The following is a 57671-nucleotide window of genomic DNA, read 5'->3' as shown; positions in this document are numbered from 1 at the left end:
AACCAATAAAATGTTTGTTGCACTCATAACCAAGCCACCTTTTGTATTCGCTAATTGCTGTTTACTATTGTTGATCTTACAAAGAAAAAACGCTACTGCTTGTCTATTTACGATTCTTTACGTTGTCTATACGTTGCTTTACCTTGCAGATCCTATTCTATACTCAACCGCTGTGAAGACAGCACCGAATAATAAGTTGAGTAAGGAATTAATTATGAACAAGACTAAAAAAATCGTTATCGCTGCTGCTGTTCTTCCAATGATGTTTGCAACGGCTAGTGCTTATGCTTTTGGTGGTAAAGATGGCGGCCGAGGTATGGACCGAGATGGTTTTGGTGGTAAATGTGGTGGCATGGATAGAGGTATGCTTCGCGATTTAGACCTAACCGATGAGCAGAAAGATCAGTTCCAAGATCTTCGTCAGGCAAAACGTGATGAGATGCGTGGAAAATTTTCTGAGAATCAAGCCGAATTTCAGGCCGAAATGAAAGCGTATCAAGCAGAAGTACAAGACTTGGTATTAGCCGCTGATTTTGACCAACAAAAAGCTCAGGAACTTGCGGCAACTATGGTAGAGAAACAGACTGAACGCCGTGTTGCAATGCTGCAAGCTCGCCATGAAATGATGAACATTTTAACGGATGAGCAAAAAGCGAAAGTGAAAGAACTTCAGCAAGAGAGAATGGAACAATGCTCAGAAAGAATGGAGCGCAAAATGAGTAAGATGAAGAGTGCTCAATCAAATTAGGATTGCAGACTTTTCGTTAACAACATCAATGAGGCAGCCACAGGGCTGCCTCTTTTCTATTTTATTTCATGATAAATCCATACCCAAGTCACATAATGACCGCTATAATCAGCTTGAAATACACTCATTTTAGCTGAATATGAAAAAGGAATACCGTCGACTAGTTACTCTTGCCGCATGGACGGCAACTGGCGTAGCGACCTTATTACTGATTGTTAAAATTGCTATTTGGTGGATAACGGGCTCAGTAAGCTTGTTGGCCTCACTGATCGATTCTGTATTGGATATTGCAGCATCGGGGGTTAACCTCGTTGTTATTCGGTATGCCTTACAGCCCGCAGATAAAGAACATACATTTGGTCATGGTAAAGCCGAATCGCTAGCGGCATTGGCACAGGCGATGTTCATCTCCGGTTCCGCTTGTTTTCTCATTTTAAATGGTATTGACCGCTTCTTCCGTCCTCAACCGCTTAACTCTCCTGAACTTGGTGTCTACGTTAGTATTTTTGCCTTTGTTATCACGCTTGGTCTGGTGATTTTTCAAAAATACGTGGTTAGAAAAACCGGTAGCCAAGCTATCGCTGCCGATTCTTTGCATTATCAAACTGACCTCTATATGAACTTAGCAATTGCAGTCGCACTAGGGTTAAGTTATTTCGGCGTAACCAAAGCCGATGCGGTGTTTGCCATTGTAATTGGTATTTTTATTTTAATCAGCGCGTACAAAATGGTGAGCGAAGCGATTCAATCATTACTTGATCGCCAACTTCCTGAAGAAGAGCTAGAGAAAATTCGTCAAGTTGCCGTTCAAGTGGATGGCGTTCTCGGGGTGCACCAAGTGAGAACTCGAATGTCTGGCCCCGTTCGTTTTATACAACTCCATCTAGAACTGAGTGATGAAATCGCTCTGATTGAAGCGCATAAGATTTCGGATCAGGTTGAAAGCAACATTGAACAGATTTTTCCCGGTTCGGATATTATTATTCATCAAGACCCATATTCTGTTGTTTATAGCAGTGAAAAAGAGCAATTAGAACAAGGGTGGTAAAGATATTTTATTACAGAAATAGGGCATTTTAGCCATTGTTTGACTATATTTTGTGCAAAAGAGTGAAAGTAAGTTCGATTCTGATATGAATCAACTAAGTTTTTCAGCAAAATTGTAATACTCTTTCATAAGTAAAAAAGTTTCAGTGTTGTACTATAAAAGAAATAGCTGAAAAACAATGAACAAGTACAACGCATTTTATATTTTCGCCATTTATGGCATTTAAAGTTTTATATTTGATTTGATATCGAGGGTGAGCATGATTAAAAAAATCGGTGTTTTGACGAGTGGGGGTGATGCACCCGGAATGAATGCTGCGGTTCGCGGTGTTGTTCGTACCGCTTTGTCAGCAGGTGTTGAGGTGTACGGCATTTATGATGGCTATCTTGGCCTTTATGAAGGTCGCATTGAAAAGCTTGACCGTTCTAGTGTTTCTGATGTGATTAACCGTGGTGGTACTTTCTTAGGTTCTGCCCGTTTTCCTGAGTTCAAAGAGGTTTCTATTCGTGAAAAAGCGATAGAAAACCTTAATAAACATGGTATTGAAGCTCTGGTTGTTATTGGTGGTGATGGTTCTTATATGGGAGCTAAGAAGCTAACTGAGATGGGCTATCCATGTATTGGTCTTCCGGGTACTATCGATAATGATATTGCTGGAACCGACTATACTATCGGTTATTTAACCGCATTGAACACTGTTATAGATGCGATTGACCGTTTACGTGATACGTCATCTTCTCACCAACGTATTTCTATTGTTGAGATCATGGGACGTCACTGTGGTGATCTTACTCTAATGTCTTCTATTGCTGGTGGTTGTGAGTACATCATTACGCCAGAGCAGCCATGGAGCAAGGAAGAGCTAATAGAAAGCTTACAAAATGGCATCGCCAAAGGTAAGAAGCACGCTATTATTACCTTAACCGAGTTGATGATGGATGCGAACGATCTAGCCAAAGATATTGAGCAGGCAACGGGTCGAGAAACAAGAGCGACAGTTCTTGGTCATATTCAACGTGGTGGTCGTCCTACAGCGTTTGACCGTGTCTTAGCGTCTCGTATGGGTAACTATGCTGTGCACCTATTAATGGAAGGTCATGGTGGACGTTGTGTTGGTATCCAAAAAGAAGAGCTAGTACATCACGACATTATTGATGCGATTGAAAATATGAAGCGTCCTGTTCGTACCGATCTGTATCAAGTGGCTGACGAGTTGTTCTAACGCAATCTACTATGGAAAAAGATTCAAAAACGGCAATCTGATGATTGCCGTTTTTTTATGTCTACTTTTTCAAGTTTCACTCTACAGAGCGAGAAGTTGAGTAGAGTGACTATGAATGAGCCATAAAAAAAGTCAGCAAATGCTGACTTTTTCGTTCAATGCTATAAACAGAGTTTATTAAGCTTTTGCTTCAGCTGCTGCTTTAGCAATAGCGGCAAAACCTTGTGCATCAAGAGCTGCACCACCAACTAGCGCGCCATCGATATCAGGCATTGAGAATAGTTCTGCTGCATTTTCAGCTTTAACAGAACCGCCGTATTGGATAACAAGATTCTTCGCTACTTCTTCACTTGATTCAGCAATGTGTGCACGAATAGCTGCATGGATGTTTTGTGCTTGTTCAGCTGTTGCTGCTTTACCAGTACCGATAGCCCAGATTGGCTCATACGCTACGATAGCACCGTTTAATGCTTCAACACCTTGTGTTTTAATTACAGCATCAAGTTGACGAGCACATACTGCTACCGTTTCGCCAGCTTCGTTTTGTGCTTCTGACTCACCAATACAAAGTACTGGTGTTAGGCCGTTTTCTTTTAGAAATGCAAATTTCTTAGCTACGAACTCATCGGATTCTTCATGGTACTCACGACGCTCAGAGTGACCAATAATGATGTGTGATGCAGAGAAATCTTTAAGCATTTCAGGAGACATATCACCAGTGTAAGCACCGCTGTTGTTTACGTCACTGTTTTGAGCACCAAGAATAATTTTGTTGCCGCCTTCTTTGATTAGACGCTCAGCAAGATCGATATAAAGTGCAGGTGGAGCTACTGCTACGTCAACTCCAGTTACGCCTTCAAGTGCAGCGTTAAGTCCATTTAGCAGCTCAGTGACCATTGTTTTGCTGCCGTTTAGTTTCCAGTTACCCATAACTACAGGATGACGCATAAGGATATCTCCAAAATAATTAATGTAAAAATAAAACAAGATTACGAAAGAATATAACAGATAACGGTTGCTAGATCATGACTCTAATCATGTCTTTTGCGGATCTTTCCGACAACAGAATGGAGTAAAAATGGTTGAGAGTGATCTAGCAAACAAAATGATAGCTAATTTTACAGAGGATGCGATGTTTAATGTATCTTAAATGTTAATTAATTTTAAAATCCTAGTTTCAATAGAGAGACAAAAGGTGAAAGGACGACTTAATGCCAAACTTAGTATTAGAGTACACCAATTCTGTAGATGAACGAGTGAATATTCAGGGACTGTTAGAAGACTTACATCAGGTTGCTATTGATAGTGATCTGTTTCAAGCCATTGACGTTAAATCTCGTGCTCTCCGTTGTCATCATTGGTTGATAGGTGAGCTAAGCGATAGTGAAGATTTTATCCATATTACGTTTGAGCTGCTAGATGGTCGAACGCAAGAGCAAAAGCAGCAACTGTCAGCAAACTTAATGGCCGTACTTACTGAACAGGCTAGCGGTGTAAAAAGTTTATCGGTAAATATACGAGATATGGATAGAAGCACCTTCCAAAAAGTCGTTTTATAACTTGATGATCATTGTGTTTGTCGTGGAGAAAAAGGAATGATCTCTGCGCTCTGTACACTATCAAGATCCCCTTCTAAAGCGACTTTAAATTTTCCCATTTGAGCGCTGAGCTCTTGCGCTAATACCATGTTGGTTTGATAGGGGTTTTTACAGCGTTTAATGACACGATCTATATGGCTTTGTTGGGCTCGTAACCTTGGTTGCATCTCTACCGATGCGATAGTAATCACTTGCTCACACAGCTCCAACTTGAATCTGTCGAACTCTTGCGGATCATTCTCTGCTAGGTCAACCAACTCGTCAAATGATGGTAACTCTGGGTCATAAACAGCACTATTCTCCATAAAGCTCTCCTTACATACAAGCTGGCCGTTAACTACAGTTTAGTCAATAAAGGCCAATAAGGTGAAATTTTGATTGGTCAGGCTGTTTATCAGATTTGGATGAATAACAAGAGATAGGAAAGAAAAATATCAGTTTTGGGTGATTAGATAGACGCAGCGGCGCTCATCATTAATGATGTGTTCGGTTCGTTCTATATGAACGTCGTCGCCAAAAAGTGATTGAAAAACATTGAGTTCGGATTGACATAATGTTGGGCAAGACGTAGCTGCTTTGCATATTGGGCAGTGATTTTCGATCAGCAATGTCCCTTCAGCGGTGATTTGCATTTCTGCCATGTAGCCGTCAGATTCTCTAAGCGAAACAAGTTTACTGATTTTATCGGTTAGATTATCAATAGATTCTAATTCGTTTTGATAACGGGATAGCATCTGTTTTTCACGCTCTAAGGCAACCTGATTAATGCCTTCCTGACCAAATAGTGTGCCCACCGCTTCAATCACCTGAATAGAGAGTTCGTTATGTCGATCCGAGAATTGGTTGTGTGCTTTATTGGTTAACTTCCAGTTTCGTGTGGGTCGTCCTACTTTCACTTTAACATCGTAAAACTCCACCAAACCTGCATCATTTAGAGCTTGTAGGTGTTGTCTTGCACCCATGCTGGTCATGTTAAGATCTTCAGCGAGCTGTTTTGCTGTAACTGAACCGTCTCTTTTCAGTTTTTCTAGAATTACATCTGCGGTTTTCATTTTTACCCTAATCAACAATAAGACAAGTTAGCAAGCATATACTCAAGTGACCTCAAGATGCAGGATTCAGAACGGCATCAACAGGTTCAGTTCAAGAAAGATAATCGAAGAAATGGATTCCCTTTCAAGGTTAATACATATTATGAAGAAAGTAATTTATAAAGCAAATGCTTGATTAATCGAAATGAAAAAGCACGACATAGGCGTGCTTTTTTCGGTTATTCAATGTAGTTGATTGAGAGTAAAGGCGATCTAAAGAATAAACGCTCTCTCTTCTTGGTCTTTTCGCTCAAGGTAGTGGATAGACTTAATACGGCGAATCGTTCGGCAGCGGCCGCGAATAAGCAGTGTCTCGGTTGTGGCAATGTTACCGTTACGAGTAATACCTTCTAGCAGATCCCCTTTGGTAATGCCTGTGGCAGAGAAGACAACATTATCACTACGTGCCATATCATTCATGGTTAATACAATACCAGCCGTCACGCCCATCTCTTTGCAGCGAGTGAGTTCTAGCTCGCCATGGCGACGATTCTCTTCAGTGTCACCTTTTACCTCATGACGAGGTAGAAGTCTTCCGTGCATGTCACCATCAAGCGCACGAATTACAGCAGCGGAGACAACGCCTTCTGGTGCGCCACCAATACAATACATCACGTCGACTTCGCTATCTGGCATACAGGTAAGAATAGACGCTGCAACATCGCCATCTGGAACAGCAAAAACACGTACCCCCATTTTTTGCATTTCAATAATAGTTTGGTCATGTCTAGGCTTTGCTAAAGTAATAACAACAAGTGTATCCAGCGTTTTATTTAACGCTTTGGCGATGTTTTCTAAATTCTCAGCCAACGGCTTGTTTAAGTCGATACATCCTTTTGCCTGAGGACCGACAACAAGCTTTTCCATATACATGTCAGGCGCTTTTAGAAAACTCCCTTTTTCTCCAGCAGCAAGAACAGCCAGTGCGTTGGCTTGTCCCATTGCTGTCATACGGGTCCCTTCAATAGGATCTACTGCAATATCAACGCTGTCGCCACCGACGCCAACTTGCTCGCCAATATATAGCATTGGGGCATCATCAATTTCGCCTTCACCAATGACGATCTCGCCATCGATTTCGGTTTTATTTAGCAAGCTACGCATTACTTCAACGGCAGCACCATCCGCCGCGTTTTTGTCTCCTCGTCCCAGCCACTTATAGCCAGCAAGTGCAGCACCCTCAGTTACTCGAGAAAATGCCATTGCTAAATCGCGTTTCATATTCGCTCCAATTAAATTGTATAGGAAAATTTTGGCGGGATTTTATCACACAAATTAGTAAACGTTTGCTTTTGTTTGATGTGCAAAATGGCTTAGTACAAGCTGTTCTAGTTAGACATTATTTGATTAACTTGTGTGTTTACAACAAAGCCAATAGTTACCCTTGTGGAGCTTGTTAACGGTATGCTGATCAGTTGTTTCATCATGGAATTGTAAATAATCGAGTTAAATTTGAGCATCTGACACATTTTTTATCAGATAGTATATGCCTATTGAGCGAGGTCTGAGTAGAATAAGCGATACAGAATTATTTAAGGTAAGCGAAAATGTCTTTAGATGTATTGGAACAACTTGAAGCGAAAATTCAAACTGCGGTAGATACTATTACCTTGCTTCAAATGGAAGTTGAAGAGTTAAAACAAACCAACCAACAAATTGGTGAAGAAGTGGATTCGGTGAAAGCTGAAAAAGCAGAATTAGAGCAACAAAACCAGCAGATGCAAGTAGAGCATGACGCGTGGCAAGAGCGGATAAGAACGCTGCTTGGTAAAATGGAAGATGTGGAGTAATTTCTAGTTCATTTTAAGGTTACTTGACTCAGTCTAAATACAAAAAAGCCATTGAATTCGATCAGCGACTCAATGGCTTTTTTTCGTTGTAAATAAGAGATAACTTACTGGTCGTCATCCATTATCGTATCAAAATCGTCCTCATCATCTTCGTCTTCATCAGTGCTATCCAACTGAGTTTCAAGAGGCTCTTGTGACAAGATAATGCCGGTGTTATCTGCATAAACGTAATCTTCAGGTAAGAATGTGACGCCGCCAAAATTGACTGGCACATCAATGTCACCAATATCATTTTTACTCGCGCCAACAGGAATAGAGGCTAATGCCTGAATACCGATACTCATGTCTTCAAGTTCGTCGACTTCGCGGATACAACCATAAATGACCATACCTTCCCACTCATTCTCTTCAGCAAGCGCAGCTAATTCAGCATCAATGAGCGCTTTGCGGAGTGAGCCACCACCGTCTACAAGTAAGATTCGCCCATTACCGTCTTCTTCAAGTACTGTACGAATAAGGCCATTATCTTCAAAACACTTAACTGTGGTGATTTGACCTGCGAATGAAGCGCACCCACCAAAGTTACTGAACATTGGTTCCACAACGTCAACCTGATCTAGGTAAATATCGCACAGGGCAGAAGTATTATATTCCATACGCATCATCTTCATTTATTTAGTTAATATCTTTAGAAGTATATCTGTTGATAATGTCTTTGCAATGACGAGGCTCAATTATCTCGTAAGAGTTTGTGCCACAACTATCAGAGAAAACAGAATGTTAGTAATCGAGGCGCATTTAACTATTGTCGGCATCATTGGGGCGATCAGTAGTGGTGAGCTTGACTCAAGTACTTCTCGGCCATGTTTAAACAGCGTTATTGCGGATAAAAAGAAAGGAACGATGATCCAGATGGTGGTGCTGTGCGTGTAAAGGTAATAGACAAAAGAGCAAAAAGCGACACCAATTAATACGATGTGATAATACTTAGCGGACTGCTGACCGAGTCGAACGGCCACGGTTCTTTTTCCACAAGCCTCATCATTTTCAATGTCACGCATGTTATTGATATTTAATACTGCAACCGCCAGTAACCCACAGCCAATCGCAGGAATTAATATGTCTAAGTTTACCGCACCAGTATGCAAGAAGAATGTGCCACCGACACCTAATAAACCAAAGAAGATAAATACTGATAGATCACCTAATCCGACATAACCATACGGTTTGCTGCCCATGGTATAAGCAATCGAGCTTAAAATCGCGAGTAAGCCTAAACCGATAAAGGTGAGAATGTTAGAGAAACTGTCTAAAGAGTAGAGAACAAGTGCTAAGCCAGAAATTATGGTCAAAACGATATTGATTATAATGGCTTTTTTCATCTCTTGCGTGGATACTGCACCAGATTGCATTGCTCGGGTAGGGCCTAAGCGTTGTTCGTTATCTGTGCCTTTGAGCGTGTCGCCAAAATCGTTGGCGAGATTGGACAGTATTTGTAAAAAAATGGCGGTTAGTAATGCAAGTGCAGTGATAGCAAAGGAAAAATGACCATTGGCGTAGGCTAAACTGCTACCAGTGGTTATTGAGACGAGTGCTAGGGGCAAAGTTTTTGGCCTAGCGGCATCAAGCCATATTGCTATTGACTGCTTCATTTACATTGTTACCTCAAATTAATGTTCGAAGTATATCAATTGTACAGATAATAAAAAGCCCACCTGAATCGCTCAGGTGGACTTTCTCTTGCAATGCTATAAAAAATACCAGTTTTTAAAGCAGCTAAAGTAATTTATCTGACAAATTACAGGATAAAGCGGCTTAGATCTTCGTCTTCGATGAACTCACCAAGACGACTGTCGACATATTCTTTATCGATAACTAACTGCTTACCTGGGTTGTCAGTAGCATCAAAGGATATTTCATCCATTAATCGCTCCATTACAGTATGTAAACGACGAGCACCGATGTTTTCGGTCGTTTCATTGACTTGCCATGCGGCTTCTGCAATTTGGGTTATGCCATCTTCAGAGAAAGAAATATCGACCTCTTCGGTTTTCATTAGGGCGATATACTGTTCCGTCAATGACGCTCTAGGTTCAGTTAGTATGCGTTTAAAGTCGTGACTAGTTAATGCTTCAAGCTCGACACGAATGGGTAGACGACCTTGTAATTCAGGGATCAGGTCTGACGGTTTGGCTACCTGAAATGCACCAGAGGTGATAAATAGGATGTGATCCGTTTTTACCATGCCGTGTTTAGTGGAGACGGTACTGCCTTCAATTAACGGCAATAGATCACGTTGAACACCTTCGCGTGAAACATCTGGGCCAGAGCTTTCGCCACGTTTACAGATTTTATCTATTTCATCGACAAAAACGATGCCGTTATTCTCAACATTATAGATAGCTTGCTCTTTAAGCTCTTCTTGATTGACAAGTTTTGCGGCTTCTTCTTCTGTTAACGCTTTAAAGGCATCCTTGATCTTCATCTTGCGGTTTTTCTTTGTATCTCCCGCAAGGTTTTGGAACATGCCTTGAAGTTGGTTGGTCATCTCTTCCATGCCAGGAGGAGCCATGATTTCGACACCCATTTGCGGGGCTGCAACGTCAATCTCGATCTCTTTGTCGTCGAGTTTTCCTTCTCGCAGTTTTTTACGGAAAATTTGACGAGTATTGGAGTTGTCTTCCGCGGGTTGCTCGTTTTGTCCCCATGCGTCACGAGGTGGTGGCAATAAAGCATCAAGTACTCGTTCTTCAGCTTGTTCTTGTGCGCGAAATTGCACTTTTTGAACCGCTTGCTGGTGAGTCATCTTAGCGGCAACGTCTGTTAAGTCGCGAATGATGGTTTCAACTTCTTTGCCAACATAACCAACTTCAGTAAATTTAGTCGCTTCTACTTTAATAAATGGCGCATTAGCGAGCTTTGCAAGTCGGCGAGCAATTTCTGTTTTACCGACGCCTGTTGGACCTATCATTAAAATATTTTTAGGGGTTACTTCAGCACGCAGATCTTCGTCAAGCTGCATACGGCGCCAGCGGTTTCTTAGCGCAATGGCAACAGAACGTTTGGCTTTATCTTGGCCAATAATATGGCGATTTAATTCGTGAACTATTTCACGAGGAGTCATTTCAGACATGCTATTTCCTCAATTCTTATTCGGCCGTGACTTCTAGCTCTTCAATCGTATGGTGATGATTAGTGAACACGCAAATATCACCCGCAATTTTGAGTGACTTTTCTGCTATTTCACGAGCGTCTAATTCGGTGTTTTCTAGCAGAGCTGTTGCGGCTGCTTGAGCAAAATTGCCACCAGAACCTATGGCGATTAAATCGTTTTCTGGTTGGACCACGTCACCGTTACCCGTGATTATCAAAGAGGCCGTTTCATCGGCTACGGCTAAAATGGCTTCTAGTTTTCGAAGTGCTCTATCACTACGCCAATCTTTTGCCAGTTCAACGGCAGCTTTGGTCAAGTGGCCTTGATGCATTTGAAGTTTGCTCTCAAAGCGCTCAAAAAGAGTAAATGCGTCTGCTGTTCCGCCAGCAAACCCTGCTAGTACTTTGTTGTTATATAAGCGACGTACTTTTTTGGCGTTCCCTTTCATTACTGTGTTGCCAAGAGATACTTGCCCATCACCGGCAATAACAACTTTATTATTGCGGCGTACTGATACGATAGTAGTCACGAGATTAGCCTCTTCATATTTAACTAGTGAGTTGAAGAATATATGAGGATAGTTGGGGGAGTTTTCAAGGTAAAGATGAGATCTTTAGCGGATCTCATCTCTACTTAAATAGGAGAAAATTACTGGGACTCTTTCCAAATCGCGCAAGGCTCTATTTTGGCCTTCTGCAGTTTATGACGATCTTTTTCTGCTTCGCGCTTTAGCGTATATGGACCTAATACTACTCGGTACCAGCTACTGCCCTCTTTTTTACGGATTTTGCTGGTTATGCCCTGAAAAGCAATATTGACCTTTCGTTCTTCCGCTTGCTGCAGAGTTTTAAAGGCGCCGCACTGCATTATATAAGGAATTTCAGAGATAACTTGTTCTTTAGCTTCAACCTTTACTTCTTTATTGGGTAAAGACTTCACATATTCCCATTTCTCTTCTGGAAGAGGAGGTAGCGCTTTTTTCTTAACAGGTTTGCTGGCCTTTTTCACACTTGGAGCGGGTGTTGGTGGTTCGGGATCATTATTCAATAAATAGAGTCCGTAGCCAAACCCTCCCGCAAGAACCAATGCGAGAATACCGGCTTTCCAAGGAGTGCCGGAGGTTTTTTTTCGGGCCGGTTTTTTCTTTTGTCCCTGCCCACGTCTTACATAATCTCTATTCGCCACGTTTCTACTTCATTGGGGTGTGATAACAAATGGTATGGTAATCCAGAATGCACTGAGAACACAATTAATCTACTTAAATGCATTACTGGGTATCTACCGTTAGATGCGAGGTGGCGCTGCGCTATTACGAATAATTAACTGTGTCTCTAATAAACGAGAGCCCGCTCTGACATCTCTCCCTTTAAGCAGTTCTAGCATCATTAACATTGCTTGACGGCCAATTTCGTATCTAGGTTGTGAGATGGTGGTTAAAGGAGGATCGCAGTATTGAGAAAACTCAATATCATCAAAACCGACGATGGAGATGTCTTGTGGAACGCGTAAGCCTAATTTCTTCGCTTCTTGAATCGATCCGATAGCCATCATGTCGTTATGACAGAAAATGGCTGTTGGCGGTTCACGTAAGGCGAGCAATTGTCTCAGTGCTTTGGCTCCACCTTGGAAGGTAAAGTCGCTGGCAATGGAGTACGAGGCATTCATAGTGATGCCTGCACGACGAAGTGCCTGCTGGTAACCTTGATGTCGAAACTCACACAGCGCTGCTTTTTCTGGGCCGGAGATTTGAGCAATCCGTTTATGACCCATTTGAGTCAAATAGTTAACGGCTTCGAATGCCGACGTTAGGTTATCAATATGAACGGTTGGTAGTTCAAGCTCTGGAGCATATTCACACGCCATTACCAGAGGAGGAAGGTTTTTCTGCTCTGGTTTACTGACATCAAACGGTAAGTCAGCCCCCAGTAGCAGCATGCCGTCTGCTTGCTTAGTAAATACTAAGTTGATAAACGAACTTTCTCGCTTGCGTTGTTGGCCGCTATCCCCTAATAAAATTAGGTAACCATTCTCCATTGCTGCATCTTCAATGCCGCGAATAATCTCAGCAAAATAAGGATCGCAGATATCAGGAACAATGGTAACAATTGTTTTTGATTCGTTTCTTCTCAGGTTTCGTGCCAGAGAATTTGGGGAATAGCCAGCTTCCAAAACAGCGTCTTCCACCCGTTTACGAGTAGAAGATGAAACTTTCTCAGGGTTCATTAGTGCTCTAGATACAGTGGCGGTCGAGACCCCTGCTAGCTGGGCAACATCCTTCATTGTCGCCATAAAAAGTAACCTCTTGTAAAAAAGTGGATCTATTATTCACTCTTATCGATCCGGTTTATTGAACTAGTTTATTGATTTAACTAGATTCGAATTACGGGTAATGTAACAAAATTTGCATTGGATGTGTGATGGCTGTCTCGTAAATGCATTTAATAATTGGAGAGATGCTATTTTGCTTCAGATTAGCTTAAATCTTGAGGCTCAATATCTAACGACCAGCGCACTTTTTTCGACAAAGGCAGCAGTTGAATCGCACTCTTGGCACTAAACAGCAGTTTCTGCATGGTCTTTCTATCGCTGGCTTGCAAAAGTAGCTGCCAACGTGATTTTCCTGCTCTTTTTGCCATTGGCGCAGGCGTTGGCCCAAGCACCATTACCTGTTGAGAGAATAGCGGATTGACTTCAAGTGTGTGGCGTACTTGCCGAAGAAACTCTTCAACTTTTTCTGCTTGGCTTGCCTCTGCTCTAAACAGAGTGAGGTAAGTAAAAGGGGGCAGATGTGCTTGTTGTCGCTCTGCTAATGCTGAATGCGCAAAATGGCTATAATCTTTGTGCAGTAAAGCTTGCAGCAACGGATGCTCTGGGTGATGGGTTTGTAAAACCACTTCGCCAGGTTTACTGGCCCTTCCTGCTCGTCCTGAAACCTGAACAAACAGCTGGGCTAATCGCTCAGAGGCTCTAAAGTCACTGCTGTAGAGAGAACCATCTACGTCCAATAAGCCAACTAAAGTCACATCAGGGAAGTGGTGTCCTTTGGCGAGCATTTGCGTCCCAATCAGTATCTGAAACTCTTTGTCTTTTATCGATTGCAGCGCTTGTTCTAGGCTACCTTTTCTTCGGGTGCTGTCTCTATCAATGCGAATGGTTTTGTATTCCGGAAACAGAGATGTGAGCTGAGTTTCCAGCTGTTCGGTACCTACACCCATGGTAACTAAATGGTTAGAGTGACACTGCTGACATTGATAGATCACTGGACGTTGTGAACCACAATGATGACAACGTATCTCCTGACTATTGTGGTGATAGGTATAGTAAGCATCACATCGCTGGCAGTCGGCTATCCAACCGCAGTCATGGCACATCAACGCCGGAGAGAAGCCTCGTCGGTTAAGAAACAGCATGACTTGATTGCCCGCATCAAGGTGTTTGCGCATTTCCGCGATTAAAGGAGCAGATAAACCACTTTCTAAAAACAGTCCTTTTACGTCGAGTATTTTATGCGTCGCGGGGACGGCACTGCCGGCTCTTTTTGTTAACGTTAAGTGGCTGTATTTTCCTGTCAATGCATTGTGTAAAGACTCTAGGGCCGGAGTTGCAGAGCCAAGAACAATAGGAATATTCTCTTTATGCGCCCTCATAATGGCGACATCACGAGCATGGTATCGAAGAGAATCTTGTTGCTTGTACGAGGTATCATGCTCTTCATCAACAATAATAATGCCGAGTGAAGAGAAGGGGGTAAATAACGCCGAGCGAGTACCGATAACAATGCCTGCTTGATTCTCTTTAGCTGACAGCCAAGCGTTAAGTCGTTCGGTATCATTTAAGCCAGAATGGACAACTTCTACAGGAACATTAAACCGCTTCTTGAAGCGACTAATGGTTTGAGGCGTTAAGCCTATCTCAGGCACGAGAACAAGCGCTTGTTTGCCATTCTCTAGTGCAGACTTAATGAGATTTAAATAGACTTCGGTTTTTCCAGAACCGGTGACCCCATCTAACAAATAACAGCCAAAGTTTCTATTGCTGTTCACCGTCGCTATGGCAATGGCTTGTTCTTCATTCAGCTTTAATGGTGACTCTGGCAGGGCAAGAGTTTGTGACCAGTTATTCTTTGCCGCTTGCTTTTCATACGACTGAATCCAGCCTTTCTCTTCGAGCTTTTTAAGTACACTACTGGGAATCTCTTGGTCCAACATTTGTTGGTGAGACACCGCTTCATGTTCTAGCAAATGCATCACTTTGGCTTGTTTTACTGCTCGTCCAAAGCCTGACATTAACTGATTTTTTCCTTGCTCTGTTATCTTCCAGTTGACGACATTAGCAAAGCTGGCCGGCTTTCCTTTTCGCAGTGCACTGGGTAGAGCATTTGCCAGTGACTCTCCAAGAGGGTACTGATAAAACTGGCTACACCAAATAAGCAGTTCATATAGTGAATTGGGCCACACAGGTTCTAAGTCCAATACCTGCTTAATGGATTTTAGCTGCTGATCTGAATATTCTGAATGATTAACCATGGCTGTCACAATGCCGACAAGGGTCTGCCTTCCGAAAGGAACAGAGACTCTTCCCCCAATAACAGGAAACTGGTCGGCTTGAATCTTGTAATCAAACTGTTTATCCAGCGGAACAGGCAGAGAGACTTGAGCGATAGTTGGACGCATAAACTTCAGTAAAATTAAGGCTAAAATTGGAGAGGACAGTGTAGTGGAAGCTGCGTTGAATTACGAGACGGAGTATAAATGATCGTGGTGGTGGCTCTGAACATGACTCACTTTATTGTTTAGAAGCGAAGTTATTTGATGAAAAAAAACTCAAATAGGTTGATCCGAACTAAGCTATTCATTAATATACTGCGCCTTAATGGTGTAGCATTGCTATGCTTTTTACTTTTGAACACACGTGTGGTGTCCGGCTTAGAATCGGATAGCGACACGGCCTATATATGAGGTTTTCCCATGAAAACAGGTATCCATCCTGAATATAAAGCAGTTAACGCAACTTGTTCTTGCGGCAACTCTTTCGAATTTAACTCTACTCTAGGTAAAGATTCTATCCACCTAGACGTATGTGATAAGTGCCACCCATTCTACACTGGTAAGCAACGTATCGTTGATACTGGTGGTCGTGTTGATCGCTTCAACAAACGTTTCGGTGCGCTATCAAGCAAGAAGTAATACTTTAAGTATTATTCCCGAATTTAGAAAAGGACGCTTAGGCGTCCTTTTTTCGATCTTTAGCTACCGTTGTGACTCGTTTTGTGTGTTCGTTAGATAGATTTTCTCATGGTAGTCAGTGTTATTGTTGAGATTGATATTTTTTCTCAATAATAATCGCGCTTTTTTATAAAAGTGTAATAAAATCTATATTCTTACTATTCAGTTTTACTCTCTTTGGAAAAGTACACTATGTCTGATGACAATCAACAAGAAGAATTTCGTCAAAAAGCACTCCGTTATCACTCTCATCCTGTTGCAGGAAAAATCTCAGTCGAGCTAACTAAGCCGGCTGACTCTGTTGAAGATCTTGCATTAGCATATAGCCCTGGCGTCGCTGAGCCAGTTCGAGAGATCGCTCAAGATGCAAATAACGTTTATAAGTATACAGCCAAAGGGAATATGGTTGCGGTTATCTCTAATGGTACTGCTATTTTAGGGTTGGGGAACCTAGGGCCAATGGCTTCAAAGCCAGTAATGGAAGGTAAAGCCCTTCTTTTTAAACGCTTTGCTGGTTTAGATTCCATCGATATTCAGGTAAAACACCGAACCATTGACGAGTTTGTAGAAACAGTAGCGAATATTGCGGATACATTTGGTGGCATTAACCTGGAAGATATTAAAGCACCGGACTGTTTTGAAATTGAACGTCGTTTAATTGAACGTTGTGATGTGCCTGTTTTTCATGATGACCAACATGGTACTGCGATTGTTACTGCTGCGGGTATGCTCAATGCTATCGAGTTGCAGGGTAAAGAGTTATCAGAGTCAACGATTGTTTGTCTTGGGGCTGGCGCCGCAGCGACGGCTTGTATGGAGCTATTGATCAAGTGTGGAGCTCAACGTGAGAAAATCTACATGCTTGATCGTAAAGGCGTTATCCATACTCGTCGAGACGATTTAACTGAGCATAAGAAATTGTTTGCCAGTAATACGGATAAGAGAACATTAGAAGATGTAATTACTGGTGCAGATCTATTTTTAGGTGTATCCGGTCCAGATTTGCTGCCCCAAGATGCATTAAATTTAATGGCAGATAACCCTGTAGTGTTTGCATGTTCTAATCCTGATCCTGAAATTAAACCAGAGTTAGCTCATCGTGTGCGTGATGATTTGATCATGGGTACGGGGCGTTCTGACTATCCTAATCAGGTGAATAATGTTATCTGCTTCCCGTTTTTGTTCCGTGGTGCTTTGGATGTGCGTGCCAGTGAAATCAATATCGAAATGAAACTTGCCGCAGTTGAAGCCATCCGCCAGTTGGCAAAAGAGCCCGTTCCTGAGCAAGTAAAACAAGCTGCGGGAGTGACATCATTAGAGTTTGGTAAAGAGTACATTATACCAAAACCTATGGATCCTAGATTACTTCCTCGCGTGGCTAAAGCGGTCGCACAAGCGGCGGTTGATTCTGGTGTGGCCAGAATTGATATGCCAGATGGCTATATGCTTTAAAGGGTACACAGATAATAAAATGGCCGCTCCATGGAGCGGCCATTTTATTAATTATTCTTCATCGAAGGCTTCAAACTCAATGCCCATTGCGGTCATCATTGCTTTGGCTTCTGTTGGAATATCATCCGGTCTGTCTTTTCTTAAATCTTCATCTGTTGGCAAAGGTTGCCCAGTATAAGCGTGTAGAAAAGCTTCACATAATAGTTCGCTATTGGTGGCATGTCGCAAGTTATTTACTTGGCGTCGTGTACGTTCGTCCGTCAATACTTTTAATACTTTTAATGGAATAGATACCGTGATTTTCTTAACTTGTTCACTTTTTTTTCCATGTTCTGCATAAGGACTAATGTAGTCACCATTCCAGTCTGCCATTGCGCACCTTTAAATATGAAATACTAGATAATAATTATAACTGTCGATTTTAGCTGGATTTACTGCCATAAGCAAAGACATATAGACGTCTAGAGGTATTGACGTCCTAGCTAATGGCAAGTAAAGTGCTTAATAATAAGCCTCATGATAACAAATGGCGTAATAACAGATAAGCTCAGTAGCAACAAATAAACTATAGTTTACATTACGCGTTAATTGACGCACTCAGTAAAGATATATGGAAAGGAAAACCATCTTATGACTAAACGGAAGCCAGCAACAATTGCTGTTCGCACTGGAATAGAATCTGACACGCAACACCAAGCAGTTGTTCCTCCTATCTATCTATCTACTAATTATAGTTTTCCTCATTTTGGCGATGTTCCTAAGTATGACTATACCCGCTCCGGAAATCCAAATCGAAGTCTGCTAGAGCAGGCTCTTTACGAGCTAGAATCGGGTGTAGGGGCCGTGGTCACTAACTGCGGAACATCTGCTCTAAACTTGCTTGTGTCCGCTTACTTAGGGCCAAATGATCTCATCGTTGCACCACATGATTGCTATGGTGGTACGCATAGGTTGTTCAATACACGAGCGAATAAAGGGGATTTTAACGTTGAGTTTATCGATCAATCAGATAGTACACAGCTTGATGCTGCATTAGAAAAATCGCCTAAATTAATTTTATTAGAGACGCCGTCTAATCCACTGGTTCGGGTTGTTGATATTGCAGAAATATGTGAAAAAGCGCGTAAGGTTGGAGCGCTAGTGGCAGTGGACAATACCTTTTTGACACCGATATACCAAAAGCCATTAGAACTAGGCGCTGACTTTGTTGTTCACTCAACGACCAAGTATATCAATGGCCACTCCGATGTTATTGGTGGTGTCGTGATCACGAAAAGTGAACAACATGCTGAAGAGCTCGCGTGGTGGGGAAACTGCATAGGTGCGACGGGGACTCCATTCGACAGTTACATGACACTAAGGGGAATACGAACTCTTGGTGCCAGAATGAGGCTTCATGAAGAGGGCGCTCAAAAGGTGCTGGAATTTTTGCAAATTCAAAAACAAGTCGCAAAAATATACCATCCTAGTCTGCCAGATCATCCGGGCCATGATATTGCGAAAAAACAGCAGAGTGGCTTTGGTTCCATGCTGAGTTTTGAGTATTCCGGTACAGACGATCAGTTAAAAACTTTTGTTAATGAGTTGACACTATTCTCTCTTGCAGAGTCGTTGGGCGGTGTCGAAAGCTTGATTTGTCACCCAGCTTCAATGACCCACCGAGCAATGGGAGAACAAGCGTTACAAGAGGCGGGAATTTCCCAGCAACTGTTGAGATTATCTATCGGCCTTGAAGATAGCCAAGATCTTATTGCCGATTTACAGCATGCATTCGCTGTAGTTGAGGGAGAAGCTTAGATGAGCCAAGTACGTCAGTTGCACAAGTTTGGTGGCAGTAGTCTAGCGGATCCCGAATGTTACCGACGCGTTGTGACTTTACTATCAGAGTACTCAACGGAAGAGGATTTAATCGTGGTGTCTGCAGCGGGAGACACCACCAATAAACTATTAGAGTGGTTAGCTGCCCTTAATAAAGACGGCCGATTAGCCCATGAGTTGTTGATGGACTTGCGGCAGTTTCAATCGCAATTGATTGAAGAGTTAGTGGATGATTGCGAGCCTCTTTTACAACAATTAAATAGCGAAGTCTCTGCGATTGGTGAGCTTATGGCACCACTGTCGGACGGACAAGTCGCGAATGTTCTTGGTCATGGTGAAATTTGGTCAGCTCGACTGTTAACTGCACTGCTTAACCAGAAGCAACAACCTGCTATCGCGTTGGATTCAAGGCTGTTTCTGCGTGCAGAAAAAGGCACGCAACCTGAAGTGGATAGAAAACGCTCTAGACCTTTGCTGGTTGAGACGTTAGCACAGCATTCTCATCATAAGTTGGTTATTACAGGTTTTATGGCGCAGAGCGCGTCAGGCGAAACGGTACTGTTGGGACGAAACGGTTCGGATTATTCCGCCACCATTATCGGTGCACTTGCTGATGCTTGTAGAGTGACGATTTGGAGTGATGTCGCCGGTGTGTACAGTGCTGATCCGCGTAAAGTGAAAGATGCCTGTTTGTTGCCTTTGTTAAGGTTAGATGAAGCGAGTGAACTTGCTCGGCTTGCGGCTCCTGTATTGCATAGCCGGACATTACAACCTGTGGCACAGAGCGCAATGGATCTCGACCTAAGATGCAGCTATCAACCTGAAGCGGGCTCAACAAGAATCGAACGTGTACTTGCCTCTGGCCGTGGCGCAAAAATCATCACGTCATTAGACGAAGTGTTATTGATTGAACTTAATATTGGTCATGCGCACGACTTTGATCGAGCGCAGGGCGAGATCTTAAGCAGCTTACAGAGAGCACAACTGCAACCTTTAGCGTTTGATATTCAGCCTGATCAAGGGGAGATATTGTTAGCCTATACCTCCGAGCTTGTTGGTGGTGCATTGGCGTTTCTTCAAGACGCGGCCATAGAGGGAGAGATTCGTCTAAGAGAAGGCTACAGCATGGTCGGGGCAGTGGGTGCTGGCGTAACGGGTAACCCGATTCACAGTCACGGTTTTTATCAGCAACTTAAAAATTGTCCGGTTGAGTTTATTTGCCAAGCCGAATCAGGATTAAGTGTGGTGGCTGTATTGAGAAAGGTCGACAGCTCTCAATTGGTGCAAGGGATCCATCGACAGCTTTTCCAAGCACAGAAGAGAGTCGGCTTAGTGTTGTGTGGCAAAGGCAATATAGGTTCTAGCTGGTTAGAGTTGTTTGCTAAGCAGAAAGAAGAGCTGGAAAAACGTCGCGGTATGAGTTTTGATTTGATCGCGGTTGTCACTAGTCAGCGCTATTTTATGAACCTAGAAGGACTTGATGTTCATGCCGCACTCAATCAGTACCAAGACGAGGCAATAGAACATGATGGGCATGATTGGATAGAGAAGCTCTCGCATCAGCAAGAGTATGATGAAGTGATTGTTCTTGATGTGACGGCAAGTCATCAGATTGCTCATAAGTATCCAGATATTGCAGAAAAAGGATTACACCTGATTTCTGCTAACAAAGTAGCAGGCTCTTCTTCTAGCGAGTTTTATTATAAAACTCAGAATGCCTTTCAAAAAACAGGTCGCCACTGGTTATACAATGCCACGGTAGGTGCAGGGTTACCGGTAAATCATACCGTGCGGGATTTGCGTGAAAGTGGAGACAATATCGTTGCTCTGTCGGGTATTTTCTCTGGGACACTCTCTTGGTTATTTCAGCAGTTTGATGGTTCGATAGCGTTTCATGAGTTAATGGAGTTAGCGTGGCAACAAGGCTTAACTGAACCTGACCCTCGAACGGATCTGGATGGCTCCGATGTGATGAGGAAGTTGGTTATTTTAACCAGAGAGTCAGGGTTAAGTATTGAACCTGAGAATGTCAAAGTAGAAAGCTTGGTTCCTGAAGAGCTGAACGATCTGACTATTGATGAGTTTTTTGACCAGAGTGAGCTATTGAGTGATATTTTGGCTAAACGGTTAGCCAAAGCGCAGCGTGAAGATAAAGTGCTGCGTTATGTGGCTAGGCTGGAGAAGAATGGTCAAGCATCTGTTGGTATTGAAGCCCTTAATCGAGATCACGCCCTTGCCAACTTGCTGCCATGTGACAATATTTTTGCTATTGAGAGTCACTGGTATAAAGACAACCCTTTAGTCATTCGAGGGCCAGGAGCAGGACGAGCAGTAACCGCTGGTGCTATTCAATCGGATATTAATCGCTTGTCGAGTTTATTTTAATCAATATGGATGTCTAACATCTGAGGCCAGCATTTCTTTTTTGAAAGGCTGGTCGCCTCAATCTGTCGATTTGTTGTTATTTACATGTTGACATTGATCACAATTCAATTCATTCTATAGACATATGGACGTCTAAACGTCGAATGGAATTAGCGAATTTCTTATTTTAAGGGCAGGGAGCAAGCCATGAGTTATACACACGCCAGCCACCTAGATGCATTAAATCAAAATATTGCTGAGTTAGGTGATATTAATGTCTCGTTTGAATTTTTTCCGCCAAGCAGCGAAAAGATGGAAGAGACGCTGTGGAACTCAGTTCATCGCCTTAAAAAATTACAGCCTAAATTTGTTTCGGTTACTTATGGTGCAAATTCTGGTGAACGAGACAGAACACACTCCATCATAAAAGAGATCAAAGACCAGACAGGTCTTGTTGCCGCACCGCATTTAACCTGCATTGATGCGAGTCGTGATGAGTTGATTACCATTGCGAATGACTATTGGCAAAATGGGATTAAAAACATTGTTGCACTACGTGGTGATATTCCGGCTGGTGGTGGTGTTCCAGAAATGTATGCGTCTAATTTGGTTGAGTTACTTAAAGAGCAACACGATTTTGATATTTCAGTAGCTGCTTTCCCAGAGGTGCACCCAGAAGCGAAAAGTGCGCAATCAGATTTACTTAATTTAAAGCGTAAAGTGGATGCCGGAGCGAATCGTGCTATCACGCAGTTTTTCTTTGATGTTGAAAGTTACCTAAGATTTCGTGATCGCTGCGTCTCGGCAGGAATTGATGTTGAAATAGTACCGGGTATTTTGCCAGTATCGAATTTTCAGCAAGCTTCGCGCTTTGCCAAAATGAACAATGTAAAAATTCCGGGATGGATGGCACAACAGTTTGAAGGCTTAGATGAAGATCCTACCACTCGTCAATTGTTGGGGGCTAGTCAGGCGATAGACATGGTAAGAATTTTAAGCCGGGAAGGGGTAAAAGATTTCCACTTTTATACTTTGAATCGAGCTGAGATGACTTACGCATTATGTCATACCCTTGGGGTAAGACCGACCGTATAATAGTAGGGTAAGCTAACCGTTATTCGAGCAATGATGGTTTTAGTTTATTGTGAAAAAGAGTAATCAAGGCTCGTAAGCATGACTTATGAGCCTTGATTGCTAGTAGAACCGCATTAGTTCATGCTTTTTAGCTCATGCTTTTAAGTTCAGCTTGAACCTCTTCCGCCCAACTCACCCATGCTTCACGCATAAATAGGTTACGACGAAGTGTTAATCTTTCTAAACGAGCAGACTTATCTAAGCTAGCAGGATTTGCATATTGCTCAGCTTCAATCTCGTTATAGTGCTTGATTAACTGCTTTGATTCTTCAATCAATGCTGATACTTGTTCTTCGAATGTCGCGCTTGGTTCAATAGCACAAGCCATTAACTTAGCACTAAACTCATCTCGAACAGTGGGTTGAATTGTTGGCTGCTCAAACCATTCGCCTAATGCTTTTCGACCTTCATCAGTAATGGAATAAACCTTACGATCTGGTTTTCCTTCTTGAGGTTGAAGTACACATGTGACGAGTGCATTTTGAGCCATTTTATTTAGCTCTCTATATACTTGCTGGTGGCTTGCTCGCCAGAAGTATCCGATGCTATATGAAAACTCTTTTGTTATGTCGTATCCGGTAGCATCACGAGTGCTTAGAACGGTTAAGATTACGTGTGGTAATGACATGTCTTAAATCCAATTAAAAAGTAAATTGTAAATTTATTGTTTAACTGCGTTTGTGCTTCTATGTCACGAATATAATTGCAGTTTAAACTAGTCCACTCAAATTAACTTGAATGGTCATATCACCTTCACATTTGCCGTTAATCACCTAGGAATTGAAAGAGTGAATCTCTTTCTAATCTGTGCCTTTATGAATTTAGTATAGTATATATGGCGGCACAGAGGGGCATAAGCATACCATTAAATATGCACCAAGGAATATTCGGTGAGCGCATTTTGCTTGAAAAGCTGACAAACCTCTCAATAAGAGAAATTTCTGTTTTGAATAAAGCAAGAGTTGCCACTGTGAACGTCTATTTATCGAGTCACACTGGTGGGTATTGGTGGAGAGGGCAAAGCTAAAAAACAGATTATTTAGCTTTGCCCGTTTAACGGTTATCGATTCAGCTTAACCGGTATTACGCATGCCAGCGGCAATGCCTGCAATGGTTACCATTAGTGCTTCTTCGAGTTCCGGTGATGGGTTCTCTGTTTGACGAGTTCTATATAATAGCTCTGCTTGCAGAATGTTCATCGGCAGTACATAGATATTACGAAGGCGAATAGACTCAAGTCCCCAAGGGTTACTTTGCATTAAGTTCTCGTTGTTCTCGACATTCAATACCGTTTTAATATCACTTTGTAGCTGCGCTCTTAATTGATCGCCTAAGCGCCACAATGACTTGTCAGTTAATCTCTGATCATAATAACGAGAAATCTCAATATTGGATTTCGAGTAAACCATCTCTAGCATACCTAAGCGGGTAGAGAAAAATGGCCATTCACGACACATCTCTTCCAATAGGTTTTGATGCCCTTTATCGATAGAGTACTGAATGGATTCACCGGCACCAAGCCAAGCTGGCAGAACTAAGCGGTTTTGACTCCAAGAGAAGATCCATGGAATCGCTCTTAAGCTCTCTACCCCACCATTTGGGTTTCGTTTTGATGGACGAGAGCCAAGTGGTAGTTTGCCGAGTTCTTGCTCCGGAGTGGTTGCTCGGAAGTAAGGAACAAAGTCCGGTTCTCCTCGTACTACTTTTCGGTATGACTCACAAGAGACTTCTGACAGCACGTCCATCAGGTCACGCCATTCCTGCTTTGGCTGAGGTGGTGGTAGTAAATTTGCTTCAAGTATTGCACTGGCGTAGAGATTAAAGCTATTTACGGCGACATCAGGTAAACCAAGTTTGAAGCGAATCATTTCTCCTTGCTCAGTAACGCGAAGGCCACCTTTTAAGCTCTTCGGTGGTTGAGACAGTAGTGCGGCATGTGCTGGCGCCCCTCCTCGACCAATCGTTCCTCCACGGCCGTGGAAAAGAGTGAGTTCAATACCTTCTTGTTCGCACACTTCAACTAATGCGTCCATCGCACTGTACTGCGCCCAACCAGCAGACATAACGCCGGCGTCTTTAGCTGAGTCAGAGTAACCAATCATCACCATTTGATGCCCCTGAATAAAGCCACGATACCAGTCGATACTGAGTAGCTGCTTAATCACGGTTTCTGAGTGATTGAGATCATCTAAGGTTTCAAACAGTGGGCAAACATCCATGCGGAACTGACAACCAGACTCTCGTAATAGCAGATGGACCGCTAATACATCAGAGGCTGTTTTTGCCATGGATATGACATATGAACCAAATGCATCGCGAGATTGACCTGCAATCGTCCTACAGGTGTCCAAAACCTCCTGAACCGGTTCTGAAGGCTGCCAGTCACGAGGTAAAAGTGGACGTTTTGAGCTTAGTTCATTAACAAGGAAGGATATCTTGTCGTTCTCGCTCCACTGGTTGTAGTCGCCAATACCCAAGTATCGAGTGAGCTCTGATAATACGTCTGAGTGGCGAGTACTTTCTTGTCGAATATCTAAGCGAACAAGGTGGATGCCAAATGCTTTAACTCTGCGAAGTGTATCTAACAGTGAGCCATCAGCAATGACGCCCATTCCGCATTGATGTAGCGATTGGTAACACGCGTAGAGAGGAACCCAAAGCTGATCTATGTGAGTAATAATCGCTTTGTTTGGAACTTCAGTGCCGTTGATCTTGGCATCTAACACTTCCAGTGTGTCGATTAGCTGAGTTCGAATCTCTTTTAAAATTGCTCTATAAGGTTCGTGAGCATCACCAGCAAGTTCACGCAGTTCATCGGTGCAGTCGATCATCGACAGTTCACTGACTAACTCTTGAATGTCATTAAGGTAGAGATCCGCCGCTTTCCAACGAGATAAATGCAATACTTCGTGAGTGATGGTGTGGGTTACAAACGGGTTACCGTCGCGATCGCCTCCCATCCATGATGAAAAGTGCACCGGACGCGCATCAATAGGGAGTCCTTCACCTAAATATTCAGTGACTTTGTGGTTTAACTCTCTTAGAAAGTCAGGCACCGCTTGCCATAGTGAGTTTTCTACCACGGCAAAACCCCATTTAGCTTCATCTAATGGAGAAGGGCGTTGCTTTCTCATATCATCTGAATGCCAAGATTGAGCAATCAACTGTTCTAAACGACGTTCATTGTTACGACGCTCTTTACTGGATAGATCAGTAAGCTCCAATTGAGATAAACAGCGATTTATCTTCACCAGCTTATTGATCATGGTACGACGGGCAATTTCCGTCGGATGAGCAGTCAGTACCAGTTCAATATTTAGATCTTTTATTGACTGGGCGGCATCCAGTTTGCTGATTTTATTTTCAGTCAGCTTAGAAAACAGCGAGTTGATCGCGTCTGGTTCACAAACATTGGCGTCGCAATGTCTTGAAATGGTGTGATATTGCTCAGCGATATTGGTTAAGTTGAGGAACTGATTAAACGCACGGGCAACAGGGTTTAACTGTTCGTCTGTTAATGCTGAAATCTCTTTGATTAAAGCATCTCGTGCTTGGGTGTCATTATCGCGTTCTGCTGACTTAGAGAGTTGGCGAATACGCTCAACTTGTTGCAGCATCTCATCGCCATGTGCATTTTTAATGGTTGTGCCAAGTAGTTGGCCCAACATACGCACATTGCCTTTTAAAGCAGAGTATTGTTCGTTCATTCTATTCCTGCCTGGTAATTAAATTACAGTGTCTTGTCCTTGATATCTAAACAATCTAGCTAATTTCTGCCTACTGAGTCAAATAAAGCGCATCTCATAATGGTTTTAATTCACTTTATTTGATTATGGTCATTTGTTAATCGTTTTCATAAAGTGATTCTGAAATAAAATTTCAGAATCACTCGTGAGATATGGAGAAAAGCAGTGATATTATTACAGTTTCAGATGATTAAGGTTAAAAACAGTACTGCCTAATCGCTTTTGCGAGGATATTGGTTGTTGGTTCAATATACTCAAAAGCTAAAAACTCATCAGGCTGGTGGGCTTGATCTATTGAGCCTGGACCGAGAACAAGAGTGGGACAGAGCTGCTGTAAAAATGGAGCTTCCGTACAGTAGTTGACGGTTTCTGAGTCAACTCCGCATATGTTCTCCATTCCGGTTATTAATGGGCTGTCTGAGCACTCATAGCCGGGAATAGGCTCATGAAGCGGAGTAATGGTGATTCTATCTGGCCATTTGCTTTCTAACTCTTTTAACGCACCTCGTAACATATTATCCAAACCATCTAGGCTAATTCCCGGTAACGGTCGAACATCATAATGAAGTTCACAACAGCCACAGATGCGGTTAGCGCTATCTCCGCCATGAATATGACCAAGATTAAGAGTAGGGGATGGAATAGCAAACCCTGGATGATGGTACTCTTTCACTAGCTTATCTCTAAGCTGCATTAACGAAAACAGTATCTCATGCATGATCTCAATAGCATTGACGCCAAGGGAAGGATCTGAGGAGTGGCCTGATTTGCCTGTTACCCGAATCGCATTGGCGACGTGCCCTTTATGTCCGCGAATTGGTACCAAGCTAGTTGGCTCACCAATAATGCAGTAGTCCGGTTGTATTGTTGTCTGCTCTGTAAAATGACGAGCACCTAGCATGGTGGTCTCCTCATCACAGGTGGCAAGAATATAAACAGGTTTTGTTTGCGTTTTCCAATCCACTTTTTTTACAGCTTCAATAATAAAAGCAAAAAAGCCCTTCATATCTGCAGTGCCTAACCCATAAAAGCGGTTATTTGATTCGGTGAGAGCATGAGGATCAAAATTCCAACGTCCTTGATCAAATGGAACAGTGTCAGTATGGCCTGCTAAAAGTAGCCCGCCATCACCGCTTCCTCGTTTAGCAAGTAAGTTAAATTTGCCTTTTGCCACCTTTTCTACTTCAACATCGAAATCTAAGTCCTTAAGCCAATTGGCTAAAAGTTCGATAACTTTGCTGTTTCCTTCATCCCAGCTAGGGTCTGTAGAGCTAATTGATGAGGTAGAAATGAGCCCTCTATAGACATCAGTAAACTTAGGTATTTTCATATTATCTTCACTTCCCCTATTGACAGATAACCGATAAGACGATACAAAGCATATTAAATCATTATTTATGAATAAAAAACCGGATAATGATGCTTTTTAGGTATTAATAGTCATTTTAGACTTTGCTTATTTTTCTAATTTTATGAGTGTTATGAGATGTTAAAAACCACAATTATCGGCGCTAGCGGTTATACAGGAGCAGAACTCGCTCTTTTAGTAACAAAACACCCTGAGCTCAAGCTAACAGGTTTGTATGTTTCCGCCAATAGTATAGACGCAGATAAATCTGTCGGGAGCTTACACAATAAGCTTGCTGGCGTTGTGGATATGCCTGTCAAAGCACTTACTGATGTTCATTCTGTTGCTAAATCGTCTGATGTGGTTTTCTTAGCTACTGCACATGAAGTGAGCCATGATCTTGCCCCGGTCTTCTTGGCGGAAGGGTGTCAGGTATTTGATCTATCGGGTGCCTATCGTGTGAATCACAGTGATTTTTATCAAGACTATTACGGTTTTGAGCATAAACATTCAGATTTGTTGGATAAAGCGGTTTATGGATTAGCTGAGTGGAATGAAGAGCAGATCAAGCAGTCTGATCTTATCGCTGTTGCCGGTTGCTATCCCACTGCGTCCCAACTGGCCATCAAACCACTTGTTGAAATGAATTTTCTCGATCTAAACCAGTGGCCTGTCATCAATGCAGTTAGTGGCGTGTCAGGCGCAGGCCGTAAAGCCAGCATGGTAAACAGTTTTTGCGAAGTGAGTTTACAACCATACGGACTGTTTACCCATCGTCATCAACCTGAGATAGCTAATCACCTTGGTTGTGACGTCATATTTACTCCCCACCTTGGTAATTTCAAAAGAGGCATTTTGGCCACGATTACAATGAAGTTGGCCAATGGGGTGTCGGAAGCTGACGTTAATAATGCTTTCGATAAAGCCTATAAGAATCAACCTGCTGTTCGGGTGAAATATCAACAATTACCTGCGATACAAGATGTAGAGAGCACACCTTACTGCGACATCGGCTGGAAGGTCCAAGGTGAGCACATCATCGTAGTATCAGCAATAGACAATCTTTTAAAGGGTGCATCGAGTCATGCGATGCAGTGTTTAAACCTTCGTAACGGCTTTATGCCGCTTACTTCACTTTTGTGAGAATGAAAATGACCAAAAAACTAAAACCATTAGTGATTAAGTTGGGCGGCGCTGCACTTTCGAGCACGGACACCCTTGGAAAGCTTTTTCACGCCATTAAAGAGTACCAACGACAAGCCGAGCGCGACCTAGTGATTGTACATGGTGGTGGATATTTGGTTGATGAGCTGATGAAGAAGCTACAACTGGATACCGTAAAGAAAAATGGCCTACGTGTTACACCTTATGAGCAAATTCCAGAAATCGCGGGAGCGCTGGCAGGAACCGCCAATAAGTTATTACAAGGCGAAGCGATAAAAAACGGTTTGAACGCGGTTGGTTTATGCCTAGCTGACGGCGGCCTATGTAAGGTTGAGCAACTTGATGAAGAGCTCGGTGCAGTGGGTAAAGCAACACCCGGAAATTCTGCCATGGTTCAGGCTATTTTGAACCTAGGTTCAGTGCCTATCATCAGCTCTATCGGTTTGACTGATAAGGGCCAGATGATGAACGTAAATGCCGATCAAGCAGCGGTAGCCGTTGCTGGCTCTTTGGATGCAGAGTTAGTGCTGCTATCTGATGTTAGCGGTGTATTGGATGGAAAAGGCCACTTACTTGCTAACTTAAGCCAAAGCGAAGCAGATAGCTTGATTCAAGGGAAAGTGATTACAGACGGCATGATAGTGAAAGTTCAGGCTGCTTTACAGGCGGCCAATGAACTAGGTAGGCCGATTGAAGTGGCAACATGGCGCTACCCTGAAAAATTAACCGAATTATTTTCAGGTAAGAGCATTGGTACCCAGTTCTTACCTCAGTAAACAGATTTGTATAAGCAAATTGGATATTAAATAGATAAATGGATTTATAACCCGAGTAACTGACCGCCAGTGCAGTAACGGGATTAGGAGAGAAAAATGAGTCAAGTTAAAGTAAATAAAGTAGTCGTAGCCTATTCCGGCGGTCTAGATACATCAGTAATCATTCCGTGGCTTAAAGAGAATTATGATTGTGAAGTTGTCGCTTTTGTTGCCGATGTTGGCCAAGGTGATGAAGAACTTGAAGGTGTCGAAGAGAAAGCTATCGCTTCTGGTGCATCTGAAGTGTATATCGCGGATTTAAAAGAGCAAATGGTGGCGGATTATATCTACCCATCATTGAAAACCGGTGCTGTGTACGAAGGTAAATACCTTCTTGGTACCTCTATGGCGCGTCCAATTATCGCCAAAGCGCAAGTGGAATGTGCTCGTAAAGTGAATGCAGATGCGCTAGCTCATGGTTGTACAGGTAAAGGAAATGATCAGGTACGTTTTGAGAGTGCTTTCGCAGCGCTTGCCCCTGATTTGCATGTTATTGCTCCTTGGCGTGAGTGGGACTTAGTCAGCCGTGAAGAGTGTTTAGACTATCTGGCTGAGCGTAATATTCCTTGTTCTGCTTCTTTAACTAAAATTTATTCGCGTGATGCCAATGCTTGGCACATCTCCACTGAGGGTGGCGTACTTGAAGAGACATGGAATGCTCCTAATGACGATTGCTGGGCATGGACAAACAGTCCTGAGCAAGCGCCAAATGAAGCGGAATATGTCTCTATTAAAGTAGAGAAAGGTGAAATTGTAGAAGTGGATGGTGAAGCAATGACACCATACAACACTTTAATGTACCTAAATGAAAAGGGTGCGAAACACGGTATTGGTCGTATTGATATCGTTGAAAACCGTCTAGTAGGGATGAAATCTCGTGGTTGTTACGAAACTCCCGGTGGCACCATAATGATGGAAGCGTTGCGTTCTGTAGAGCAGCTTGTTTTGGATAAAAGCTCTTATGAGTTCCGTGAAGAACTTGGAATCAAAGCCGCACACCTAATTTATGATGGCCGTTGGTTTACGCCTTTGTGTAAGTCTATTCTTGCTGCAACAGAAGAACTGGCGCAAGATGTTAACGGTGAGGTGGTGATTAAGCTTTATAAAGGTCATGCAACAGCGACTCAAAAACGTTCTAATAACAGTTTATACTGTGAGCGTTTTGCAACATTTGGTGAAGATGATGTGTATGACCAAAGTCATGCCGCTGGATTTATCCGTCTTTACTCGTTAGCTAGTCGAATTCGTACTCTAAACACTCAAAAGTAACCATTCAGTATTGGCCGCCGTGCCTATAGGCACGGCGTCTATCAGATAAAAGACATAATTAAAGAACACGCGGAAAGCGAGCAGGAGATAAACAATGGCATTATGGGGCGGAAGATTTACCCAAGCAGCAGATACTCGGTTTAAAGAATTCAATGATTCATTGCGCTTTGATTACCGATTGGCTGAGCAAGACATTGTTGGCTCAATTGCGTGGTCAAAAGCATTATTGTCAGTCAATGTACTGTCTGAGCAAGAGCAGCAGACATTAGAGTCTGCGCTTAATGAACTTCATGGTGAAGTGCAGCAAGATCCTCGTCAGATTTTACAGTCGGATGCCGAAGATATTCATAGCTGGGTCGAACAGAAGCTAATTGGAAAAGTAGGGGACTTAGGTAAGAAGCTCCATACTGGCCGTTCTCGTAATGACCAAGTCGCCACAGATTTAAAACTTTGGTGTCGTCAACAGGGGCAACAACTTCTTATTGCGTTAGACCGATTACAAAACCACTTGGTTGAAGTGGCGGCAATGCATCAAGATACGGTACTGCCGGGATATACGCATTTGCAACGTGCTCAACCCGTGACTTTTGCTCACTGGTGTTTAGCCTATGTCGAGATGTTTGAACGTGACCACTCTCGTTTAGGTGATGCTATTCATCGTCTTGATACCTGTCCTTTGGGTTCAGGAGCATTAGCGGGAACCGCATATCCAATGGATCGTGAAGAGCTGGCTAAAGATTTGGGCTTTCACCGAGCAACCCGTAACAGTTTAGATTCTGTATCGGATCGCGACCATGTCATGGAGTTAATGTCCATTGCTTCAATTTCTATGTTGCACTTGTCTCGTCTGGCTGAAGATATGATTTTTTATAACTCAGGTGAGTCCAACTTTATTGAGCTGGCAGATACGGTGACATCAGGTTCATCTCTGATGCCACAAAAGAAAAACCCTGATGCACTTGAGTTGATCCGTGGTAAATGTGGTCGAGTATACGGTGCAATGTCAGCGATGATGATGACGGTTAAAGCGTTACCTTTAGCGTATAACAAAGATATGCAAGAGGATAAAGAAGGCTTATTTGATGCACTAGATACATGGAACGACTGCATTGAAATGGCGGTACTCTGCTTTGAAGGTTTGAATGTTAATAAAGAGCGTACCTTGGAAGCGGCTAAACAAGGCTATGCCAATGCTACCGAATTAGCAGATTACCTTGTCGCGAAAGGCATTCCATTCCGTGAAGCGCACCATATTGTTGGAGTGGCGGTAGTTGGAGCGATAGAGAAAGGTTGTGCATTAGAAGAGCTGACTCTTGAAGAGTTACAAACATTTTCTGCTAGCATCGAACAAGATGTTTATAGCATTTTAACCATTGAATCTTGTCTTGAGAAACGTTCTGCCTTGGGCGGGGTATCACCAAAACAAGTTCAATATGCGGTATCTCAGGCTCAGCAACGATTAAGTAAGCGCGATACCTCCGGTGTTAAAGTAAGGGGCGCACGTTTAACGGATATTGATGTACTAGAGAGCATGGTGACTTACGGTGCAAGTATTGGTGAGAATTTACCCATCTCTCGTAGTGAACTAAATAGAAGCATTGGCTCGTTTGCGGTTCTAGAACATCAGGGTACGGTTATCGGTTGTGCATCCTTGTACGTGTATGATTCGGGTTTGGCTGAGATACGCTCATTGAGTATTGAAGCAGGATGGCACGATCACGGTGCGACCATCGTTCAATATGTGATTGAAAAAGCCAAGCAGATGGCGATAGAAAAAGTGTTTGTATTAACGCGAACGCCAGAGTTTTTCATTCGCCAGAACTTTATTGCGACATCAAAGAGTTTGTTACCAGAAAAAGTACTAAAAGATTGTGAACAGTGCCCAAGGATCCACGCATGCGATGAAGTGGCGGTGGAGATCGAACTATCGGATCGTTTAATTGCTCGTTCAAGTGTTGCGTAATTAATTGATTTTTAAGTACATTAGTAAATTCTTAAATTTTATTAAAATTTGATGATCTTTTTGGGAACATTTTCTAAGGAAGGCGGTCTTAATTAGTACCACTGCTTTTTCTTAGATGAATCTAAGAAGGCCCCTAACCAATATTGGTTTAGGGGCTTTTTTCTTTCTGGCCTATCTGTGACTTTACCGTTTCAATTTCTTTCTCGTCATCTCTGCTTCATAAATTATTCAACGAACTTTAATGAAACTGATATTTAAATTCATCATTCCCCATCTAGTCTCTCTGCTGTTCATAACAACATAATTAATTTGGAGAATATCAGTGAAAGGAAGTCATTTATCCCTTGTTATGGGTGGCATTGTATTGTCACTATCTGCATGCAGTAATAGTGGTACAGGTAGCAGCCATTCTGTTGAGGTACCGCAAAAAAATGATGCTTGGTATAGCCAAGCCGAGAGCAATATTGAAAAAGCCAAAGCGACAAAAGCCATCGATAAACCTGCTAAGAATGTCATTCTGTTTATTGGCGATGGTTTAAGTGTCGGCACCATAACGGCGGCGCGTATCTTTGAAGGTCAACGTCGAGGGATGATGGGTGAAGAGTATAATTTGTCTATGGAAAGCCTTCCTCATGCCGCTTTGGTGAAAACCTACAATACGGATATGCAGATTCCTGACTCAGCTGGTACAGCCTCTGCAATGGTGACTGGTGTAAAAACTAAAGCGGGTACGCTGAATGTGAATGATAATGTTCAACGTGGCTTCTGTAACACGGCATTAGGTAATGAAGCGACCAGCGCATGGGAAATGGCCGCCGAGCGCGGAATGTCTGTGGGTGTTGTTTCTACGGCAAGATTAACTCATGCTACTCCTGCGGTTACCTACGCTCATAGCGCTGATCGTAACTGGGAACATGATGTGCCAAATATTGCTAAAAATCAGGGCTGCCAAGATATTGCCAGCCAGTTTATCCAGTTTGATAAGGGTGATGGCATTCAGGTTGCATTGGGCGGTGGACGACGCGAGTTTATTCCAAACGATATGATTGATCCTGAAGGTAAAAAGGGCAAACGTAAAGATGGCAAAAACCTTATTGCTGATTGGCAGTCTCGTTATCCGGAAGGCGAGTATGTCTATAACAAAGCTCAGTTTGATCAATTAGGTAGCGACACCTCTCGCGTATTGGGTCTGTTTGAAAGTAGTCATATGAAGTACGAAGAAGATCGACGTGACGGTGAACCTTCTCTAGCTGAAATGACCGCAAAAGCTATTGAGATCTTATCAAAGAATAAAGAAGGTTATGTGTTGATGGTGGAAGCCGGAAGGATTGATCATGCTCACCATGACGGTAACGCTAAGCGAGCACTTGCGGATACCATCGCTTTTGATGACGCAATTAAAGTGGCACTAGAGAACACTAACTTAGAAGACACCTTAATCATTGCTACGGCAGACCATGCTCACACTTTAGTTATGAACGGTTATTCTCAGCGTGGTAACAATATTTTGGGATTATCTAAGTCTAAAGGTAAGTACAGTGTCGATAAGCAAGGTAAAAAATACACTACGTTAACCTATGGAAACGGACCCGGTGCAGTGGATGGAGCTCGTACAGATTTGACTCAGCAGCAGGTGACTCAATTGGATTACAAGCAGCAATCTTTAATTAAGTTGTCATCTGAAACTCACTCTGGTGAAGATGTTGCGATCTTTGCTCGAGGCCCGCAAGCCTATTTATTCCAAGGTGTCATCGAACAAAATTACATTTACCATGTGATGAATGAAGCGTTGAGCTTGGCTAAGTAGAGAAATCTATTTATTAAGCACCGACAGAAGTGAGCCGTTAGTGGCTCACTTCTTATTTCGTTTTCGCATCGGAAAGATGACGAAACGGAACCACAAATGCAAAAACAACAAACCATTAAAAGCGAAACCCGCAAAGATTAGAGCTATAGATTCCACGCTACTGGGGTTCTCTTTGCAGGTAAACCACCACACCACCCAACATAATACCGACAGAGTAGTGAGCTGATCCATACATCGCTTGCAGCGGCCTATTTTTTGCCAGAACCAATGATTACCATTACAGATATTACAAGCCATATTTATCTTCGCCTGATAGAGATGTTTTTATTCTGAACCACTGCTTTTACTTAGGCAATGCAGTCAATCGATAAGATAAGGCAAAAAAGGAGATTCCTTTCACAAAAAAAAAGCGGCTCTGCCCTTGGTAAATATATTTGCGCCCCCACATCTCTGTCACAAGCTGATTAATCAGCACTTTCATTAAATAAACAATATCAGGAGAGAATACAGATGAATATTCGTCCTTTACATGACCGTGTAATCGTTGAGCGCCAAGAAGTTGAATCTAAATCTGCTGGTGGCATCGTGTTAACTGGCTCTGCAGCTGAAAAATCCACTCGCGGTACGGTAGTTGCTGTTGGCAAAGGTCGTATTCTAGAAAACGGCTCTGTTATGCCACTAGACGTTAAAGTGGGTGACGTAGTTATCTTTGCTGAAGGTTACGGTACGAAAACTGAAAAGATTGATGGTAAAGAAGTTCTTGTTATGTCTGAAAATGACATCATGGCTATCGTTGAATAGAAGTAAGCGTTAAGACATTCACTCTTAAACGACAAATTAAAGTAAAAATAGATTTTAGGAAAGGAAATCAAAATGGCTGCTAAAGATGTAAAATTTGGTAATGACGCACGAGTAAAAATGCTTGAAGGCGTTAATGTTCTTGCTGATGCTGTAAAAGTAACGCTAGGTCCTAAAGGACGTAATGTTGTTCTAGATAAATCATTTGGTGCTCCAACCATTACTAAAGATGGTGTTTCTGTTGCTCGTGAAATTGAACTTGAAGACAAGTTTCAAAACATGGGTGCACAAATGGTTAAAGAAGTTGCTTCACAAGCTAATGATGCTGCTGGTGACGGAACAACGACTGCAACAGTACTTGCACAATCCATTATTGCTGAAGGCCTAAAAGCCGTTGCAGCGGGCATGAACCCAATGGATCTTAAGCGCGGTATCGACAAAGCGGTAATCGCTGCTGTTGAAGAGCTTAAAACACTATCTGTTCCTTGTACTGATACTAAAGCTATTGCTCAAGTAGGTACTATCTCTGCTAACTCTGATGAGACTGTGGGTAACATCATTGCAGAAGCGATGGAAAAAGTAGGTCGTGACGGTGTTATCACTGTTGAAGAAGGCCAAGCTCTTCATGATGAACTAGACGTTGTTGAAGGTATGCAGTTTGACCGTGGTTACCTATCTCCATACTTCATCACTAATCAAGAAGCTGGTGCGGTAGAACTTGAAAGCCCATTTATTCTACTTATTGATAAGAAAGTTTCTAACATTCGTGAACTTCTTCCTACTCTGGAAGCAGTGGCAAAAGCCTCTCGTCCTCTTCTAATTATTGCCGAAGATGTTGAAGGTGAAGCTCTAGCTACATTGGTGGTGAACAACATGCGTGGCATCGTGAAAGCAGCGGCTGTTAAAGCCCCTGGTTTTGGTGACCGTCGTAAAGCAATGCTACAAGATATCGCGGTACTAACTTCTGGTACGGTTATCTCTGAAGAGATTGGTCTTGAGCTTGAAAAAGTAACGCTTGAAGATCTAGGTCAAGCTAAGCGTGTGACAATCACTAAAGAGAACACAACTATCATTGATGGTCTTGGTGAAGAAGAGATGATCAACGGCCGTGTTGCTCAAATTCGTCAACAAGTTGAAGAAGCGACATCTGACTACGATAAAGAAAAACTACAAGAGCGTGTTGCAAAACTTGCTGGTGGTGTTGCGGTTATCAAAGTAGGTGCGGCGACTGAAGTTGAGATGAAAGAGAAGAAAGATCGCGTTGAAGATGCTCTACACGCAACTCGTGCAGCAGTAGAAGAAGGTGTTGTTGCCGGTGGTGGTGTTGCACTTATCCGCGCAGCGTCTAAAGTTGTTGGCCTTGAAGGTGCAAACGAAGAGCAAAACGTAGGTATTCGCGTTGCTCTACGTGCAATGGAAGCGCCACTACGTCAAATCGTTGCTAACGCAGGTGACGAAGAGTCAGTAGTTGCAAACAACGTTAAAGCACGTGAAGGTAGCGACGGTTACAACGCTGCAACAGGTGAATACGGCGATATGATTGCAATGGGTATCCTTGACCCAACAAAAGTAACTCGTAGCGCACTTCAGTTTGCTGCATCGGTAGCAGGTCTAATGATTACGACTGAAGCTATGGTTTCTGATATGCCAGCTAAAGATGCTCCAGCAATGCCTGATATGGGCGGCATGGGTGGTATGGGCGGCATGCCAGGCATGATGTAAGCCAAGAGTTATTGATAGCGGTTTACCGCTGACAGTAATATTGTGAACAAAAAACCGAAGCTTTGGCTTCGGTTTTTTTATGCGGGGAATACTGATTTCTCAGCTGCGTTGTTATTAATCATGGTTTACTTTTTTGCTAAAAATGAGGTTTATTGATTATCAAATAATTTGATTGTAAAGTTGTTTGTTGATCGATCTAAAGGTAATTATTTTTATAAATCAATAGCCTGTATGGTTTTTCAATCTGTCTAGACTGTCGTGTCTGGTTTATGCAGGGAAGATTGTTACTGCAAATAGATCAGCCAAAAATGAGTTTACTGTTGCTGTTAACTATCTATTCGCTGGATTCTAGATTGGTGATTAAAAATGGAAAAGAAATTTGTGATGGATACAGAGAGAAAGAGATGCCATAAAAAAACGCAGCAATAATGCTGCGTTTTTGGTGTTGTGCTTAGATTATTAATATCTAGCGCGTGCCGTAAACCACAATAGTTTTACCATGCGCAGAAATTAGGTTTTGCTCTTCTAGCATCTTCAGGATTCGACCTACTGTTTCACGAGAACAGCCAACAATTTGACCAATCTCTTGACGAGTGATCTTAATTTGCATGCCGTCTGGATGGGTCATTGCATCAGGTTGCTTGGCAAGGTTCAAAAGTGTTTGCGCAATACGTCCTGTTACATCTAGGAATGCAAGGTCACCTACTTTTTGGCTTGTAACCTGAAGACGGTTAGCCATTTGAGCAGAAAGACGCATTAAAATGTCTGGGTTTACTTGGATCAGCTGACGGAATTTCTTAAAAGAGATTTCCGCAACTTCGCAAGGGGATTTCGCACGTACCCAAGCGGTACGATCTTGCTCTTCTGCAAATAAGCTTAGTTCACCGATGAAGTCACCTTGATTTAGGTAAGAAAGAATCATCTCCTTTCCTTCTTCATCCTTGATAAGCACAGCTACGGAGCCTTTCACTATGTAATATAAAGTTTCCGCTTTTTCACCAGCGTGAATCAGCGTACTTTTGGATGGATATTTATGAATATGACAGTGTGAAAGAAACCATTCTAAAGTTGGATCGGTTTGAGGTTTACCTAGAACCATAATTATCTCACTATTTTATGCAGGGTCTGTTCAGCAGCGTTCCTTTGCTGCCTCGTCAATAAACTTTGCGGTTAGCATAGGTTTAATTATTCGAAGCTGCAAGCTACTTCTTTATCTATCGGTTAAGAATAGTATCCTTTTTTGCAGACGATTTCTTGATTTTGATCGCCCTGAATTTGTGATATGTTACGCAAAAATGTGCACATGATCACGGTATTAAAAGTAAACTAAAAGTTTGTACAATAATTAACCGATTTTGCCGGTTTCAATTAGCTGTTGCAATATCGGTCTAATGATTAGTTCCATTGCAAAGCTCATCTTTCCTCCGGGGATAACTAAGGTGTTATGCCTTGACATAAATGAGCCATCAATCATTGCTAACAGGTATGGAAAGTCGACATTTTTCATTCCACGCAATCGAATCACCACAAAACTCTCATCAAGACTAGGGATACCTTTCGCGTTTAATGGGTTTGAGGTATCAACGGTTGGTACGCGCTGAAAGTTGATATGGGTACGGGAAAACTGAGGTGTGATGTAATTTAAGTAATCATCCATTGAGCGAACGATGGAATCGGTAACGGCTTCGCGTGAATGGCCTCTATCACGAGTGTCTCGGACAAATTTTTGAATCCATTCTAAGTTAACTATGGGCACCATACCGATGAGCAGATCAACATGCTGAGAAACGTTAGTGTCACCATCGACTACTCCCCCATGTAGGCCTTCATAAAACAATACGTTGCTCTTTTCTGGTAGATCTTGCCATGGAGTAAAGGTGCCTGGCATTTGATTGTAAGGGACCGCCTCATCAAATGAGTGTAAATAGCGCCTAACCTGACCGACACCTTCGTCACCATACTTTCTGAAAAATTTTTCTAGGGCTGGAAAGTCATTCGCTTCAGCCCCAAAGTAACTGATGTGTTTACCTTGCTCTCTGGCTTTACGGATCTCTATATCCATTTCTGGTCGTGTAAAGCGATGAAAGCTGTCACCTTCAACCCAAGCTGGTTTGATATCCATCATACTGAACATCTTACGAAAAGCTTCAGATGTGGTTGTAGTACCAGCTCCTGAAGAACCTGTTACTGCGATAATTGGGTGTTTTGCTGACATGACATTCCTTGTCGTTATGAAGATCTGATTCTATTTTAGTCTATGGCATTAAAGTCGAACAATAAACAATCATAGTTCACGCTTTAGTTTTATATCCACACTTTCGTGAAGTTCAGAGAAAAGTACAACGGCTTCACCTTGTTGTAGTAAAAGATGTACTTGCTGAATTTTATCTTCCAACGTCGCTTCTTCAGTACCGTAGTCCGTTCCTTCTCTTAAGACGAACTCTTTGATTAAGTTTTCCAATGTTTCAGGAGCTATTTGTTGCCATGGAACAATCATGATCTCTCTTCTTGTAAGTAATGCTGATAATAGTGTGGCAGGTAATCTTCCAACCAAAAGCTTGGTTTGTTAATTGTGCCGGTCATAAACCCAACATGACCACCATGCTGACATAATCGGTAATGAATATTACTGTTTAATTTGAAGTCAGGAATGACCTTCTCGGTCATAAATGGGTCGTCTTTTGCGTGAATTACCTGTAAGGGGATCGCCGTATTGTTGAGCACCTTGATACCAGAACAGCGTTGATAATAGTCATTAGCATCGCTAAAACCATGCAGTGGTGCAGTAAGTTTATCATCGAAATCATACAAGGTTTTTATTGCTTGGATGTTTTTTGTGGTAATGCCAATGGCGTGATGCAGTTTGTGCTGTTTTTGAATGGCGTTTGCTTTCAACGAACTGAGTAGGTAATTTCGATATACCTTGGAGAACCCCTGTTCAATTCGTTGTGAGCATGCTGCTAGATCGAGTGGTGCAGAGACGACAGTCGCCGCGGAAAGCAGGGGCTGATGCTGATATTTAGCGAGATAGTTCACCAACATATTTCCGCCCAGTGAAATGCCTGTAGCTACTTTAATCTGGTGAGGGAATAGGGTATTGAGATGAGTGAGAAAAAAACGCGCATCTTCAACTTCTCCGGAGTGGTAAGCTCTTGCTAACCTATTAGGCCTGCCGCTACAGCCACGGAAATGCATCATGACCGACAACCAGCCAGACTGTGCAAATGCATTCATTAAGCCGTTAGCGTAAGGGCTATGAAAGCTACCCTCTAAGCCATGGAAAAGAACAAAAATAGGCTTATCCTTTGCTTGCTGGCTTTGCCAATCTTCGCTCCATGCTAGATCTAAAAAGTCACCATCGTCGGTCTCTATACTTTGCCACTTAGCTTGAAAAAGTGGTTTTTTTCGAATAAATCTTGGCAATATCGTCTGTATATGAGGGTTGCTCAGGCCGATAACTGGGTTAAATTGGGTCATAAATCGAAGTCACTAATCGGTGGCGATTGTAATAATTCTTGTAGTTTAACAAGACCTATTTTCATTTGCTGCTGATTTATTGGAGAACTTAGCGCAAGCCGAACTGCTGGAACGATGGCAGCGGCAGGGGGAGTGAACAGTTCTGCTGATTTTACGATCACCCCACAGCGTTTAGCTTGAGTGACAAAGTCCGTCAGTCGCCACTGTTCTGGTAAAGTTAGCCACATATGATAACAACTGGTTTGAAAACGCGGAGAAAACTCGCTTAAGTATTCAAGAGCTAATGCGAGTCGCTCTGCCATCTCTTTGCGAATTTCATTGACGATTAAATCATACTGTTTTGATTGAACAAGCTCACAAGTAAGAGCTGTCAGTAATGGACTAACCATCCAGCTGTGGTTTTGTAATGCAATACTTAATGGCTGGTAGAGTTTTGCTGGCGCGTGCAAATATCCTACTCTCAAACCGGGAGCCAAACATTTAGAGACGGCTCCAATATGAATAACTTGCTCCGGATCTAAATTAACTAAAGCAGGAGGTCTATCAATTGGCAATAGCCCGTTAACGTCATCTTCGAGAACGATTAAATTGTGTTTTTTGCATACATCGAGAATCGCTTTTCGTCGTTCTAGAGACATTATTGCGGTAGTCGGGTTTTGCAGCGTAGGAGTAAGGTAAATAAATCGTGCTTGGTTTTGTCGGCAGGCTGAGTCTAAGGCTTGCGGCGTTATGCCCTCCTGATCCATTTCTACGCCTTTGATAGAAAGCTGCTTTTGTCGAGCTAAGCTAATGAGTCCGGGGTAGGTCAGCTTTTCCACTAGTATGGTGTCACCTGCTCTGGTAAAGGCATCAAGCACCATTTGTACCCCATGCTGAGCACCAGAGGTAAAGAGCATCTGTTGGCTATTCATATTGAGACCATTACTCGTTAGCCAGCCTGCAATTATCTCTCGATGGGAATCGATCCCGGTCGGTTTTTGGTACAACATAAACTGGTTAAGTGCTTGTGGCGAACTGGTCACTGCATCTAAAGCATTTTTGATCATGTCACTACGATCAAGCAATGGTGGGATATTAAATCCGAAATTGCACTCGCCATTGTCATCTTGTTGGTCAAATGCCCAATAGACTTTCTGCTTATCAACAACAAATGTTCCTGCGCCGACTCGTGCTTCAACCAAACCTCTACGCTCTATCTCGGCATAAGCTCTTGTCACCGTTCCTACCGTAACGCCAATACTATCTGCTAATGCGCGGTGAGTTGGTAACTTATCATTTGATGTCAGTTGGCCAGACTCTATCTTGTCGGCGATGGCATCGGCTATCTGCTTATATTTTGGCGAAGACTCGTTATCAACAAGAGTGATATCTATGATTGTCATGGTGACAATAAATCCTTTGATCTTTATTTAGGCAATTGTTAAGGTCATTTTGTAACCGTAATGTATAAAAATCAATAAATATTTGTAAATTGTATCGGTACAATTTAATTTTCAGGGAGAACTCTTTATGGAATGGCAGTTTTTTATCTCAGTGGCCCTATTCGCCATTGTGATGACAGGAACTCCAGGACCCAATAACGTCATGTTAACGGCTTCTGGTGCAAATTTTGGCTACAAAAAGACCATTCCTCATTTTGTTGGTATTGGCTTAGGCCTCATGAGCATGGTGATATTACTGGCTTCTGGTCTTGGAGTGGTATTCCAAACTTACCCTGTCATACAAGAGATAATGAAATGGCTAGGAAGTGCTTACTTACTTTATCTTGCGTGGAAAATTGCTATGGCGGATAGCAAAACGAGTGATGACTCAATACAAGCAAAGCCCATGTCATGTCTACAAGCCGCGCTCTTTCAATATTTGAATCCAAAAGCGTGGATGATGATGGTCACTGCCATCGGATCATTCTCCCTTACAGGAGCAAATTATTGGTGGTCTATCCTATGTATCGCGGTTATTTTTTGGGTAACTCAACTGCATACCTCTTCGATTTGGGTTGGCTTCGGAACGCTTATTGGCCGCTGGTTATCAGGTGAAAAATCGATGAGAAGGTTTAATCAATGTATGGGGACGCTAACGGCGTTGTGTGTGGTGTTTATTTGGTAGTTTATCAACCGAAAACAGAGACACACTGTTGATGGAGAAATAAGAAAGATCAGTCAACCTGAGTGAAAGCGGAGTAGAGGTATTCCGCATTAAGTTGCTGACAGTAATCGTGCGTAAGAGAAAGAGAGCTGCTGTCATTGGTGTTGATGGTATAAATATTAAGTTCATTGATGCAATCGACGAGATCTGATTGCTGCTGTTTCTCTAGCAGTAGTTCAAATTCTAGCGATTCACGATATAGAGAGCTAGGAAGATACGCTTTGGCTTTTTTACGCATTTCACGATATTGCTGAAGTAAGTTTTCGGTGCTGTGTAGGCAGTGTTGCACTGTTTGCCAGTCAGTTTGTTTAAAGGTGAAGCCTTGCTCATCTAACCACTTAAGGGAAAGCAGCAAATTGACGTTACCGTGATGCTTATTCTGTAGTGATAAACACGCTTCTTTAACTCCTTTGACACTGTAATACTGCAAACTAAATTGCCATAGACGTTCTATAGTCAGTGAGAAAGAAGCGGGTTTTGTCATTAATTGTTTGTATCCTATTCCATCTGCTCAAGACTTTCCTGAACATCCATCCATTCCATTTCTACTTCTTCAAGTTCTGATTTTGAAGAAGCTTGAAGCGCCAGTACCTGATTAAGTTTAGCTTTATTTTCATCTTGGTACAGTGACGGGTCGGATAATTCTTGCTCAGAAGAGGATAACGCTGCAGAGAGCTTATCCATCTTTTTTTCTAGTTGTTGCAGTTTCTTGCGTAATGGTGCGGTCTGTTTTCTTAACTCAGCTTCACGTCTCTTCTGTTCTTTTTTTGCTGCGGCACTGTTGCTGTTCTCTTTTGTACTGACGTTTGGCTGAGCTTCTCGTTTCTCAGCCTTATTTTGATCTGTTAGCCATTTATAGTAATCCTGTAAGTCACCATCAAATGGCGCAACTTGACGATCATGAACAAGATAGAGATCATCCGTAGTCGCTCTTAATAAATACCTGTCGTGACTGACGATAACCATCGCACCTTCAAAGGTCTGCAGTGCCATCGTAAGCGCTTGACGCATATCTAAATCTAAGTGGTTGGTCGGTTCATCAAGCAATAGTAAGTTGGGCTTCTGCCACACAATGAGTGCCAATACTAAGCGAGCTTTTTCGCCACCGGAAAAAGGAGCGACTTTATCCAAGGCTTTATCACCAACAAAACCAAAGCTACCAAGGTAATTACGTAACTCTTGCTCCGTCTTTTGAGGGGCAATTTGCATCATATGCTGCAAAGGCGTTTCTTCTGGATGCAAGGTTTCTAACTGGTGCTGAGCAAAATAGCCAATTTTCACCCCTTGAGAATAGGTGAGTTCACCACCTTTGGCGTTTAACTCGCCAGACAGTAACTTTATTAAGGTAGATTTACCGGCACCATTTCGACCAAGTAAGCCGATACGGCTGCCGGGAACGAGATTGAGTCGAATCTTCTCTAATATCAGGTTATCGCCATAACCAGCATAAACCTCGTCCATCATTAAAATTGGATTAGGCAACGCGGACGGCTCTCCAAATTCAAAGCTAAATGGGTTATCAAACTGAGCTGGCAATACCTTTTCCATCTTCTCAAGCGCTTTAATACGGCTTTGAGCTTGGCGCGCTTTAGACGCCTTATAGCGGAAACGATCAATATAGCTTTGCATGTGCGTCATCTGCTTTTGCTGCTTTTGATACATGGCTTGTTGTAATATCAGCTTTTGCGCACGTTGGTTTTCAAAGGATGAGTAGTTGCCTGTGTACTCATTCATTTTTTGATTTTCTATATGAACAATTCGAGAAACAATAGGATCGAGAAAATCTCGGTCGTGAGAGATCAAGATAAGCGTACCCGGATAATTTTGTAGCCAGCGCTCAAGCCACATAACGGCATCTAGATCTAAGTGGTTGGTTGGTTCATCGAGAAGCAGCAGATCAGAACGGCATAGTAGAGCTTGTGCAAGGTTTAGTCGCATTCTCCAGCCACCGGAGAACTGGGTTAAATTCCAGTTCATCTGCTGCTGACTAAAACCTAAACCATTAAGCAGCTCTGCAGCTCTAGCTTGAATGCTATAGCCGCCAATAGTTTCAATTTTTCCGTGAATCTCGGCGACTAAAGTGCCGTTGTCGGCAATTTCTGCTTGTTCAAGTTCTACTTCTAACCGGCGGTACTCTCTGTCACCATCGACAACATAATCTAACGCTTCTCTTTCAAGTGCTGGGGTTTCTTGAGCAACCCAAGCCAGTTCCCAGTGTGAAGGCTGTTTAAACGTACCAGCATCAATGGATAGTTCGTTTTTCATTAATGCGAATAAGGTGGACTTTCCACAGCCATTTTTCCCCACTAAACCCACTTTATCACCGGGGTGAATGGTGGCTGATGTTTGGTCTAGTAGTGGCTTTCCACCACGCAGTAACTGAATATCCGAGAACGTAATCATAGAAATCTTTTTTGAGAGAATTGAATTTAACGCGGGAATATTAGGCGTTATAACAGTAAAAGTCGATTATTAACGAATTTTGTACAACAAAGAGCCGGCCAGTATAGTCTCCTTGAGGTTAGTGAAGCTTATAAGATATGATGAGTGTTACATAATCATAACAACAATGAATTAAAATAGCGTGTTTAGCCCCAATAAGTCGCTTGATTGATGGAACAATACAGGGAGATAAGTTAAAGAATGAATAAGCCGGTTACATCTCCACCACGCATTTTACTGATTTTTGTTCATCCTGAACTCGATTCATCTAAAGCTAATAGTGTGATGCTGAAAAAGGTACAAGATCTCGAACACGTCACTGTTCATGATTTATATGCTGAATATCCAGACTTTTTTATTAATGTTCAGCGAGAGCATCAACTGCTTCTTTCCCATGACATTATTGTATTTCAACATCCACTCTTTATGTATTCTTGTCCCGCGCTATTAAAAGAGTGGATAGATAGAGTATTAGGTAAAGGTTTTGCCTTTGGTGATAGTAGCCAATTAAAAGGCAAATATTGGCGTTCGGTTATCACGACCGGAGGGGCGGAAAAAGCGTTTGCCGCATCTGGCTATAACAAATATCCGATGGAAGAGATCTTACAGCCTTTTGAATTGACGGCCTCTTTGTGTCGGATGACATGGATAGAACCATTAGTACTGCATTGGGCACGGAATATTTCTGATATTGAACGCTACCAGCATGCAGAGAGTTATCGTTTATGGTTACAAAACCCGTATGCTCAGCAAGGAGAGGTTATTAATGGCGCTAGCGAATGATTTTTTAACCAGTAGCGTTGTTTTTCTCTCCGCGGCGGTGGTTGCGGTTCCTCTTGCGCAGAGAATGGGATTAGGTTCTGTACTTGGCTATTTATTAGCTGGTGTGGCTATTGGCCCGTGGGGCTTCGGTTTAATTGATGATGTGGATGCCATACTGCACTTTTCTGAGTTTGGTGTAGTGTTGTTGCTGTTCTTAATTGGATTGGAGTTAAACCCTAAAAAACTGTGGCAGATGCGTAACCCCATATTAGGGCTGGGTGGGGCACAAGTATTAATAACCACAGCCATCATTAGTGGTGTATGTTTGCTCTTCTCTGTTAGCTGGCAAAGTAGCTTGGTGGTGGGTATGGGGTTAGCGCTCTCTTCTACGGCCATAGCATTAAGAGTAATAGAAGAGCAGGGGTTAGCGGGCAGTGAAACTGGCCAGTCAGGTTTTGCTGTATTGCTGTTTCAAGATATTGCCGTTATTCCTATGCTAGCGATCTTACCTTTATTGGCAGGGGCTGGTGGAGAAGGTGACTGGTTCGATTCTATTACCACGATAGTCTCTATAATTGTGCTGCTGATTGGCGGTCATTTTTTACTTCGGCCTCTGTTTCGTTATGTTGTGATGAGTGGCGTTCGAGAGCTGTTTACTGTTGCGGCTCTATTACTGGTTATTGGTATCGCCGTCTTTATGCAGAAACTCGGGTTATCTATGGCATTAGGCACATTTTTGGCGGGTGTATTGCTTGCCGAAAGTGAATACCGACACGAGTTAGAAGTGTCGATAGAGCCATTTAAAGGCTTGCTCCTAGGGCTCTTTTTTATTGCCGTCGGCATGGCAGTTAACTTAGGGCTTCTTGCTCTGCATCCTCTGGAAGTGATTACTGCCGTCATTGCATTGGTCGCAGTTAAAAGTATGGTCTTGTATGTGCTGGCTCGCCTATTTTCGATTCGAGCAAAAGCGAGAAGTCGTATGGCCGCTATATTGAGCCAAGGGGGAGAGTTTGCTTTTGTACTATTCACGGCAGCACAAGCGGAAAATATATTAGATGCAGAATTAAGTGCTTTTCTGCTGGTTGTGGTGAGTCTATCCATGGTCACAACCCCGTTATTACTGATAGCACAGGAAAAATGGTTTACAGCCACCATTAACAGTTCTAATGATGCGAGTGGCAGTGATGTTATTAATCGTAATCCTAGAGTTATCATTGCCGGTTTTGGTCGTTTCGGTCAGGTTATTGGCCGTTTAATGTATGCCAATAAAATTCGTATTACGGTATTAGAAAGTGACCCTAGCCAAGTTCAACTATTAAGAAAATATGGCTATAAAGTATTTTATGGTGATGCCAGTAAGCTTGATCTGTTAAGGGCGGCAGGTGCAGAGAAAGCAGAAGCACTGGTTGCTTGCACAGATAACCCCGATGAAATATTGGAAATAGTGAATATATGCCATCAACATTTCCCTCATTTAAAAATTCTTGCTCGAGCAAGAAGCCGAGTAGAAGCATACCAACTGCTTAATAATGGTGTGCCCAACTATTCACGGGAGACCTTTTTAAGTGCACTGGATCTAGGAAGGCAACTTTTAGTGGAGTTAGGCATGCACCCCTATCAGGCAAAAAGAGCAGAAACGTTTTTTAATAAGCTCGATACAACTATGTTAGAAGAGTTGTTACCACTGCATATGGACGAAAAAAATCTTGCTCAGCGTTCAAAAGAGACAAGAAAAGAGTTAGAAGAAGTATTTGGTCGGGATATGGAAAGTGATAATCAGTCCAATAATCATTGGAAGTGATTGAGTCTGAATAAACAGAGATGTCGTTAAAGGAAAGATAGCGTGAACATAAAAAAAAGATTTATATCGGGCGCGGCATGCCCTAAGTGTGCTGCTCAGGATACCTTACGCTGGTGGGTTGAGAACAATATTGAGTTAGTTGAGTGTGTAGAGTGTGGTCATACAGATAAGAGAAAACCTAGCACAGTTCAAGAATCTGAACATGCGGAGCAGGATTTAATTGGCATTTTTAAGCCAGAGTAATTGAGTTTCAGCAAATGATCCCCATAATAATGTCAACTCGGTTTTCGAGATAAAATAGTTTTCTTGGTTTACTGAATCTCAAGCCAAGCTTAGATCTCTTTTGGAGCAAAAATGAATATTGAAAAGAATGTAGTAGTAAGCCTTGCATACCAAGTAAAGCTTGAAGATGGTGTTGTCGTTGATCAAGCAACTAATGAAGCTCCACTAGATTATCTTCATGGTCATAATAACCTAATCACAGGTCTAGAAAACCAACTTGAAGGAAAAGTGGCTGGCGATAAGTTCTCAGCAACTATCTCTCCTGATGATGCTTATGGTGAACATAATGACGCGCTTATTCAACGTGTTCCAGCAGACGTATTCCAAGGCGTTGATGAAATTGAAGTGGGTATGCGTTTTCTAGCTGATACAGACCAAGGCCCAATTCCTGTTGAAGTGACAGAAGTCGATGGTGATGAAGTGGTGGTTGATGGTAACCATATGCTAGCGGGTCAAACATTAACTTTTGATGTTGAAGTTATTGCGACACGCGCTGCAACAGAAGAAGAAATTGAGCATGGTCACATTCATAAAGAAGGTGGTTGTGGCGGTCATGGTCACGATCATGAAGGCGGTTGTTGTGGTGGTGAAGGCCATGGCGAAGGCAAAGGAAAAGAAGACGGCTGCTGCGGTGGCGGCGGTAACGGCGGTTGTGGCTGCTCACATTAATTGCCAAAAGAGCCTTCCTGTTGGAAGGCTTTTTTCTTTCTGTTTACTTAGAATCTTCATCAAGGAGACAGGCTTAGTCCTGAATAATCATGTCTAATTCACCATTCTCCATCGCTATTCATGGCGGTGCTGGCACCATATTAAAAGAAAAGTTGACGAAAGAACTGGATGAAGAGCTGCGTCAGGTTCTTAAAAATTCGGTACTTGCAGGTCATACATTATTGCAGCAGGGACATGACGCGGCTGATGCGGTCGTTGCCGCAGTAAAAGTGTTAGAAGACAGTCCTCTGTTTAATGCAGGCAAAGGGTCGGTACTGACACACAATGAAATGGTCGAGATGGATGCGTCGATCATGCATGGGAAAGAGATGATGGCAGGTGCGGTCTCTGCTGTTCGTCATATTAAAAACCCCATTGTTCTTGCGAAAGATGTTATGAATAACAGTGAACATGTTTTTCTTTCGGGTGAGGGCGCGGAGCAATTTGCGTTTGAGCATAGCCATGATTATGTCGAACAAGATTACTTTTTTACCGAGCGACGTTATGAACAACTTCAATCAATGAAGGAGAAAGGAATGTTTGCCCTTTCTGAGTCTCGTTATCCTGATGATAATAAGTACGGTACCGTTGGCGCTGTAGCATTAGACAAACAAGGTAACTTGGCTGCTGCCACAAGTACTGGTGGCATTACCAACAAGAAATATGGCCGAGTTGGTGACTCTGCAATTATTGGTTGTGGCACGTTTGCGGAAAATAATAATGTCGCGATTTCAACAACGGGTATGGGTGAGTATTTTATTAGAAAAACCGTCGCTAGTGATGTCGCAGCACGAATGCGTTATTTGGGCGAAGATGTATACACCGCCAGTGAAGTGGTGATCCAAGGGGATCTTAAGTTGATGGGGGGGGAAGGTGGATTAATTGCCCTTGATGCACAAGGTAATATACATAATGCCATGAACAGTTTAGGTATGTACCGAGCAAGTGTGGATGTGAGTGGTCAACTAGACGTGAAGATATTTGTCGATGAGTAGAACAACGCATGCTAGCTTTTGAAGCATAAAACCCCATGTTCAATTGATGGCAAAACGTTAAGCTTACGAGCCTAACTCTTGCTAGGCTGATTAATAGTGAGGAGGAGGCGTCTCTTCTGATGCGTCTGCAAGGTTGGATGTGTCCATATTTTTCACCTTGCCAGCGACATATTTCATCTGCTGCTGCATTTTGGAAATAAGCAACTGTTGTTGGCTTAATGCTTCATTGAGTTCATCGATCACTTGCTCTTGAAAAGCAAGCTTGCATTCAAGATCGTCCATTCGGCTCATGAGTTGTGATTTGGATAATTCGGTCATTATTCTATTTTCCATGCTTGGGCAATACCCGCTGATGTTGCAGATATCACTCTATTTTGATGATCAAAAGCGGCATCATACACGACTGCGCGAGGAGGACGAGTATCTTTTAATGGTTCAACTTCCCAGCCATCGAGACTTTCTCCGGTTTTAGTATCCCAAAGCATGACCCTACCTGCTGGCGAGCCAGTGACTAGATAGTTGCCATCTGTTGAAAAACGAGCGGTTGAGAAGACTAACTGACGTGAAAACGATTTAAGTTCAGTGATCTTCTTTCCGGTTTTTAGATCCCAAATAAAACTGTCTTTTGCGCCATCAGAGGTAAAAGCAAACTTGCCATCTCGATGCAGCGCCACCCGATTTATCCTTGCATTGTGCTTAAATATATAGCGGGCTTGGCCTGTCTTTGTATCCCAGAAGTAGGCGTTGTAATCATTACCTCCCGTTAACGCGAACCGACCATTAGACGATATTGCCACGGTATTGACTTTTTCTCTGTGGGCAAGGAACTCTAAGCGGCGTCCGGTGACTAAGTTCACGTAGATAGCTTTACCATTAGATAAACCGAGTAATACTTGCTCTCCATTACTGGCAATATCTATATCGCGAATTAAGCCATCTGAAATTGACCAAAGTCCTTCGGCTTGTGCCCATGACAGGTCCCAAACTGCGAAGTTTAATTGAGTTGCTGTAACCGCAAACTGTTTATTGTCTGAAATACGAATATGTGAAACGGTATTTCCTTCAGGATCTTGTTTACCTAATGCAGCCAGCTCTTCGTTTTGTAGTAGGTCCCAGAGAACTAATTGGTGCTCTTTAGAATAAAGCAAAGCAAACCGGGCATCGCGGCTTAATGCAAAGCTTGTGGTTCCTTTTGGCTCAATTTCCCAGCGTTGATCATCATTGTTGGAATAAAGACAACCAGTTAACAAAGTGATGACAAAGCTAGTAATTATAATGTGAGAGAATATACGCATCTCAATTAACGATTCCGGTTTGTGTCTTAGGGTATATTCCTAGTATATTGATACAACAGACTATTTGCACACATAGTGTTAATTTAAGTGGTGTAAAACAAAAAATGGCAGCGCCATTATATTGGAGAAGTAAATGAAACCTTTTTTTAAAGTGTCTCTACTAGCAGCAACCGTTATGCTTGCAGTAGGTTGTCAGAAAGAAGAAGCCCCAAAAGTAGAAGAAGCAGCAAAAGTAGAACAAGCAGAGAGTGCAATGGTGTTCAAAACCGATGATGATAAAGCGGCTTACGCTATCGGTATTTCATTTGCGAACTATTTAGAGAGCAGTTTAGTGCAGCCAGCTGAAATTGGCGTTGTACTAGAAAAAGAAATGGTACTGAAAGGTATCGAAGACGCATTTTCTGAAAAAGCGGCGCTAACTGAAGAAGAAATCAAAGCAACGTTGGCCTCTTTGGATGAACGAGTAGCAGCAAAAATAGAAGAACAAGCAAAAGAGAAACAAGCGCTTACAATTAAAGCTGGTGAAGACTTCCGTGCTGAATTTGAAAAGCAAGAAGGTGTGGTTAAGACAGACTCTGGTTTGTTGTATCAAGTATTAACACCTGCTGAAGGCGATAAACCCGCTGAAACAGACACAGTTGAAGTGCACTATGTCGGTACACTTACCGATGGTACTAAGTTTGATAGTTCGTACGATAGAGAACAGACGGCTACTTTCCCTCTAAACCGCGTTATTCCTGGTTGGACGGAAGGTGTTCAACTTATGCCTGTAGGTTCTAAGTTTAAGTTTGTTATTCCACCAGAGTTGGCTTACGGTCCTCAAGACACGCCAACTATCCCGGGTAATTCTACCTTGGTATTCGAAGTTGAGTTGATCGGCATCGACAATGGTGAAGTGGCTGAAGCCGTTACACAATAATGAATTAACGATTAATCTCGTGGATAAAAAGCTCGGTTTTTCCGAGCTTTTTTTATAGGCAAAAACAGCAGAGTTGATCTTTAACGATGCGATGCTCAAATTTTCTGATAAACTTGTAACAAATTATTGATTTATAGTCAGAGGCTGTTAGTTGTGACAACATCAGAAGTGATGCATGCAGATGCATTAATGGAGATAGAATCCATTGTAGTAGAGCCCTTTAGTGAGCACGATCTTATCATCTTGCAATCCTATGAGGCTGTTGTTGATGGTTTGGCCGGATTAATTGGCCCATTTTGTGAAATTGTCCTCCATTCATTAGAAAGCCTGGATACATCCGCAATAAAAATTGCCAATGGTGAGAATACTGGACGTAAAGTGGGTTCTCCTATTACAGACTTAGCACTAAAAATGCTGAGAGATATTGAAGGCTCGGAGCGTAACTTTTCACGCGCTTATTTCACGCGAGCGAAAGGTGGCGTGCTAATGAAGTCTATTACTATTGCTATCCGTAATGGTAATCAGCGAGTTATTGGTCTGCTATGTATCAACATCAATTTAGATGCGCCTTTCTCACAAGTATTGCAGTCATTTATGCCGACAGAAGAAGCAAAAGAAGCCGCTTCTTCAGTTAACTTCGCTAGCGATGTAGTCGAACTGGTTGATCAAACCGTTGAACATACTATTGAAGATATCAATGCTAATAAGTCGGTTTCAAACAATACTAAAAATCGCCAAATAGTGATGGAGCTTTACGACAAGGGTATTTTTGATATCAAAGATGCCATTAACCGTGTAGCTGATCGTCTTAATATTTCGAAGCACACCGTTTACCTCTATATTCGTCAGCGTAAAACAGAGGATGGCGAAAAGTGAGTTTAAGCTACACCTTGCTGGTTAATGGCGCTGTTTATGGTTCGCAATCAGCAAGGAATGCCTATCAATTCGCTTGTGCGTTAATAGAAAAAGGACATCAACTCGATTTGGTGTTTTTTTATCAAGAAGGAGTCAATAATGGCTCCAGCCTTGTTGTTCCTGCTAATGATGAGTTTGATCTTACTGCGGCATGGCAAGCATTAGCTTCTCAACACAATATTCGCTTAGAAACCTGTGTTGCAGCTGCATTGCGCCGTGGTGTAATAAGTTCTGAAGAATCGAGTTTACATCATCGAGACCATTACAACCTTGCCGACGGCTTTACTCAAGCTGGGTTAGGTAGCCTTGCTGAAGCGCTTATCTCTCAAGACAGAGTGGTGCAGTTTTGAATAATATAGCCTTTGTATTTCGAACCCACCCTCATAGCTCTAGTCAAGGACGTGAAGGATTAGATGCCCTTTTGGCAACGTCGGCCTTTAGTGAAGATATCTTTGTATTTTTTATTGCAGAAGGGGTTACTCAGTTAGTGGCGGATCAGCAAACCGACGGTATTCTTTCGAGAGACTATGCCGCAGCATTTAAGCTGATGGAACTGTACGATATTGAAAATGTGTTTGTTTGTCGCGATTCTCTGTTAGAACAAGGTATCAACGATCTGCCATTGTTGCTTCCTGTTGAACGATTATCTAAAGCAGAGATAGCTGATAAACTGCATCACTGCACCAAACTTCTCTCTTTCTAATACGAGCGTCATTATGTTACATATTGTTAAACAGCACCGACACCTCTCTGATGTACTCATGTATTTACACCAAGGTGATGCCATTTTGTTGCTGGAAGATGCAGTATATGCCGCATCACCAACACATAAAGCACATTCATTAATGGCAAAGGCAAAGTGTAAGCAGTTCGTGTTAGCAGAAGACGCAAATGCCCGTGGTTTAATGTTGAGCAATGACAGTAAAATCATGGTGGTTGATTTTGCTGGTTTTGTTGAATTAACGGTAGAACACAGCCAATCTCTCACCTGGGATTAACCGCTACGGTGACATTATCGTTATCCGCTTCCCTAGCCTGAATAAGAAATAGACGACACACTCTGATCCTAGTGTACGTTTTTGATCCGAAATACCTTGACACACCTCTCATCCATGAATAGAATTTTGCGTCCCTAATTGTACTATGTACATTCGGGATAGATTTTTCACAAAGCAAATTTTCAGCAATCAGGAGCTAGTTAATGGCAACTATTAACCAGTTGGTACGTAAGCCTCGTGCAAAGCAAGTTGTTAAAAGCAACGTGCCAGCACTAGAAGCGTGCCCACAAAAACGTGGTGTATGTACTCGTGTTTACACAACTACACCTAAAAAACCTAACTCAGCACTTCGTAAAGTTTGTCGTGTACGTTTGACAAACGGTTTTGAAGTGACTTCGTACATCGGCGGTGAAGGTCACAACCTTCAAGAGCACTCAGTTGTTCTAATCCGTGGTGGTCGTGTTAAAGACCTTCCAGGTGTGCGTTACCACACAGTACGTGGTGCACTTGACTGTGCAGGCGTAAATGACCGTAAGCAAGGTCGTTCTAAGTACGGTGTTAAACGACCTAAGTCTTAATGTTTCTCTGTTTTAAAGCAAAGCGTTAAGTAAGGCCAAACATTAATTATTTATATTTTTGAAAAAACTGAAAAGTTTTGGATAACCTGAAGAAGACAACGGAGAAATTCCTATGCCACGTCGTCGCGTAATTGGTCAGCGTAAGATCCTACCAGATCCTAAATTCAAATCTGAATTGCTGGCAAAATTCGTCAACATCCTTATGGTTGACGGAAAGAAATCTACTGCAGAAAAAATTGTTTACACTGCACTAGACACTATGGCTGAGAAATCTGGTAAAGATCACTTAGCTGTATTTGAAGAAGCTCTTGAAAATGTTCGTCCAGCGGTAGAAGTTAAATCTCGCCGTGTGGGTGGTTCAACTTACCAAGTACCTGTAGAAGTTCGTCCGGTTCGCCGTAACGCTCTTGCTATGCGTTGGTTGGTTGAAGCTGCGCGTAAGCGTGGTGAAAAATCTATGGCTCAACGCCTAGCTGCTGAAATGCTAGACGCGTCTGAGAACAAAGGTACTGCGGTTAAGAAACGTGAAGACGTTCACCGCATGGCTGACGCTAACAAAGCGTTCGCACATTACCGTTGGTAATACCTTTATAGTGCTGCGGGGATCCCTGCAGCACTTCTTTAGTTCCTATGCATATGCTAGGAACTATTGCTATATCTAGGGGTTTGATTTTTTAGTCATCATTTAGACATAGCAATAGTCCCTAAGTCTCTAAGTAAAGAGGATTCAATCGTGGCTCGTAAAACTCCTATTGAGCGCTACCGTAATATCGGTATCGTTGCTCACGTAGATGCCGGCAAAACTACCACAAGTGAACGTATTCTGTTCTACACTGGCCTTTCTCACAAAATTGGCGAAGTTCACGATGGTGCCGCTACCATGGACTGGATGGAGCAAGAACAAGAACGTGGTATCACGATTACATCGGCTGCAACTACGACTTTTTGGCGTGGTATGGAAGCGCAGTACTCTGACCACCGCATCAATATTATCGATACTCCTGGACACGTAGATTTCACTATCGAAGTGGAACGTTCTCTCCGTGTTCTTGATGGTGCTGTTGTTGTTTTCTGTGGTGCTTCAGGTGTTGAACCTCAGTCTGAAACAGTTTGGCGTCAAGCTGATAAGTATGGTGTTCCCCGTATGGTTTTCGTTAATAAAATGGACCGTACCGGCGCTGACTTCCTACGTGTTGTAGACCAGATTAAAGATCGTCTTGGTGCAAACCCAGTTCCAATCCAATTAAACATTGGTGCCGAAGATGAGTTTAAAGGTGTTGTTGACCTTATCAAGATGAAAGCAATTAACTGGAATGAAGCCGATCAAGGCATGACCTTCACTTATGAAGACATTCCAGCTGACATGCAAGAAATGGCGGAAGAGTACCGCACTGAACTTGTCGAAGCTGCCGCGGAAGCAAGTGAAGAGTTGATGGATAAGTACCTTGAAGAAGGTGAGCTAACAGAAGCTGAAATCAAACAAGGTCTTCGTACTCGTACCCTTAACAACGAAATCGTACTGGCAACTTGTGGTAGTGCTTTTAAAAACAAAGGTGTACAAGCCGTTCTTGATGCTGTGGTTGAGTTTCTTCCTTCTCCGGTCGATGTTCCTGCTATTAAAGGCATCGATGAGAATGAGAATGAAATCGAACGTCATGCCGATGACAAAGAACCGTTTTCAGCATTAGCATTTAAAATTGCTACCGACCCATTTGTGGGTACGTTAACTTTCATTCGAGTTTATTCTGGCATTGTTGAAAGTGGTAAAACCGCTTATAACTCTGTTAAAAAGCAGCGTGAACGTCTGGGGCGCATTGTGCAAATGCACTCAAATAAGCGTGAAGAAGTGAAAGAAGTTCGGGCTGGTGACATCGCCGCTATTATCGGCTTAAAAGAGGTCACTACCGGTGAAACACTGTGCGATCAGAACCATAAAATTGTTCTTGAACGAATGGAGTTCCCAGACCCAGTTATTCAGATCGTTGTAGAGCCTAGCTCTCAAGCTGATCAAGATAAAATGACGATTGCACTAGGTAAACTAGCAGCAGAAGACCCATCGTTCCGTGTCGATATGGACGAAGAAACAGGCCAAACCCTGATTTCTGGTATGGGTGAACTGCACTTAGATATTATTGTCGATCGTATGAAACGCGAGTTTAGCGTTAACTGCAACGTCGGTAACCCGCAAGTGGCTTACCGTGAAACGATTCGCGGAACCGCTAAAGCGGAAGGTAAATTTATCCGCGAGCATGGTGGTAAAGGTCAATACGGTCATGTATGGCTGAAACTTGAACCATCAGAAGTTGGCGAAGGTTTTGTCTTCGTTAATGAAATTGCAGATGGTGTGGTACCAAAAGAGTTCATCGGTTCTGTCGCGAAAGGCGTTGAAGAGCAGATGAACAATGGTGTGCTTGCTGGTTATCCGGTTCTGGATATCAAAGCGACATTATATGATGGTTCATACCATGAAGTAGATTCAAGTGAGATGGCGTTTGTAATCGCTGCCTCTATGGCTTTCAGAACAGGTGCACTAGAAGCGCAACCTGTTTTGCTTGAGCCTATGATGAAAGTTGAAGTAACTACTCCAGAAGACTGGATGGGTGATGTTGTCGGTGATATTAACCGTCGTCGTGGCATCATCGAAGGTATGGACGAGGGGACAGCTGGCCTGAAGATAATTCGTGCACAAGTTCCGTTGTCTGTCATGTTCGGTTACGCAACTGATTTACGTTCTGCGACACAAGGTCGTGCTTCTTACTCAATGGAGTTTAGTGAGTACGCTGAAGTGCCGAAAAATGTAGCAAATGCCATCATTGCAGAGCGTGGTTAAAAAACGGGGCACATTTTTCTTCTTTTTTGGAAGAACAATGAGTTCAAATATTGCGCTAACGCGTGTTGGCGCATAAAATAGCAAATTCTGGCGCGCTTCGGAGCTTATTCCGATGCGAATCATAACTAGAAAGGAACACGATCGTGTCTAAAGAAAAATTTGAACGTACGAAACCGCACGTAAACGTTGGTACTATCGGCCACGTTGACCACGGTAAAACAACTCTAACTGCTGCTATCTGTACTACT

General features: G+C 42.6%; 58 protein-coding genes (1 of these 58 running past the window's edge). 32 read left to right on the top strand and 26 right to left on the bottom strand.

Annotated features, from left to right (window positions below; all coding sequences use genetic code 11):
- Positions 1–27, bottom strand: partial view of a response regulator gene (locus F0227_RS08540; protein ID WP_171752772.1) — the 5' portion only. 666 nt of this gene lie to the left of the window's left edge; the window shows 27 of its 693 coding nt (coding positions 1–27); it begins with the start codon at positions 25–27; its stop codon lies off the left edge, out of view.
- A 187-nt stretch (positions 28–214) separates the two neighbouring features.
- On the opposite strand from F0227_RS08540, the gene F0227_RS08535 reads away from it, so the two are divergent.
- From F0227_RS08535 to pfkA, 3 genes are all read left to right on the top strand, one after another.
- Complete coding sequence (locus F0227_RS08535) at positions 215–748, top strand: CpxP family protein (RefSeq protein ID WP_171752771.1); 534 nt, start codon at positions 215–217, stop codon at positions 746–748.
- A 139-nt stretch (positions 749–887) separates the two neighbouring features.
- Entirely contained in the window at positions 888–1796 is a 909-nt protein-coding gene (gene fieF, locus F0227_RS08530; RefSeq protein ID WP_171752770.1) for a CDF family cation-efflux transporter FieF, read from the top strand.
- 259 nt (positions 1797–2055) lie between these two features.
- On the top strand, positions 2056–3018 hold the full coding sequence (gene pfkA / locus F0227_RS08525; RefSeq protein WP_171752769.1) for a 6-phosphofructokinase: 963 nt from the start codon (positions 2056–2058) through the stop codon (positions 3016–3018).
- 177 nt (positions 3019–3195) lie between these two features.
- Here the strand turns inward: pfkA and tpiA are convergent, their stop codons facing one another.
- The gene (gene tpiA / locus F0227_RS08520; protein WP_171752768.1) at positions 3196–3966 is read right to left on the bottom strand and encodes a triose-phosphate isomerase; all 771 of its coding nucleotides are present in this window, start codon (positions 3964–3966) and stop codon (positions 3196–3198) included.
- A gap of 263 nt (positions 3967–4229) precedes the next feature.
- On the opposite strand from tpiA, the gene F0227_RS08515 reads away from it, so the two are divergent.
- Positions 4230–4577 carry a 5-carboxymethyl-2-hydroxymuconate Delta-isomerase gene (locus tag F0227_RS08515; protein WP_171752767.1) on the top strand — a complete coding sequence of 116 codons (348 nt, stop codon included), beginning with the start codon at positions 4230–4232 and terminating at the stop codon, positions 4575–4577.
- An 8-nt stretch (positions 4578–4585) separates the two neighbouring features.
- On the opposite strand, the gene F0227_RS08510 is transcribed toward F0227_RS08515, so the two are convergent.
- The 3 genes from F0227_RS08510 to glpX all read right to left on the bottom strand — a co-directional run bounded on the left by F0227_RS08510 (position 4586) and on the right by glpX (position 6928).
- On the bottom strand, positions 4586–4921 hold the full coding sequence (locus tag F0227_RS08510) for a DUF3135 domain-containing protein (protein WP_171752766.1): 336 nt from the start codon (positions 4919–4921) through the stop codon (positions 4586–4588).
- A 129-nt stretch (positions 4922–5050) separates the two neighbouring features.
- Positions 5051–5668: a metalloregulator ArsR/SmtB family transcription factor gene (locus F0227_RS08505; RefSeq protein WP_171752765.1), complete on the bottom strand. Its 618-nt coding sequence runs from the start codon at positions 5666–5668 to the stop codon at positions 5051–5053.
- A gap of 252 nt (positions 5669–5920) precedes the next feature.
- Positions 5921–6928 carry a class II fructose-bisphosphatase gene (glpX, locus tag F0227_RS08500; RefSeq protein ID WP_171752764.1) on the bottom strand — a complete coding sequence of 336 codons (1008 nt, stop codon included), beginning with the start codon at positions 6926–6928 and terminating at the stop codon, positions 5921–5923.
- 326 nt (positions 6929–7254) lie between these two features.
- On the opposite strand from glpX, the gene zapB reads away from it, so the two are divergent.
- The gene (gene zapB, locus F0227_RS08495; protein ID WP_171752763.1) at positions 7255–7497 is read left to right on the top strand and encodes a cell division protein ZapB; all 243 of its coding nucleotides are present in this window, start codon (positions 7255–7257) and stop codon (positions 7495–7497) included.
- Positions 7498–7601: 104 nt separating this feature from the next.
- Here zapB and rraA read toward each other — a convergent pair whose 3' ends face one another.
- The 7 genes from rraA to priA form a co-directional block, all read right to left on the bottom strand.
- Positions 7602–8153 (bottom strand): ribonuclease E activity regulator RraA, encoded by a 552-nt coding sequence (gene rraA / locus F0227_RS08490; protein ID WP_171752762.1) that lies wholly within the window; start codon positions 8151–8153, stop codon positions 7602–7604.
- A gap of 78 nt (positions 8154–8231) precedes the next feature.
- Positions 8232–9149: a 1,4-dihydroxy-2-naphthoate polyprenyltransferase gene (locus F0227_RS08485; protein WP_171752761.1), complete on the bottom strand. Its 918-nt coding sequence runs from the start codon at positions 9147–9149 to the stop codon at positions 8232–8234.
- A gap of 146 nt (positions 9150–9295) precedes the next feature.
- On the bottom strand, positions 9296–10630 hold the full coding sequence (gene hslU, locus F0227_RS08480) for an HslU--HslV peptidase ATPase subunit (protein WP_171752760.1): 1335 nt from the start codon (positions 10628–10630) through the stop codon (positions 9296–9298).
- A 16-nt stretch (positions 10631–10646) separates the two neighbouring features.
- Positions 10647–11180: an ATP-dependent protease subunit HslV gene (gene hslV, locus F0227_RS08475; protein WP_171752759.1), complete on the bottom strand. Its 534-nt coding sequence runs from the start codon at positions 11178–11180 to the stop codon at positions 10647–10649.
- Between the two features lie 119 nt (positions 11181–11299).
- On the bottom strand, positions 11300–11836 hold the full coding sequence (locus F0227_RS08470; protein ID WP_171752758.1) for an SPOR domain-containing protein: 537 nt from the start codon (positions 11834–11836) through the stop codon (positions 11300–11302).
- Positions 11837–11935: 99 nt separating this feature from the next.
- The gene (gene cytR, locus F0227_RS08465) at positions 11936–12940 is read right to left on the bottom strand and encodes a DNA-binding transcriptional regulator CytR (RefSeq protein WP_171752757.1); all 1005 of its coding nucleotides are present in this window, start codon (positions 12938–12940) and stop codon (positions 11936–11938) included.
- A gap of 182 nt (positions 12941–13122) precedes the next feature.
- On the bottom strand, positions 13123–15324 hold the full coding sequence (gene priA / locus F0227_RS08460; protein ID WP_171752756.1) for a primosomal protein N': 2202 nt from the start codon (positions 15322–15324) through the stop codon (positions 13123–13125).
- A 294-nt stretch (positions 15325–15618) separates the two neighbouring features.
- Here priA and rpmE point away from each other — a divergent pair, with 294 nt between their 5' ends.
- Positions 15619–15837: a 50S ribosomal protein L31 gene (gene rpmE / locus F0227_RS08455; RefSeq protein WP_171752755.1), complete on the top strand. Its 219-nt coding sequence runs from the start codon at positions 15619–15621 to the stop codon at positions 15835–15837.
- 231 nt (positions 15838–16068) lie between these two features.
- Positions 16069–17328 carry a malic enzyme-like NAD(P)-binding protein gene (locus F0227_RS08450; RefSeq protein WP_171752754.1) on the top strand — a complete coding sequence of 420 codons (1260 nt, stop codon included), beginning with the start codon at positions 16069–16071 and terminating at the stop codon, positions 17326–17328.
- Positions 17329–17379: 51 nt separating this feature from the next.
- Here F0227_RS08450 and metJ read toward each other — a convergent pair whose 3' ends face one another.
- Positions 17380–17700, bottom strand: coding sequence for a met regulon transcriptional regulator MetJ (metJ, locus tag F0227_RS08445; RefSeq protein WP_171752753.1), 321 nt, complete (start codon positions 17698–17700; stop codon positions 17380–17382).
- 258 nt (positions 17701–17958) lie between these two features.
- Between metJ and F0227_RS08440 the strand changes: the two genes are divergently transcribed.
- The 3 genes from F0227_RS08440 (at position 17959) to metF (ending at position 22605) form a co-directional block, all read left to right on the top strand.
- Positions 17959–19125 carry an O-succinylhomoserine (thiol)-lyase gene (locus F0227_RS08440; RefSeq protein WP_171752752.1) on the top strand — a complete coding sequence of 389 codons (1167 nt, stop codon included), beginning with the start codon at positions 17959–17961 and terminating at the stop codon, positions 19123–19125.
- Entirely contained in the window at positions 19126–21531 is a 2406-nt protein-coding gene (locus F0227_RS08435) for a bifunctional aspartate kinase/homoserine dehydrogenase II (protein ID WP_171752751.1), read from the top strand.
- Positions 21532–21717: 186 nt separating this feature from the next.
- Positions 21718–22605: a methylenetetrahydrofolate reductase gene (gene metF / locus F0227_RS08430; protein WP_171752750.1), complete on the top strand. Its 888-nt coding sequence runs from the start codon at positions 21718–21720 to the stop codon at positions 22603–22605.
- A 127-nt stretch (positions 22606–22732) separates the two neighbouring features.
- On the opposite strand, the gene F0227_RS08425 is transcribed toward metF, so the two are convergent.
- The 3 genes from F0227_RS08425 to argE all read right to left on the bottom strand — a co-directional run bounded on the left by F0227_RS08425 (position 22733) and on the right by argE (position 27720).
- Positions 22733–23272, bottom strand: coding sequence for a PadR family transcriptional regulator (locus F0227_RS08425; RefSeq protein ID WP_171752749.1), 540 nt, complete (start codon positions 23270–23272; stop codon positions 22733–22735).
- Between the two features lie 445 nt (positions 23273–23717).
- Positions 23718–26351 (bottom strand): phosphoenolpyruvate carboxylase, encoded by a 2634-nt coding sequence (ppc, locus tag F0227_RS08420; RefSeq protein WP_171752748.1) that lies wholly within the window; start codon positions 26349–26351, stop codon positions 23718–23720.
- A gap of 235 nt (positions 26352–26586) precedes the next feature.
- Positions 26587–27720, bottom strand: a complete 1134-nt coding sequence (argE, locus tag F0227_RS08415) for an acetylornithine deacetylase (protein ID WP_171752747.1) — start codon at positions 27718–27720, stop codon at positions 26587–26589.
- A 156-nt stretch (positions 27721–27876) separates the two neighbouring features.
- Here argE and argC point away from each other — a divergent pair, with 156 nt between their 5' ends.
- The 5 genes from argC to F0227_RS08390 all read left to right on the top strand — a co-directional run bounded on the left by argC (position 27877) and on the right by F0227_RS08390 (position 34756).
- The gene (gene argC / locus F0227_RS08410; RefSeq protein WP_171752746.1) at positions 27877–28881 is read left to right on the top strand and encodes an N-acetyl-gamma-glutamyl-phosphate reductase; all 1005 of its coding nucleotides are present in this window, start codon (positions 27877–27879) and stop codon (positions 28879–28881) included.
- Positions 28882–28889: 8 nt separating this feature from the next.
- Positions 28890–29678, top strand: coding sequence for an acetylglutamate kinase (argB, locus tag F0227_RS08405; protein ID WP_171752745.1), 789 nt, complete (start codon positions 28890–28892; stop codon positions 29676–29678).
- A gap of 96 nt (positions 29679–29774) precedes the next feature.
- Positions 29775–30986: an argininosuccinate synthase gene (locus F0227_RS08400; protein WP_171752744.1), complete on the top strand. Its 1212-nt coding sequence runs from the start codon at positions 29775–29777 to the stop codon at positions 30984–30986.
- A gap of 94 nt (positions 30987–31080) precedes the next feature.
- Positions 31081–32949 carry an argininosuccinate lyase gene (argH, locus tag F0227_RS08395; protein WP_171752743.1) on the top strand — a complete coding sequence of 623 codons (1869 nt, stop codon included), beginning with the start codon at positions 31081–31083 and terminating at the stop codon, positions 32947–32949.
- A gap of 322 nt (positions 32950–33271) precedes the next feature.
- Positions 33272–34756, top strand: a complete 1485-nt coding sequence (locus F0227_RS08390) for an alkaline phosphatase (RefSeq protein ID WP_345775798.1) — start codon at positions 33272–33274, stop codon at positions 34754–34756.
- A 45-nt stretch (positions 34757–34801) separates the two neighbouring features.
- Here the strand turns inward: F0227_RS08390 and F0227_RS08385 are convergent, their stop codons facing one another.
- On the bottom strand, positions 34802–35053 hold the full coding sequence (locus F0227_RS08385) for a DUF3624 domain-containing protein (RefSeq protein WP_171752742.1): 252 nt from the start codon (positions 35051–35053) through the stop codon (positions 34802–34804).
- A 213-nt stretch (positions 35054–35266) separates the two neighbouring features.
- Between F0227_RS08385 and F0227_RS08380 the strand changes: the two genes are divergently transcribed.
- On the top strand, positions 35267–35557 hold the full coding sequence (locus F0227_RS08380; RefSeq protein ID WP_171752741.1) for a co-chaperone GroES: 291 nt from the start codon (positions 35267–35269) through the stop codon (positions 35555–35557).
- A 72-nt stretch (positions 35558–35629) separates the two neighbouring features.
- A complete protein-coding gene (gene groL, locus F0227_RS08375) occupies positions 35630–37276 on the top strand; it encodes a chaperonin GroEL (RefSeq protein WP_171752740.1) in 1647 nt (548 codons plus the stop codon).
- A 466-nt stretch (positions 37277–37742) separates the two neighbouring features.
- On the opposite strand, the gene crp is transcribed toward groL, so the two are convergent.
- The 5 genes from crp to F0227_RS08350 form a co-directional block, all read right to left on the bottom strand.
- Positions 37743–38375 (bottom strand): cAMP-activated global transcriptional regulator CRP, encoded by a 633-nt coding sequence (crp, locus tag F0227_RS08370; protein ID WP_171752739.1) that lies wholly within the window; start codon positions 38373–38375, stop codon positions 37743–37745.
- A gap of 246 nt (positions 38376–38621) precedes the next feature.
- Entirely contained in the window at positions 38622–39491 is an 870-nt protein-coding gene (locus F0227_RS08365) for a phosphoribulokinase (protein ID WP_171752738.1), read from the bottom strand.
- A 69-nt stretch (positions 39492–39560) separates the two neighbouring features.
- A complete protein-coding gene (locus F0227_RS08360) occupies positions 39561–39773 on the bottom strand; it encodes a YheU family protein (RefSeq protein ID WP_171752737.1) in 213 nt (70 codons plus the stop codon).
- Entirely contained in the window at positions 39770–40753 is a 984-nt protein-coding gene (locus F0227_RS08355; RefSeq protein WP_171752736.1) for a hydrolase, read from the bottom strand. Before F0227_RS08355 ends, F0227_RS08360 begins: the two co-directional genes overlap by 4 nt.
- Positions 40750–42135, bottom strand: coding sequence for a PLP-dependent aminotransferase family protein (locus F0227_RS08350; protein WP_171752735.1), 1386 nt, complete (start codon positions 42133–42135; stop codon positions 40750–40752). The genes F0227_RS08355 and F0227_RS08350 overlap by 4 nt, the downstream gene beginning before the upstream one ends.
- 127 nt (positions 42136–42262) lie before the next feature.
- On the opposite strand from F0227_RS08350, the gene F0227_RS08345 reads away from it, so the two are divergent.
- A complete protein-coding gene (locus tag F0227_RS08345) occupies positions 42263–42859 on the top strand; it encodes a LysE family translocator (RefSeq protein WP_171752734.1) in 597 nt (198 codons plus the stop codon).
- Between the two features lie 49 nt (positions 42860–42908).
- Here F0227_RS08345 and F0227_RS08340 read toward each other — a convergent pair whose 3' ends face one another.
- Both F0227_RS08340 and F0227_RS08335 read right to left on the bottom strand, forming a co-directional pair.
- Positions 42909–43382, bottom strand: coding sequence for a TIGR02444 family protein (locus tag F0227_RS08340; RefSeq protein WP_171752733.1), 474 nt, complete (start codon positions 43380–43382; stop codon positions 42909–42911).
- Positions 43383–43396: 14 nt separating this feature from the next.
- Complete coding sequence (locus F0227_RS08335; protein ID WP_171752732.1) at positions 43397–45301, bottom strand: ABC transporter ATP-binding protein; 1905 nt, start codon at positions 45299–45301, stop codon at positions 43397–43399.
- 240 nt (positions 45302–45541) lie between these two features.
- On the opposite strand from F0227_RS08335, the gene kefG reads away from it, so the two are divergent.
- The 5 genes from kefG to F0227_RS08310 all read left to right on the top strand — a co-directional run bounded on the left by kefG (position 45542) and on the right by F0227_RS08310 (position 49888).
- Positions 45542–46123, top strand: a complete 582-nt coding sequence (kefG, locus tag F0227_RS08330; RefSeq protein ID WP_171752731.1) for a glutathione-regulated potassium-efflux system ancillary protein KefG — start codon at positions 45542–45544, stop codon at positions 46121–46123.
- Positions 46107–47903, top strand: coding sequence for a glutathione-regulated potassium-efflux system protein KefB (kefB, locus tag F0227_RS08325; RefSeq protein WP_171752730.1), 1797 nt, complete (start codon positions 46107–46109; stop codon positions 47901–47903). The genes kefG and kefB overlap by 17 nt, the downstream gene beginning before the upstream one ends.
- Before the next feature lie 42 nt (positions 47904–47945).
- Positions 47946–48146: a YheV family putative zinc ribbon protein gene (locus F0227_RS08320; RefSeq protein ID WP_171752729.1), complete on the top strand. Its 201-nt coding sequence runs from the start codon at positions 47946–47948 to the stop codon at positions 48144–48146.
- A gap of 111 nt (positions 48147–48257) precedes the next feature.
- The gene (gene slyD, locus F0227_RS08315) at positions 48258–48854 is read left to right on the top strand and encodes a peptidylprolyl isomerase (RefSeq protein ID WP_171752728.1); all 597 of its coding nucleotides are present in this window, start codon (positions 48258–48260) and stop codon (positions 48852–48854) included.
- An 89-nt stretch (positions 48855–48943) separates the two neighbouring features.
- Entirely contained in the window at positions 48944–49888 is a 945-nt protein-coding gene (locus F0227_RS08310) for an isoaspartyl peptidase/L-asparaginase (RefSeq protein WP_171752727.1), read from the top strand.
- Positions 49889–49978: 90 nt separating this feature from the next.
- Here the strand turns inward: F0227_RS08310 and F0227_RS08305 are convergent, their stop codons facing one another.
- Together F0227_RS08305 and F0227_RS08300 are read right to left on the bottom strand one after the other, a co-directional pair.
- Positions 49979–50206: a SlyX family protein gene (locus F0227_RS08305; RefSeq protein WP_171752726.1), complete on the bottom strand. Its 228-nt coding sequence runs from the start codon at positions 50204–50206 to the stop codon at positions 49979–49981.
- A complete protein-coding gene (locus F0227_RS08300) occupies positions 50206–51183 on the bottom strand; it encodes a PQQ-binding-like beta-propeller repeat protein (protein ID WP_171752725.1) in 978 nt (325 codons plus the stop codon). Before F0227_RS08300 ends, F0227_RS08305 begins: the two co-directional genes overlap by 1 nt.
- A 133-nt stretch (positions 51184–51316) precedes the next feature.
- Here F0227_RS08300 and fkpA point away from each other — a divergent pair, with 133 nt between their 5' ends.
- From fkpA to F0227_RS08255, 9 genes are all read left to right on the top strand, one after another.
- Positions 51317–52102: an FKBP-type peptidyl-prolyl cis-trans isomerase gene (gene fkpA, locus F0227_RS08295; RefSeq protein ID WP_171752724.1), complete on the top strand. Its 786-nt coding sequence runs from the start codon at positions 51317–51319 to the stop codon at positions 52100–52102.
- A gap of 153 nt (positions 52103–52255) precedes the next feature.
- On the top strand, positions 52256–52978 hold the full coding sequence (locus F0227_RS08290; RefSeq protein ID WP_171752723.1) for a transcriptional regulator: 723 nt from the start codon (positions 52256–52258) through the stop codon (positions 52976–52978).
- Positions 52975–53367 (top strand): sulfurtransferase complex subunit TusD, encoded by a 393-nt coding sequence (gene tusD / locus F0227_RS08285; protein ID WP_171752722.1) that lies wholly within the window; start codon positions 52975–52977, stop codon positions 53365–53367. Before F0227_RS08290 ends, tusD begins: the two co-directional genes overlap by 4 nt.
- Positions 53364–53720, top strand: coding sequence for a sulfurtransferase complex subunit TusC (gene tusC / locus F0227_RS08280; RefSeq protein WP_171752721.1), 357 nt, complete (start codon positions 53364–53366; stop codon positions 53718–53720). Before tusD ends, tusC begins: the two co-directional genes overlap by 4 nt.
- A 13-nt stretch (positions 53721–53733) precedes the next feature.
- Positions 53734–54015: a sulfurtransferase complex subunit TusB gene (gene tusB, locus F0227_RS08275; protein ID WP_171752720.1), complete on the top strand. Its 282-nt coding sequence runs from the start codon at positions 53734–53736 to the stop codon at positions 54013–54015.
- 203 nt (positions 54016–54218) lie between these two features.
- A complete protein-coding gene (gene rpsL, locus F0227_RS08270) occupies positions 54219–54593 on the top strand; it encodes a 30S ribosomal protein S12 (protein ID WP_004399892.1) in 375 nt (124 codons plus the stop codon).
- Between the two features lie 112 nt (positions 54594–54705).
- Positions 54706–55176, top strand: coding sequence for a 30S ribosomal protein S7 (rpsG, locus tag F0227_RS08265; RefSeq protein WP_045957025.1), 471 nt, complete (start codon positions 54706–54708; stop codon positions 55174–55176).
- A gap of 150 nt (positions 55177–55326) precedes the next feature.
- A complete protein-coding gene (fusA, locus tag F0227_RS08260) occupies positions 55327–57423 on the top strand; it encodes an elongation factor G (RefSeq protein WP_171752719.1) in 2097 nt (698 codons plus the stop codon).
- Positions 57424–57566: 143 nt separating this feature from the next.
- The coding region (locus F0227_RS08255; RefSeq protein WP_238928544.1) for a GTP-binding protein at positions 57567–57671 on the top strand (105 nt) is incomplete at its 3' end.

Source organism: Vibrio sp. 99-8-1 (assembly GCF_013114595.1).
GTDB lineage: Bacteria > Pseudomonadota > Gammaproteobacteria > Enterobacterales > Vibrionaceae > Vibrio.
Note: the sequence above shows the minus strand (reverse complement) of the source record. Positions and strands in the feature narration are given on the sequence as shown.

What these genes read in the sequence shown, in the direction of transcription:
- F0227_RS08535 (WP_171752771.1), top strand. Translation starts at nt 215, where the DNA reads ATGAACAAGACTAAAAAAATCGTTATCGCTGCTGCTGTTCTTCCAATG.
- fieF (WP_171752770.1), top strand. Translation starts at nt 888, where the DNA reads ATGAAAAAGGAATACCGTCGACTAGTTACTCTTGCCGCATGGACGGCA.
- pfkA (WP_171752769.1), top strand. Translation starts at nt 2,056, where the DNA reads ATGATTAAAAAAATCGGTGTTTTGACGAGTGGGGGTGATGCACCCGGA.
- tpiA (WP_171752768.1), bottom strand. Translation starts at nt 3,966, where the DNA reads ATGCGTCATCCTGTAGTTATGGGTAACTGGAAACTAAACGGCAGCAAA.
- F0227_RS08515 (WP_171752767.1), top strand. Translation starts at nt 4,230, where the DNA reads ATGCCAAACTTAGTATTAGAGTACACCAATTCTGTAGATGAACGAGTG.
- F0227_RS08510 (WP_171752766.1), bottom strand. Translation starts at nt 4,921, where the DNA reads ATGGAGAATAGTGCTGTTTATGACCCAGAGTTACCATCATTTGACGAG.
- F0227_RS08505 (WP_171752765.1), bottom strand. Translation starts at nt 5,668, where the DNA reads ATGAAAACCGCAGATGTAATTCTAGAAAAACTGAAAAGAGACGGTTCA.
- glpX (WP_171752764.1), bottom strand. Translation starts at nt 6,928, where the DNA reads ATGAAACGCGATTTAGCAATGGCATTTTCTCGAGTAACTGAGGGTGCT.
- zapB (WP_171752763.1), top strand. Translation starts at nt 7,255, where the DNA reads ATGTCTTTAGATGTATTGGAACAACTTGAAGCGAAAATTCAAACTGCG.
- rraA (WP_171752762.1), bottom strand. Translation starts at nt 8,153, where the DNA reads ATGGAATATAATACTTCTGCCCTGTGCGATATTTACCTAGATCAGGTT.
- F0227_RS08485 (WP_171752761.1), bottom strand. Translation starts at nt 9,149, where the DNA reads ATGAAGCAGTCAATAGCAATATGGCTTGATGCCGCTAGGCCAAAAACT.
- hslU (WP_171752760.1), bottom strand. Translation starts at nt 10,630, where the DNA reads ATGTCTGAAATGACTCCTCGTGAAATAGTTCACGAATTAAATCGCCAT.
- cytR (WP_171752757.1), bottom strand. Translation starts at nt 12,940, where the DNA reads ATGGCGACAATGAAGGATGTTGCCCAGCTAGCAGGGGTCTCGACCGCC.
- priA (WP_171752756.1), bottom strand. Translation starts at nt 15,324, where the DNA reads ATGCGTCCAACTATCGCTCAAGTCTCTCTGCCTGTTCCGCTGGATAAA.
- rpmE (WP_171752755.1), top strand. Translation starts at nt 15,619, where the DNA reads ATGAAAACAGGTATCCATCCTGAATATAAAGCAGTTAACGCAACTTGT.
- F0227_RS08450 (WP_171752754.1), top strand. Translation starts at nt 16,069, where the DNA reads ATGTCTGATGACAATCAACAAGAAGAATTTCGTCAAAAAGCACTCCGT.
- metJ (WP_171752753.1), bottom strand. Translation starts at nt 17,700, where the DNA reads ATGGCAGACTGGAATGGTGACTACATTAGTCCTTATGCAGAACATGGA.
- F0227_RS08440 (WP_171752752.1), top strand. Translation starts at nt 17,959, where the DNA reads ATGACTAAACGGAAGCCAGCAACAATTGCTGTTCGCACTGGAATAGAA.
- F0227_RS08435 (WP_171752751.1), top strand. Translation starts at nt 19,126, where the DNA reads ATGAGCCAAGTACGTCAGTTGCACAAGTTTGGTGGCAGTAGTCTAGCG.
- metF (WP_171752750.1), top strand. Translation starts at nt 21,718, where the DNA reads ATGAGTTATACACACGCCAGCCACCTAGATGCATTAAATCAAAATATT.
- F0227_RS08425 (WP_171752749.1), bottom strand. Translation starts at nt 23,272, where the DNA reads ATGTCATTACCACACGTAATCTTAACCGTTCTAAGCACTCGTGATGCT.
- ppc (WP_171752748.1), bottom strand. Translation starts at nt 26,351, where the DNA reads ATGAACGAACAATACTCTGCTTTAAAAGGCAATGTGCGTATGTTGGGC.
- argE (WP_171752747.1), bottom strand. Translation starts at nt 27,720, where the DNA reads ATGAAAATACCTAAGTTTACTGATGTCTATAGAGGGCTCATTTCTACC.
- argC (WP_171752746.1), top strand. Translation starts at nt 27,877, where the DNA reads ATGTTAAAAACCACAATTATCGGCGCTAGCGGTTATACAGGAGCAGAA.
- argB (WP_171752745.1), top strand. Translation starts at nt 28,890, where the DNA reads ATGACCAAAAAACTAAAACCATTAGTGATTAAGTTGGGCGGCGCTGCA.
- F0227_RS08400 (WP_171752744.1), top strand. Translation starts at nt 29,775, where the DNA reads ATGAGTCAAGTTAAAGTAAATAAAGTAGTCGTAGCCTATTCCGGCGGT.
- argH (WP_171752743.1), top strand. Translation starts at nt 31,081, where the DNA reads ATGGCATTATGGGGCGGAAGATTTACCCAAGCAGCAGATACTCGGTTT.
- F0227_RS08385 (WP_171752742.1), bottom strand. Translation starts at nt 35,053, where the DNA reads ATGGCTTGTAATATCTGTAATGGTAATCATTGGTTCTGGCAAAAAATA.
- F0227_RS08380 (WP_171752741.1), top strand. Translation starts at nt 35,267, where the DNA reads ATGAATATTCGTCCTTTACATGACCGTGTAATCGTTGAGCGCCAAGAA.
- groL (WP_171752740.1), top strand. Translation starts at nt 35,630, where the DNA reads ATGGCTGCTAAAGATGTAAAATTTGGTAATGACGCACGAGTAAAAATG.
- crp (WP_171752739.1), bottom strand. Translation starts at nt 38,375, where the DNA reads ATGGTTCTAGGTAAACCTCAAACCGATCCAACTTTAGAATGGTTTCTT.
- F0227_RS08365 (WP_171752738.1), bottom strand. Translation starts at nt 39,491, where the DNA reads ATGTCAGCAAAACACCCAATTATCGCAGTAACAGGTTCTTCAGGAGCT.
- F0227_RS08360 (WP_171752737.1), bottom strand. Translation starts at nt 39,773, where the DNA reads ATGATTGTTCCATGGCAACAAATAGCTCCTGAAACATTGGAAAACTTA.
- F0227_RS08355 (WP_171752736.1), bottom strand. Translation starts at nt 40,753, where the DNA reads ATGACCCAATTTAACCCAGTTATCGGCCTGAGCAACCCTCATATACAG.
- F0227_RS08350 (WP_171752735.1), bottom strand. Translation starts at nt 42,135, where the DNA reads ATGACAATCATAGATATCACTCTTGTTGATAACGAGTCTTCGCCAAAA.
- F0227_RS08345 (WP_171752734.1), top strand. Translation starts at nt 42,263, where the DNA reads ATGGAATGGCAGTTTTTTATCTCAGTGGCCCTATTCGCCATTGTGATG.
- F0227_RS08340 (WP_171752733.1), bottom strand. Translation starts at nt 43,382, where the DNA reads ATGACAAAACCCGCTTCTTTCTCACTGACTATAGAACGTCTATGGCAA.
- F0227_RS08335 (WP_171752732.1), bottom strand. Translation starts at nt 45,301, where the DNA reads ATGATTACGTTCTCGGATATTCAGTTACTGCGTGGTGGAAAGCCACTA.
- kefG (WP_171752731.1), top strand. Translation starts at nt 45,542, where the DNA reads ATGAATAAGCCGGTTACATCTCCACCACGCATTTTACTGATTTTTGTT.
- kefB (WP_171752730.1), top strand. Translation starts at nt 46,107, where the DNA reads ATGGCGCTAGCGAATGATTTTTTAACCAGTAGCGTTGTTTTTCTCTCC.
- slyD (WP_171752728.1), top strand. Translation starts at nt 48,258, where the DNA reads ATGAATATTGAAAAGAATGTAGTAGTAAGCCTTGCATACCAAGTAAAG.
- F0227_RS08310 (WP_171752727.1), top strand. Translation starts at nt 48,944, where the DNA reads ATGTCTAATTCACCATTCTCCATCGCTATTCATGGCGGTGCTGGCACC.
- F0227_RS08305 (WP_171752726.1), bottom strand. Translation starts at nt 50,206, where the DNA reads ATGACCGAATTATCCAAATCACAACTCATGAGCCGAATGGACGATCTT.
- F0227_RS08300 (WP_171752725.1), bottom strand. Translation starts at nt 51,183, where the DNA reads ATGCGTATATTCTCTCACATTATAATTACTAGCTTTGTCATCACTTTG.
- fkpA (WP_171752724.1), top strand. Translation starts at nt 51,317, where the DNA reads ATGAAACCTTTTTTTAAAGTGTCTCTACTAGCAGCAACCGTTATGCTT.
- tusB (WP_171752720.1), top strand. Translation starts at nt 53,734, where the DNA reads ATGTTACATATTGTTAAACAGCACCGACACCTCTCTGATGTACTCATG.
- rpsL (WP_004399892.1), top strand. Translation starts at nt 54,219, where the DNA reads ATGGCAACTATTAACCAGTTGGTACGTAAGCCTCGTGCAAAGCAAGTT.
- rpsG (WP_045957025.1), top strand. Translation starts at nt 54,706, where the DNA reads ATGCCACGTCGTCGCGTAATTGGTCAGCGTAAGATCCTACCAGATCCT.